Origin of the sequence: Rhizobium sp. AQ_MP, from assembly GCF_014237835.1 — a bacterium.
Taxonomy (GTDB): domain Bacteria; phylum Pseudomonadota; class Alphaproteobacteria; order Rhizobiales; family Rhizobiaceae; genus Allorhizobium.
This window is the reverse complement of sequence record NZ_JACJVI010000020.1, coordinates 1-55,889: the sequence shown is the minus strand read 5'-3', so window position 1 is coordinate 55,889 and position 55,889 is coordinate 1. Positions and strand designations below refer to the sequence as shown.

54 protein-coding genes and 3 pseudogenes (1 of these 57 running past the window's edge) are annotated in these 55,889 nt (G+C 58.6%); 31 read left to right on the top strand and 26 right to left on the bottom strand.

Features of this window, described 5'->3' with window-relative positions; genetic code table 11:
• The 4 genes in view from H6M51_RS21515 to H6M51_RS21500 are tightly spaced (at most 58 nt apart) and all read right to left on the bottom strand, a layout consistent with a single transcriptional unit that may run on beyond the window.
• Positions 1–1,114, bottom strand: partial view of a tripartite tricarboxylate transporter permease gene (locus H6M51_RS21515; RefSeq protein WP_185811854.1) — the 5' portion only. The gene continues 377 nt to the left of window position 1, outside the view; only the first 1,114 of its 1,491 coding nucleotides appear in the window; the start codon lies at positions 1,112–1,114; its stop codon lies beyond the left edge, outside the window.
• A complete protein-coding gene (locus H6M51_RS21510) occupies positions 1,114–1,581 on the bottom strand; it encodes a tripartite tricarboxylate transporter TctB family protein (protein WP_185811853.1) in 468 nt (155 codons plus the stop codon). Before H6M51_RS21510 ends, H6M51_RS21515 begins: the two co-directional genes overlap by 1 nt.
• A gap of 58 nt (positions 1,582–1,639) precedes the next feature.
• Positions 1,640–2,620 carry a tripartite tricarboxylate transporter substrate binding protein gene (locus H6M51_RS21505; RefSeq protein WP_185811852.1) on the bottom strand — a complete coding sequence of 327 codons (981 nt, stop codon included), beginning with the start codon at positions 2,618–2,620 and terminating at the stop codon, positions 1,640–1,642.
• A 57-nt stretch (positions 2,621–2,677) separates the two neighbouring features.
• Entirely contained in the window at positions 2,678–4,120 is a 1,443-nt protein-coding gene (locus tag H6M51_RS21500; RefSeq protein ID WP_185811851.1) for an FAD-binding oxidoreductase, read from the bottom strand.
• Between the two features lie 456 nt (positions 4,121–4,576).
• Here H6M51_RS21500 and H6M51_RS21495 point away from each other — a divergent pair, with 456 nt between their 5' ends.
• A complete protein-coding gene (locus tag H6M51_RS21495; RefSeq protein WP_185811850.1) occupies positions 4,577–4,888 on the top strand; it encodes a helix-turn-helix domain-containing protein in 312 nt (103 codons plus the stop codon).
• Positions 4,881–6,134 (top strand): type II toxin-antitoxin system HipA family toxin, encoded by a 1,254-nt coding sequence (locus H6M51_RS21490; RefSeq protein ID WP_185811880.1) that lies wholly within the window; start codon positions 4,881–4,883, stop codon positions 6,132–6,134. The genes H6M51_RS21495 and H6M51_RS21490 overlap by 8 nt, the downstream gene beginning before the upstream one ends.
• 605 nt (positions 6,135–6,739) lie before the next feature.
• On the opposite strand, the gene H6M51_RS21485 is transcribed toward H6M51_RS21490, so the two are convergent.
• Together H6M51_RS21485 and H6M51_RS21480 are read right to left on the bottom strand one after the other, a co-directional pair.
• Positions 6,740–7,162: a hypothetical protein gene (locus H6M51_RS21485; protein WP_185811849.1), complete on the bottom strand. Its 423-nt coding sequence runs from the start codon at positions 7,160–7,162 to the stop codon at positions 6,740–6,742.
• Positions 7,152–7,412, bottom strand: coding sequence for a type II toxin-antitoxin system prevent-host-death family antitoxin (locus H6M51_RS21480; protein WP_185811848.1), 261 nt, complete (start codon positions 7,410–7,412; stop codon positions 7,152–7,154). The genes H6M51_RS21485 and H6M51_RS21480 overlap by 11 nt, the downstream gene beginning before the upstream one ends.
• Positions 7,413–7,760: 348 nt before the next feature.
• Here H6M51_RS21480 and H6M51_RS24890 point away from each other — a divergent pair, with 348 nt between their 5' ends.
• From H6M51_RS24890 to H6M51_RS21425, 12 genes are all read left to right on the top strand, one after another.
• Positions 7,761–7,883 (top strand): hypothetical protein, encoded by a 123-nt coding sequence (locus tag H6M51_RS24890; RefSeq protein WP_281418982.1) that lies wholly within the window; start codon positions 7,761–7,763, stop codon positions 7,881–7,883.
• Between the two features lie 359 nt (positions 7,884–8,242).
• Complete coding sequence (locus tag H6M51_RS21475; RefSeq protein ID WP_185811847.1) at positions 8,243–9,319, top strand: transporter substrate-binding protein; 1,077 nt, start codon at positions 8,243–8,245, stop codon at positions 9,317–9,319.
• The gene (locus tag H6M51_RS21470) at positions 9,316–9,927 is read left to right on the top strand and encodes an ANTAR domain-containing response regulator (RefSeq protein ID WP_185811846.1); all 612 of its coding nucleotides are present in this window, start codon (positions 9,316–9,318) and stop codon (positions 9,925–9,927) included. The genes H6M51_RS21475 and H6M51_RS21470 overlap by 4 nt, the downstream gene beginning before the upstream one ends.
• Positions 9,902–10,801 carry an ABC transporter permease gene (locus H6M51_RS21465; protein ID WP_185811845.1) on the top strand — a complete coding sequence of 300 codons (900 nt, stop codon included), beginning with the start codon at positions 9,902–9,904 and terminating at the stop codon, positions 10,799–10,801. The genes H6M51_RS21470 and H6M51_RS21465 overlap by 26 nt, the downstream gene beginning before the upstream one ends.
• Positions 10,801–11,721 (top strand): ABC transporter permease, encoded by a 921-nt coding sequence (locus tag H6M51_RS21460; RefSeq protein WP_006726506.1) that lies wholly within the window; start codon positions 10,801–10,803, stop codon positions 11,719–11,721. Before H6M51_RS21465 ends, H6M51_RS21460 begins: the two co-directional genes overlap by 1 nt.
• A 27-nt stretch (positions 11,722–11,748) precedes the next feature.
• On the top strand, positions 11,749–13,365 hold the full coding sequence (locus tag H6M51_RS21455; protein WP_185811844.1) for an ABC transporter substrate-binding protein: 1,617 nt from the start codon (positions 11,749–11,751) through the stop codon (positions 13,363–13,365).
• An 8-nt stretch (positions 13,366–13,373) separates the two neighbouring features.
• On the top strand, positions 13,374–14,333 hold the full coding sequence (locus H6M51_RS21450) for an acetamidase/formamidase family protein (RefSeq protein ID WP_185811843.1): 960 nt from the start codon (positions 13,374–13,376) through the stop codon (positions 14,331–14,333).
• Positions 14,330–16,111 carry an ABC transporter ATP-binding protein gene (locus H6M51_RS21445; protein ID WP_185811842.1) on the top strand — a complete coding sequence of 594 codons (1,782 nt, stop codon included), beginning with the start codon at positions 14,330–14,332 and terminating at the stop codon, positions 16,109–16,111. Before H6M51_RS21450 ends, H6M51_RS21445 begins: the two co-directional genes overlap by 4 nt.
• Before the next feature lie 254 nt (positions 16,112–16,365).
• A complete protein-coding gene (locus H6M51_RS21440) occupies positions 16,366–17,352 on the top strand; it encodes a 3'-5' exonuclease (protein WP_407073607.1) in 987 nt (328 codons plus the stop codon).
• Between the two features lie 654 nt (positions 17,353–18,006).
• Entirely contained in the window at positions 18,007–18,732 is a 726-nt protein-coding gene (locus H6M51_RS21435; RefSeq protein ID WP_185811841.1) for a DUF6088 family protein, read from the top strand.
• Positions 18,733–19,180: 448 nt separating this feature from the next.
• The gene (locus tag H6M51_RS21430; RefSeq protein WP_185811878.1) at positions 19,181–20,209 is read left to right on the top strand and encodes a four-carbon acid sugar kinase family protein; all 1,029 of its coding nucleotides are present in this window, start codon (positions 19,181–19,183) and stop codon (positions 20,207–20,209) included.
• A gap of 2 nt (positions 20,210–20,211) precedes the next feature.
• Complete coding sequence (locus tag H6M51_RS21425; protein WP_185811840.1) at positions 20,212–20,937, top strand: FadR/GntR family transcriptional regulator; 726 nt, start codon at positions 20,212–20,214, stop codon at positions 20,935–20,937.
• 86 nt (positions 20,938–21,023) lie between these two features.
• On the opposite strand, the gene H6M51_RS21420 is transcribed toward H6M51_RS21425, so the two are convergent.
• From H6M51_RS21420 to H6M51_RS21410, 3 genes are read right to left on the bottom strand one after another with little or no spacing between them, the layout of a single operon-like run.
• Positions 21,024–22,145, bottom strand: a complete 1,122-nt coding sequence (locus tag H6M51_RS21420; RefSeq protein ID WP_185811839.1) for an iron-containing alcohol dehydrogenase — start codon at positions 22,143–22,145, stop codon at positions 21,024–21,026.
• Complete coding sequence (pdxA, locus tag H6M51_RS21415; protein WP_185811838.1) at positions 22,142–23,098, bottom strand: 4-hydroxythreonine-4-phosphate dehydrogenase PdxA; 957 nt, start codon at positions 23,096–23,098, stop codon at positions 22,142–22,144. Before pdxA ends, H6M51_RS21420 begins: the two co-directional genes overlap by 4 nt.
• 1 nt (position 23,099) lies before the next feature.
• Complete coding sequence (locus H6M51_RS21410; protein WP_185811837.1) at positions 23,100–24,290, bottom strand: exo-alpha-sialidase; 1,191 nt, start codon at positions 24,288–24,290, stop codon at positions 23,100–23,102.
• 232 nt (positions 24,291–24,522) lie between these two features.
• Here H6M51_RS21410 and H6M51_RS21405 point away from each other — a divergent pair, with 232 nt between their 5' ends.
• From H6M51_RS21405 to H6M51_RS21380, 6 genes are all read left to right on the top strand, one after another.
• A complete protein-coding gene (locus tag H6M51_RS21405) occupies positions 24,523–25,398 on the top strand; it encodes a DMT family transporter (protein ID WP_185811836.1) in 876 nt (291 codons plus the stop codon).
• A gap of 23 nt (positions 25,399–25,421) precedes the next feature.
• Positions 25,422–26,921: an ABC transporter substrate-binding protein gene (locus H6M51_RS21400; RefSeq protein ID WP_185811835.1), complete on the top strand. Its 1,500-nt coding sequence runs from the start codon at positions 25,422–25,424 to the stop codon at positions 26,919–26,921.
• 82 nt (positions 26,922–27,003) lie between these two features.
• The gene (locus H6M51_RS21395) at positions 27,004–27,918 is read left to right on the top strand and encodes an ABC transporter permease (RefSeq protein WP_185811834.1); all 915 of its coding nucleotides are present in this window, start codon (positions 27,004–27,006) and stop codon (positions 27,916–27,918) included.
• 10 nt (positions 27,919–27,928) lie between these two features.
• A complete protein-coding gene (locus H6M51_RS21390) occupies positions 27,929–28,846 on the top strand; it encodes an ABC transporter permease (protein WP_185811833.1) in 918 nt (305 codons plus the stop codon).
• A complete protein-coding gene (locus tag H6M51_RS21385; protein ID WP_185811832.1) occupies positions 28,839–30,458 on the top strand; it encodes an ABC transporter ATP-binding protein in 1,620 nt (539 codons plus the stop codon). Before H6M51_RS21390 ends, H6M51_RS21385 begins: the two co-directional genes overlap by 8 nt.
• A gap of 27 nt (positions 30,459–30,485) precedes the next feature.
• Positions 30,486–31,376 carry a dihydrodipicolinate synthase family protein gene (locus tag H6M51_RS21380; RefSeq protein WP_185811831.1) on the top strand — a complete coding sequence of 297 codons (891 nt, stop codon included), beginning with the start codon at positions 30,486–30,488 and terminating at the stop codon, positions 31,374–31,376.
• Between the two features lie 156 nt (positions 31,377–31,532).
• On the opposite strand, the pseudogene H6M51_RS21375 reads toward H6M51_RS21380, so the two are convergent.
• Positions 31,533–32,096 (bottom strand): annotated as a pseudogene (locus H6M51_RS21375) (EAL domain-containing protein); the annotation flags it as partial.
• A 64-nt stretch (positions 32,097–32,160) separates the two neighbouring features.
• Between H6M51_RS21375 and H6M51_RS21370 the strand changes: the two are divergent.
• The 5 genes and pseudogenes from H6M51_RS21370 (at position 32,161) to H6M51_RS21355 (ending at position 36,143) form a co-directional block, all read left to right on the top strand.
• Complete coding sequence (locus H6M51_RS21370) at positions 32,161–32,529, top strand: I78 family peptidase inhibitor (RefSeq protein WP_348644556.1); 369 nt, start codon at positions 32,161–32,163, stop codon at positions 32,527–32,529.
• A gap of 750 nt (positions 32,530–33,279) precedes the next feature.
• Positions 33,280–33,447, top strand: a complete 168-nt coding sequence (locus H6M51_RS24755; RefSeq protein ID WP_246780633.1) for a hypothetical protein — start codon at positions 33,280–33,282, stop codon at positions 33,445–33,447.
• A complete protein-coding gene (locus H6M51_RS21365; RefSeq protein ID WP_348644560.1) occupies positions 33,378–34,205 on the top strand; it encodes a zincin-like metallopeptidase domain-containing protein in 828 nt (275 codons plus the stop codon). Before H6M51_RS24755 ends, H6M51_RS21365 begins: the two co-directional genes overlap by 70 nt.
• 361 nt (positions 34,206–34,566) lie before the next feature.
• Complete coding sequence (locus H6M51_RS21360; protein WP_185811830.1) at positions 34,567–34,902, top strand: helix-turn-helix domain-containing protein; 336 nt, start codon at positions 34,567–34,569, stop codon at positions 34,900–34,902.
• Positions 34,895–36,143 (top strand): annotated as a pseudogene (locus H6M51_RS21355) (type II toxin-antitoxin system HipA family toxin). Before H6M51_RS21360 ends, H6M51_RS21355 begins: the two are co-directional and overlap by 8 nt.
• 394 nt (positions 36,144–36,537) lie before the next feature.
• Here H6M51_RS21355 and H6M51_RS21350 read toward each other — a convergent pair.
• Positions 36,538–36,816: an HU family DNA-binding protein gene (locus H6M51_RS21350; protein WP_185811829.1), complete on the bottom strand. Its 279-nt coding sequence runs from the start codon at positions 36,814–36,816 to the stop codon at positions 36,538–36,540.
• A 323-nt stretch (positions 36,817–37,139) separates the two neighbouring features.
• Positions 37,140–37,586: a hypothetical protein gene (locus H6M51_RS21345; protein WP_185811828.1), complete on the bottom strand. Its 447-nt coding sequence runs from the start codon at positions 37,584–37,586 to the stop codon at positions 37,140–37,142.
• A gap of 608 nt (positions 37,587–38,194) precedes the next feature.
• Between H6M51_RS21345 and H6M51_RS21340 the strand changes: the two genes are divergently transcribed.
• Complete coding sequence (locus H6M51_RS21340; RefSeq protein WP_185811827.1) at positions 38,195–39,877, top strand: DUF6538 domain-containing protein; 1,683 nt, start codon at positions 38,195–38,197, stop codon at positions 39,875–39,877.
• A gap of 340 nt (positions 39,878–40,217) precedes the next feature.
• On the opposite strand, the gene dinB is transcribed toward H6M51_RS21340, so the two are convergent.
• A complete protein-coding gene (dinB, locus tag H6M51_RS21335) occupies positions 40,218–41,312 on the bottom strand; it encodes a DNA polymerase IV (protein ID WP_185811826.1) in 1,095 nt (364 codons plus the stop codon).
• A gap of 602 nt (positions 41,313–41,914) precedes the next feature.
• On the opposite strand from dinB, the gene H6M51_RS21330 reads away from it, so the two are divergent.
• From H6M51_RS21330 to H6M51_RS21320, 3 genes are read left to right on the top strand one after another with little or no spacing between them, the layout of a single operon-like run.
• Complete coding sequence (locus H6M51_RS21330; RefSeq protein WP_185811825.1) at positions 41,915–42,094, top strand: hypothetical protein; 180 nt, start codon at positions 41,915–41,917, stop codon at positions 42,092–42,094.
• A gap of 9 nt (positions 42,095–42,103) precedes the next feature.
• The gene (gene xth, locus H6M51_RS21325; protein ID WP_185811824.1) at positions 42,104–42,886 is read left to right on the top strand and encodes an exodeoxyribonuclease III; all 783 of its coding nucleotides are present in this window, start codon (positions 42,104–42,106) and stop codon (positions 42,884–42,886) included.
• Positions 42,883–43,236, top strand: a complete 354-nt coding sequence (locus tag H6M51_RS21320) for a hypothetical protein (protein ID WP_185811823.1) — start codon at positions 42,883–42,885, stop codon at positions 43,234–43,236. The genes xth and H6M51_RS21320 overlap by 4 nt, the downstream gene beginning before the upstream one ends.
• 632 nt (positions 43,237–43,868) lie before the next feature.
• On the opposite strand, the gene H6M51_RS21315 is transcribed toward H6M51_RS21320, so the two are convergent.
• The 3 genes from H6M51_RS21315 to H6M51_RS21305 form a co-directional block, all read right to left on the bottom strand.
• Entirely contained in the window at positions 43,869–44,339 is a 471-nt protein-coding gene (locus H6M51_RS21315; RefSeq protein WP_185811822.1) for an MgtC/SapB family protein, read from the bottom strand.
• Between the two features lie 804 nt (positions 44,340–45,143).
• Complete coding sequence (locus H6M51_RS21310) at positions 45,144–45,635, bottom strand: RES family NAD+ phosphorylase (protein WP_185811821.1); 492 nt, start codon at positions 45,633–45,635, stop codon at positions 45,144–45,146.
• 14 nt (positions 45,636–45,649) lie between these two features.
• Positions 45,650–46,000, bottom strand: coding sequence for an antitoxin Xre/MbcA/ParS toxin-binding domain-containing protein (locus H6M51_RS21305; RefSeq protein WP_006728700.1), 351 nt, complete (start codon positions 45,998–46,000; stop codon positions 45,650–45,652).
• 332 nt (positions 46,001–46,332) lie between these two features.
• Between H6M51_RS21305 and H6M51_RS21300 the strand changes: the two genes are divergently transcribed.
• Positions 46,333–46,635: a hypothetical protein gene (locus H6M51_RS21300; protein WP_185811820.1), complete on the top strand. Its 303-nt coding sequence runs from the start codon at positions 46,333–46,335 to the stop codon at positions 46,633–46,635.
• Positions 46,636–46,801: 166 nt separating this feature from the next.
• On the opposite strand, the gene H6M51_RS21295 is transcribed toward H6M51_RS21300, so the two are convergent.
• The 6 genes from H6M51_RS21295 to H6M51_RS21270 all read right to left on the bottom strand — a co-directional run bounded on the left by H6M51_RS21295 (position 46,802) and on the right by H6M51_RS21270 (position 52,984).
• On the bottom strand, positions 46,802–47,887 hold the full coding sequence (locus H6M51_RS21295) for an ABC transporter ATP-binding protein (RefSeq protein ID WP_185811819.1): 1,086 nt from the start codon (positions 47,885–47,887) through the stop codon (positions 46,802–46,804).
• 15 nt (positions 47,888–47,902) lie between these two features.
• Complete coding sequence (locus H6M51_RS21290; RefSeq protein WP_185811818.1) at positions 47,903–48,736, bottom strand: carbohydrate ABC transporter permease; 834 nt, start codon at positions 48,734–48,736, stop codon at positions 47,903–47,905.
• Between the two features lie 4 nt (positions 48,737–48,740).
• Positions 48,741–49,664: a carbohydrate ABC transporter permease gene (locus H6M51_RS21285; protein WP_185811817.1), complete on the bottom strand. Its 924-nt coding sequence runs from the start codon at positions 49,662–49,664 to the stop codon at positions 48,741–48,743.
• Positions 49,665–49,769: 105 nt separating this feature from the next.
• Entirely contained in the window at positions 49,770–51,029 is a 1,260-nt protein-coding gene (locus H6M51_RS21280; RefSeq protein ID WP_185811816.1) for a sugar ABC transporter substrate-binding protein, read from the bottom strand.
• A 54-nt stretch (positions 51,030–51,083) separates the two neighbouring features.
• Positions 51,084–52,256, bottom strand: coding sequence for a PLP-dependent transferase (locus tag H6M51_RS21275; RefSeq protein WP_185811815.1), 1,173 nt, complete (start codon positions 52,254–52,256; stop codon positions 51,084–51,086).
• Positions 52,253–52,984: a FadR/GntR family transcriptional regulator gene (locus H6M51_RS21270; protein ID WP_407073605.1), complete on the bottom strand. Its 732-nt coding sequence runs from the start codon at positions 52,982–52,984 to the stop codon at positions 52,253–52,255. Before H6M51_RS21270 ends, H6M51_RS21275 begins: the two co-directional genes overlap by 4 nt.
• A gap of 531 nt (positions 52,985–53,515) precedes the next feature.
• Here H6M51_RS21270 and H6M51_RS21265 point away from each other — a divergent pair.
• Positions 53,516–53,785 (top strand): hypothetical protein, encoded by a 270-nt coding sequence (locus H6M51_RS21265; protein WP_185811813.1) that lies wholly within the window; start codon positions 53,516–53,518, stop codon positions 53,783–53,785.
• 196 nt (positions 53,786–53,981) lie between these two features.
• Here H6M51_RS21265 and H6M51_RS21260 read toward each other — a convergent pair whose 3' ends face one another.
• The 4 genes and pseudogenes from H6M51_RS21260 to H6M51_RS21245 form a co-directional block, all read right to left on the bottom strand.
• Positions 53,982–54,185, bottom strand: a complete 204-nt coding sequence (locus tag H6M51_RS21260) for a cold-shock protein (RefSeq protein ID WP_185811812.1) — start codon at positions 54,183–54,185, stop codon at positions 53,982–53,984.
• Between the two features lie 270 nt (positions 54,186–54,455).
• Positions 54,456–55,073, bottom strand: coding sequence for a hypothetical protein (locus tag H6M51_RS21255; protein ID WP_185811811.1), 618 nt, complete (start codon positions 55,071–55,073; stop codon positions 54,456–54,458).
• 6 nt (positions 55,074–55,079) lie between these two features.
• Complete coding sequence (locus tag H6M51_RS21250) at positions 55,080–55,370, bottom strand: hypothetical protein (RefSeq protein WP_185811810.1); 291 nt, start codon at positions 55,368–55,370, stop codon at positions 55,080–55,082.
• 306 nt (positions 55,371–55,676) lie between these two features.
• Positions 55,677–55,889: pseudogene (locus H6M51_RS21245) on the bottom strand (ATP-dependent helicase); the annotation flags it as partial.

Sequence of the window (55,889 nt, the reverse complement as noted above, 5' to 3'; positions counted from 1 at the left end):
GCACAATCAAGAGATTGGCAAGGAAGAAGGTGACGAAAATCGCCATCACCTCGTTGGGATTGTTGATGAAGACAAGCGGACCGGGATTGAGGCCCTTCATATAGAGCACGCCGATGACGATCGCGGTGATGGAATCGCCCGGTATGCCGAACACCGTGGCCGGCACATAGGCTCCCGACAAGGCGGAATTGTTGGCCGCGCAGGCATCCACCAGGCTCTCTTCCGAGCCATGGCCGTAGCGCTCCGGTTGCTTGGAGAAGCGTTTGGAGACGGCATAGGAGATCCAGGAGGCGATGTCGGAACCCGCGCCGGGCAGGATGCCGACTGTGGTGCCGATGACCGATCCCCTGACCAGATTGGTCTTGTAGCGCCAAAGCACGCCGCCCAGCCCCGCGAACATGCGAAAGGGATTGCCGACCGGGGCGGCCGGCGGTGTGCGCTCGCGGTTGACGAAGGTGCGTATCAGTTCCGGTATGGCAAACACGCCGATCAACGCCGGTACGAAGGCGACGCCATCCAGCAGCGTGGAAAGACCGAAGGTGAAGCGCGGATGGCCGGCCGTAGTATCCATGCCAACCGTCGCGATCATCAGGCCGAACAGCAAGGACATCAGCGATTTCAGCAGCGAACCGGAGCCCAGCATCACTGCGGCGGAGAGGCCAAGCAGCGCCAGCCAGAAATATTCGAATGACGTGAAATTGAGCGACACCTCGGCCAGCTGCGGGGCCGCAAACATCAGCACCACCGAGCCGAACAGGCCGCCGATGGCGGACGCAACCACGGAAATGCCGAGCGCGCGTCCGACCCGGCCCTGCATGGTCAGCGCGTTGAGATCGCCGATATAGGCCGCAGACGCTGCCGTTCCGGGGATACGAATGAGGGCGGCCGGAATGTCTGAGGCGAAAATCGCCATCGCCGCCGTCGTGACGATCGCCGCGATCGCGGGTACCGGGTCCATGAAGAAGGTGATCGGCACCAGCATGGCCGTGGCCATGGTGGCCGACAGTCCGGGAACGGCGCCGACGAACAGGCCGAATGCCGAGCAGCTCACCATCACGATCAGCATGTTCCAATTGAACACGAGATCGATGACCGTATCGAGATTTGCATACATCAGAGCAGCCCCTTCACGAAACCGGATGGCAAGGGCACATAGAGAAGACGCGTCATGACCAGATGAACCGTCAGCACGAAGACTGCTGATACCGCGATCCACTTGGGATGGGTCAGTCCCGCGGACAAGAACAGCGCCGCCAGCAGCAGCGTGCCGCCAACCGGAAAGCCGACCTGCTCGAAGGTGACAGCCAGAAGGAGCGTACCGAGGATGGCAACCGCAACGCAGGTGATCCGCGGGCCGATGCGCCAGCCGTCATGGAGCGAGAGAAGCGCGTGCGGCGACATCTTGCGGCCCTCCCAGATAAGCATCAGGCCGCCAAGCGAACAGAGACAGCCAAGCAGCGTCGGAAATGTCGCGGGGCCGATGATCTGGCCCGGCATGTCAGGAAAGCCCTGCGCCTGCCAAAGAACCCAGCCCCCGAAGGCGACCAGCAATAGGCCGATGATCGAGTCGTGAAACTTCATGAAGAACCCCTTCGTGAGGGTATGGCCTGCATGCTGAACGCATGCAGGCCTGCCATGATTACTTGGCGAGTCCGACGGACTTGAGCGTTTCGCCCAGCGTTGCGTCCGAGGTTGCCATGAAGGTTTCAAACTCCTGGCCCGGTGTCCATTGCGTGGCATAGCCGCGCTCCTGCATGAAGGACAGGTAGGCCGGGTCGTTGACTACCTTTGCCACCGCATCGGTGAGCTTGGTCACGACCTCGGGGGCAAGCCCCGCAGGTGCGACCACGCCGCGCCATGAGCCCATGGCAAAGCCATGTCCTGATGCCTCTTGGAAGGTCGGAACATCGGGATATTTCTCAAGCCGGGCGCTCGAGAAGATCGCAAGCGGCTTGATGCGTCCCGCCTGCATCAACGCCTCGCCTTCGGGCATCGATGCGGTTGCGATGGTCACGCCGCCGGCTGCTAGATCCTGCAGGCCGGGTGCAGCCCCTTCGGACGGCACCCAGGCGACGCGCTCGACCGGCAGGCCGGCGGCTGCCAGCATTCCAGCCAGTGCAAGATGGTTGACACCGCCTTGGGCGGAACCTGACGCCTTCAGTTCACGATCGGCGGCTTTGGACAGGGCCTCCAGCAGCGCCTTCATGTCGGCATATTCGCTGTCGGCACGCACGAAGATGGCTGCGGGGTCGGAATTGTACAGGCCGATGGGCGTGTAGGCCTTGTAGTCGAGTTCAGTTAGGCCGAGATGATGCATGGTACCGATCTCGAGTGTGGCAATGCCAATGGTGTTGCCATCAGGGGCCGCATCGGCAATGGCTGCATGCCCGACAACGCCGGAACCGCCTGTTCGGTTAACGACCGGCACCGGGACGCCAAGTTCTTTCTGCAATAGATTGGCGATCATCCGCGCGGTGGCATCGGTGCCACCGCCCGCACCCCAGGGAACGACCATCGTGACTGGGCCTTCCGGCCATTCGGCGAATGCGGGGCTGGAATAGAACGTGCCCATAACAAGGCTGGCTGCGAGCGCGAACGCGTGACGACGTTTAATGGACATGATTTCTCCTCCTTGGGTTGTTTGGCAGCCGCGTTCGTCCTCCTGAACGTGCTGTCTTTAGTCGAAGACCTTTCCAGGATTGAGCAGTCCCTTGGGGTCCATGCAGGACTTCAACCGGCGCATCAGATCGATTTCGACCGGGCTGCGGCTGTAGCCAAGATAGGGTTTCTTGAGTGTGCCGATGCCGTGTTCAGCCGAAACAGTCCCGTCAAGTTCACGGACGATCCGGTAGACCACATCGCTGACGGCGGGCAGGGGTTGTGTTGCCGCGCCTTTGACCCAGGCGACAACATGCAGGTTTCCGTCGCCCACATGGCCATAGTAAACTGAGCAGCAACCAAGTGTTTCGGAAAGAGCTAGAGATGAACGGCTAGCAAACTCGTCCATCCGGCCGACCGGCAATCCGACGTCGAAGGAGATGTGCGGTCCGGCAACATCGGGGTTTGCAAATTCTGCTGCAGCGTCACGTGTTGTCCAGAAGGCTTGCAGATCGGCAAGACTGTGTGAAACGGCGCCGTCTACTACCATGCCCTTCTCGAACATGTCTTCCAGCCAGACGGAAAACCGTCCGCCATCTATCACCTCGTCCAGCCCCTGCATTTCAATGAGAACGACGTGGCTACCACTACCCAGTGATACCGGTGGGCGAGCCCCGGGCACCCGATCGGCATAAAGCCTCCAGTAGTCGGCCCACATCACTTCGAAAGCTGACAGCAGCGGCCCCAGACTGCGTCGGGCACTTTCGAGCAAAGCAAGGACCTGCTCGTATCCCGCCACGACACACAATGCTGCCTGTACGCATCCAGGCTTGGGGTGCAGCCGCAGCACCGTCCTGGTTATGACACCGAGCGTGCCTTCGCTTCCAAGAAAGAGCTGTTTCAGATCGTATCCGGCATTGTTCTTGATCATCCGGTTCATCATCGTGACCACGGTACCGTCCATGGTAACGGCCTCCAGACCAAGAACGAGATCTCGGGCCATGCCATAACGGATCACGCGATTGCCGCCGGCATTGGTCGACAGATTGCCGCCGATGGCGCAGGAACCCCGCGCGCCGAGGTCCAGGGAGAAGAAAAGGCCAGCGTCATCGGCTGCCTTCTGAACGGTTTCTAACGGTGTGCCGGAGCGCACAGTTATGGTCATGCCGACCGGGTCGAGTGCCTCAATACCATGGAGCCGCTCTAGCGACAGGGCGATACCCCCGTCGAGCGGCCGCGCACCACCACACAGTCCCGTCAGCCCGCCTTGCGGGGTCACCGCAATGCCCGCCTCGTGACACAGCGTAAGTGTCGTTGCGACCTCCTCGGTGGATGCTGGGCGGACGACTGCCAGAGGCTCTGCGTTTGGAAGAAAACTCCAGTCCGTGCGGTTGCGCGCTGGCAGATCGTCTCCTGACAAAACGGCATTGGAACCGAGTTCAAGACGCAGTTTGGCCAGCAGCTGATCCCTGTTCACCTCTGTCAACGCATCCTCCCAGTGCTTGTTGTATGTAACATACAAGCTGAGATTCCGTTTTGGCAACCGCTCTTTTTTGCAGATTGCCTAGAGCTGCGAGCCTTGACATCTGCGTCACCTTCTCCTGCGTCTCTTCCTTGCGGGCGGACAAACTCGCCGTAACCGGTGGCGCTCTTACTGTGAGATCGCTTCGATGAATGGACCGCTTCGTCGGCCTCGAAGCTAAAAAGCGTCGGAAAGGAGAGGACGATGAGGTCATTAGCGGCCTGCTTGGCGGTCGTGGCGCAGGGCTCTGGGGCAGAGGGAGTTCGTACTGGCTCAGTGTCAGTCTTGGATCCTCACATTGGCTATGCTGAGCGGTGATTCAAAAAGGCCTGATGACGTATAAACAGATCATCACGATAAAAATGATCCATTAAAATATCATTCCATTGACCGCTTCAGGGTAAATAGATATGAAAACGTATCTCCGTGTTTGGAAATGATCTTTATAGGTTTCATATGAAATCGGAATCTCAGGCCCTTCTTGAAATCGGGCAGCTCTTGAAGACGACGCGAAAGAGCTTAGGCTTCACGCAAGAGCGGGTTGCAGATCTGGCGGGCATATCGCGTCCGCGGTACCGCGAGATTGAAGCCGGCAGTAGCTCTGCTCGCACGACCACGCTGATCAACATTGGTCGCGCGCTCGGTATGGAGCTGATGCTCATCCCTCAATCGATGATTCCAGCGGTTAATGCTCTGCTTCAGCCGGACAACGCCGACGATGATCTTCCTGCTTTCATCGTCAGTCCCGACGGTGGCACCGATGCCTGAAAGAACTGTGGATCCAAGATCTATCTCGTCACTTGAAGTGCTGCTGAACGACACAAAGGTTGGCATGCTCGTCAGAACGCCAGGCGACTTCACTGCGTTTAGCTTCGAGGAAGGCTATCGCGAGACGGGTGGCTTCCCAGTGCTCAGTCTCTCATTCCGTGCGGCAAACGGAGGTTTGCGTAAGGATCCCAAGCCGGTCGCAAGAGCATTACCCGCGTTCTTTGCGAACCTTCTTCCTGAGGACAAACTGCGCGACGCGATGGAAAAGCACCATGCAGGTAGCGTGCGACCTGGAAATGATTTCGATTTGCTCGCGGCGCTCGGCTCGGATCTGCCAGGCGCCGTCCGTGTCGTGCCGAGCGGTGGGGCCGGTACTCGCAATGTAGGGCTGTCTTCTTACCCACCCAGGGCCCGGTTTTCCCTTGCGGGTGTGCAGATGAAGCTCTCGGTCATCAAGAACACAGGCAAAGGTGGTGGCCTGACCATACCACTGGGGGATGAACAGGGTTCATACATCGCCAAGTTTCCATCGACATCGTTCCCGGGCGTTTCGGAAAACGAATACGCCAATCTCGCCTTGGCCGAAGCGATCGGAATGGAAGTGCCGGAACGTGAACTCGTCGAACAATCAGCATTCGAGGGGATCCCCGATGAATTCGAGAGCTTGGCAGACGGAAAAGTTCTACTCGTCAAACGCTTCGATCGCAGTGCTGAGGGTCAGCGGATCCATATTGAGGACTTCGCTCAGGTGTTTGGTATCTATCCCTCGCGAAAGTATGAAGGCGCCGCCTATCACGACATTGCTGCAGCCCTCGGGATCGCCGTCTCATCCTCAGTTGCGCTAGACTTCGTTCGTCGACTGGCTTTGGCAGTTGTTACCGGCAATGGCGACATGCACCTTAAAAACTGGTCACTGATCTATCGCGGGAAAGGAAATGAGCCGGCGCTGGCTCCCGTCTATGATGTGGTGTCTACTGTGCCCTATCTTCCAGCAGACGCCATGGCGCTGTCGCTTGCAGGTGAGAGGGCTTTCAAGGCCATGAACGCCCCGCGATGGAAGGTTTTTGCCAACCGTGCACGTCTGCCGGAAGCTGCTGTCATGAAGGCGGTCGTTGAGACAGTTGAGCAAGTCAACCAGTCGTGGTGGTCCCTGCCTGAACGCGCTCATATTCCCAAGAAAGTGCTGGAACGGGTCGACGCCCACATAAGGCTTATGACGCCGATCCTTGCGACTTGCGCGGACTAGGTATGGTCATGGCTTAAGTCGGTATTCCCTCCAACTTGATGCAGAGGCAATGCCGCCATAGCAACAACGCGGTGCTCATCAATATCATCATCCAACTCATAGATTACTTGCATGGGTCGACACGAAAATCCTTTCCAGCCAAGAGTAACTTTGCAGAGCGAAGGAATGTCATGGAAGGCCTTCCAGAACAATTTGTGTGCTCTGGAGTAGAGCTGGCCAGTCGAAGTGCGAAATGCGCAATACGGCCATTGGGAGGACTCAAGCGGTAACACCTACCCCCTAGACAGCCTGTTGGCCAAGCTTCCGGCTCATGAGGCAGAATTCAGGGGCTGATCGCTCTTGCGGAAGCTGTAGTCCAGAAGAAAGCTGTAGACTGGACCGAGCCGCAAACAGGCGTGCAGGTTACGCCGGCGACCGGTTCTCTAAGAAGCAGCAGCTTGTTACATGTCGGTCCTGGTGGGCGTGAAACTGGTGTAGTAGTCTTCTGGGCAATGATTCAGCCGGTAGGCACTTAATTGGCCTCCGTCGAGGCTTCTGGCTTTACCCAAAGAGTAAAGCCATGCCTTTTTATTGCGGTTCCGAAATCAGCCCCATGCCCATTAAGCTCAGTCGAGCCGATTGATCCTGCGTCCCGATTTTCTAGATGCTTCACCGAAGGAAGACGCAATCTTCATCATGAACGCCTTGCTAAAACGACCAAGAACATTCTGATCCGGTTCAATGTACCAGGATCGTTCGGCAACATCGTAGTTATATTCGTCTATCATTACCCAGCAGCGCTTCAAGTCGCTCAATCCGGCTCGACGAGCCTCTGTTTCAGGAACTTCGATCGCTGTGCGATCTGGCTGCGGAGGCTGCGTCGTGACAGCAAGCAGCGCAAGATGCGTGAGGCCGTCTGCGACCCCGCGGACCGCGATGACGACGCAAGTAGGGCGCGACTTGCGGCCTTCGGTCTCTCCCCGCTCATTTTGCCAGGCCCAGAGATACGGGTAGGCTATGATTTGGCCGGGAAGAAAATCACGGCTCATCGCCATAGCCTTCGCCGCGAGATAGTCGATCGATCTCCGCTTCAAACAACTCTAGATGTTGCGTTGGCATTTCAGACGCACGATGAACAGCCCGAGGATCAACGCCGGTCCGTAGACGCTCATAATGATCGTAGCTCATCAGGACAAAACGCGGCTTCCTGTGCTTGGTCAGGACCACCGGCTCGCGGCTGGCAGCATCGGTGACGTCGCCCACTTGTTTGTTAAGATCACCTGTCGTGAACTGCCGCATATCTGAGCCTCCGATTGATGAATTCCATATTATCCATGTTTTCGGGATTTGCAAGAAATTCGTCCAGTCGTGGCGTGGCAATGGGTGATGGCTCACCGATTTGACGAGAAGGGCATAGGCGGTCGACCCGAGCCAAGAAGCACGAGCGCTGGTTTGTCCTCAGATAACCGAGAACACCAGACTAATCGAAGGAGCCCATCCAACGACAAGATCGGGCGATGAGCATGCCGACCTGGTGCGTCTCGGTTATAGGCGTATGGGATGGCGATCGGTCGTTGGTGTGATCCATGTTCGCTGCTCGGATGAACCTGCGTCTCAATCTTCGGTTTTAGTGCGACGTCGAATAACATGTCCCTGCGCCTCTATCCCAGTCGCAACATGCAGAACGCGATGACGGGACGCATCCGTGCCATCATCGCAGGTCTCAGCGGCCGGGGTGGCAATTTCAACTGCAATGGTCCGGTGCCCTGATGCTAGCCTGTGTCGCGGGAGGGCACGATCCGGCAGGCGATTATATCGCTGGCGACAAGCGAGGCAGCCTGAGTTGGCCCGACGCGCTTGGCGCTTGATGATCCATCGTTACATCGGTTGACAGACATAGAATGCGCGCGAATTTTCGGCAATTGGCAGGGGCAAAAAACAGCAATTGCACAAATGTTGCGCGCTGCAGCATCCGTGCGAGGGATTCATGCAGTTTCAGTGGCTGATTTCGAAATTATGCTTCCAATCTCAAATTTGCGAGACTAAGCTGGACGAAATAGCGGCACCTGAGCCCCGTTTCGATCGCGTCCATGACGCGCATCGGCGGGGCTTTTTGCATTGGGGTTCTAATGAAGCGGATCGTAGACATTGGGGTGCTTTTGTCGCGCAGCGGCATGTATGCCGCCTTGTCGCGTGCGAGCCGCGACGGCGTGTTTCGTGGCGTCGAGGAGGTGAATGCCGATCCGGGGCTCGATCTGTCCTTCCGCATCACCGAGCGCGACCCTGACGGACGGCTTGACCGTTATGCGCCTCTCTGCCGCGAAATCCTGCGTGGCTCCGGCGCGCGCCACATCTTCGGCTGCATCACATCGGCAAGTCGCAAGGAGGTCATTCCCGAGCTCGAGCGGTTCGACGGTGTCTTGTGGTACCCAGTGCCTTATGAGGGCTTTGAGGCGTCCGAGCGGGTCGCCTATATGCATGCCTGCCCGAACCAGCATCTCCTGCCGCTTCTGGACTGGGCGCTGCCGACACTTGGTACACGCGCTTATCTCGTTGGCTCCAATTACATCTGGGGCTGGGAAATGGCGCAGATAGCCCGAGAGAAGATCGCAGCTGCGGGCGGACAGGTCCTGGGCGATCGCTACCTTCCGATCGGTGACACCGAACTCGACCATATCATCAGCGACATCAGAGCATTGAAGCCGAGCTTCATCTTGAACTCGCTCGTTGGCGACAGCGCTTACGCCTTTCTGGCGCGGCTCGCCCAGTTAAGGCAGGAGGCCGGCTTCGCTGATGGGTTGACCGTGCTGTCGTGCAACTTCACCGAATGCGAGATCGAAGCGGCAGGCGAGGCGGCCGAAGGGCTGGTCTCGGCAGGTCCCTGGTTCGAGCCAGACGGCGGGAGGGGCGGATCGTTTTACGAGATGGCACGCCAGTCCGTGCATGAACTGGCCCTGCTTCTGCATGGTCGTCCTGAAGCAGAGGAGCTTGCCCTGGCGGAACTGCTGCACACCGCGGTCAAGGCAGGGCGCACAACGCGGCTTGATCCCGTGCACCTGCATGCGCGCCAGCCGGCAATCATCGCGCGTCTGGAAAATGGACGGTTTGAAGAGATCAGGCGACTGCCTGTGATGCGCGCCGATCCCTACCTCACGCAGAGGTCGCAGCCTCTGCATCCGGGCGCCCACCTGAAGGTGGTGTCATGACGCGCATCAGAACAGAAAATCTTGGTGGAGCAACCGCGTGGATCCTGCACCGACCTCACCCCTCCGTAAATGGGCTTGTCCGCCAACTCGGGGTTATTGGCCTTGAGGTCCACGAGGTCTGGCCCGAGCTTCCACCCGAGACGATCGAGGCAGATTTCATCTTCTACGATGCAGACATGGGCCACGACGAGCAGTTCCCCTGGGCGCCTGGTCATTCACCCATGCCGATGATCGCACTGATTGGATCGGAAGCGCCGGGCCGCCTGCGCTGGGCTATGGAAATGGGCGCGCACGCCCAGCTCCTGAAGCCGATGAGCGACAAGGGCGTCTATGCGGCTCTCCTCGTCGCGCGAAGCAATTTCGATCGGGCCAAGGCCTCCGACGCCCTCATTTCTGATCTGCAGAACCGCCTTTCGGCACGTCAGACAATCGTGCGCGCCGTCATGCTCTTCGTGATGAATGGGAAGACGGAAGCAGAGGCCTATGACCTCCTGCGCCAGACCGCGATGGCATGGCGCGTGACGATAGAAATTGCCGCCGAGCGGCTGGTGGCCAACCACTCGTATGAAAGGGGTGCCGACGATGGCAGACGCATCGATCCCGCCTGAACCCTTGGCCGTACCGGAAAGCGGACCATCCGTGTGGCGGCAACTGGCTGAACGCAAGCTGGCACTGCTGGGCCTCCTGATCACCTTTGTCTGCGTTGGCGGTGCGATCTTTGCCCCGTGGCTTGCACCTTACGATCCTTACGAGCAATTCTTTGACGGCCTCACCATCGAAGGCGCCCCGTTGCCGCCGAACGCGATGTTCTGGTTCGGGACGGATCTTCTTGGTCGAGACCTGTTCTCGCGCATCCTCTACGGCGCGCAGACCTCACTCGTGATCGGGCTGGTTGCCAATGGGGCCGCCTTGCTGATCGGCACGCTGGTGGGTGTGACCGCGGGTTACTTTCGCGGGATCATCGGTGCCGTCCTGATGCGCTTCACCGATCTGATGATGGCCTTTCCGGCGCTGCTCCTGGCGATCTGCCTGGCTGCGATCTTTTCTCCGTCTCTCTGGATCGTTGCGATGGTGATTGCCTTTGTAAACTGGGTGCAGACCGCACGCGTGATCTTCACGCAGACCTCTTCGCTCGCCGAGCGCGATTACATTGCTGCGGAAAAAACGCTTGGCGCCGGCCATGGCCGCATCCTGTTCAAGCACATCCTGCCACATCTGATCCCGACATTGATCGTCTGGGGCACGCTCGGGATCTCGACCACGGTCCTTCTGGAGGCTACCTTGTCCTTCCTCGGCATTGGTGTTCAGCCGCCGATCCCGTCCTGGGGCAATATCATCTTCGAGAACCAGACCTACTTTCAGTCCGCACCCTGGCTGGTCTTCATCCCCGGGGCGGCGATCCTTTTGCTGGCGCTTGCCTTCAACCTCGTCGGCGATGCCTTGCGCGACATTCTCGATCCGACACAGCAGGGGCGTGACTGATGGCTGCCTATATCCTCAGACGTCTTGTTCAGTCGGCGCTTATTCTGCTCGGCGTATCCTTTATCACCTTCGTGCTGCTCTACGTGCTGCCGGCAGACCCGGTCCGCCAGATAGCCGGTCGCTCCGCAACGGCCGCGACCGTCGAAAGCATCCGCCAGCAGCTCGGCCTCGATCAACCCTTCCTCGTCCAGTACGGCAACTATCTCTTCAATCTCGTCCAGGGCGATTTCGGACGCTCCTATCTGCAGAAGACCGAAGTCGCCGAGCTTCTGTTTTCGCGTCTGCCGGCAACCTTGCTCCTGCTCGTTGCAGCGATCGGTTGCGAACTCCTGATCGGCCTGCCGCTTGGCATTGTGGCTGCGCTCAATCGCGGCAAGGCGATCGACAACGGGCTGATGCTGACCAGCTTCCTCACGGTCTCCGCCCCGCAATTCGTTGTGGCTCTGTTGTTGCTCTTCGTCTTTGCGGTCAAACTCGGCTGGTTTCCGATCGGCGGATACGGCACCTTCGCCCATCTCGTTTTGCCTGCCGTGACACTCGGTATTCTAGGCTCAGGCTGGTACTCGCGCATCATGCGATCCTCCATGGTCGACGTATTGCGGGCCGACTTCATCCGTACCGCCCGCGCCAAGGGGCTCGGCCGAAGCAAGGTCATTCTCGGACATGCCCTGCCCAATGCCATCCTGCCGATCATTGCAATGATCGGCATCGATATCGGGCTCTTCATGTCCGGCATCGTCGTCGTCGAAAGTGTCTTTGGCTGGCCCGGCATCGGTCAGCTCGCCTGGCAGGCAATCCAGCGCGTCGACATTCCGATCATCATGGGCGTCACGCTCGTCTCAGCCTGCGGCATCGTCATCGGCAATCTGATCGCTGACCTGATTTCGCCGCTCATCGATCCGCGCATCAAGCTGCGCTGAAACCGTCAACCCACAGGAGTAAGGCCTATGAAGAAGCTTATCCTTTCAACTGCGCTTGCAACCCTCATGGCCCTGCCGGCCTTTGCCCCGGCCACGGCCCAGGAACCGAAGCACGGTGGCAATATGGTGGTGACCTACAAGGACGACGTCGCGACGCTCGATCCGGCGATCGGTTACGACTGGCAGAACTGGTCGATGATCAAGTCGGTCTTCGACGGCCTCATGGACTACGAGCCCGGCACCACCAATCTGCGCCCGGGTCTTGCCGAGAGCCATGAGATCTCCGAGGACGGCCTGACCTATACCTTCAAGCTGCGTCCCGGCGTCAAGTTCCACAATGGCCGCGAACTCGTGGCTGACGACGTCGTCTACTCGATCAACCGCGTGATCAACCCGGCCACGCAGTCACCCGGCCAGGGTTTCTTTGCGATGATCGACGGCTATGACGCGGCCGCCGAGGGCAAGGCCGAGACCGTCTCGGGTGTGTCTGCGCCCGATGCCAGCACCGTCGTCTTCAAGCTCTCGCGTCCCGACGCAACTTTCCTGCACGTGATGGCGCTCAACTTTTCCTTCGTCGTGCCCAAGGAAGCGGTCGAAGAAGCCGGCGCAGACTTCGGCAAGAAGCCGGTCGGAACCGGTGCGTTCAAGCTGACCGAATGGTCGCTCGGCCAGCGCCTCGTCTTCGAGAAGAACGCCGATTATTGGATTTCCGGCGTCCCCTATCTCGACAGCTTCACGGTTGAAGTTGGCCAGGAACCGGTCGTCGCCTTGCTGCGTGTGCAGAACGGTGAAGTCGACATCCCAGGTGATGGCATTCCGCCGGCCAAGTTCGTCGAAGTGATGCAGGATGAGGCGCAGAAAAGCCTCGTGGTCGAAGGCGGCCAGTTGCATACTGGCTATATCACCATGAACGTCACCAAGGCGCCGTTTGACAAGGTCGAGGTGCGCCGTGCCGTGAACATGGCGATCAACAAGGATCGCATCGTCCAGGTCATCAACGGCCGCGCCGTTCCGGCAACCCAGCCGCTTCCGCCGTCCATGCCGGGCTACACCGAGGGTTATGAGGGCTACAAGTTCGATCAGGAGGGCGCAAAGAAGCTTCTGGCCGACGCTGGTTACGCTGACGGGTTCGAGACCGAACTCTTCGTCATGAACACCGATCCAAACCCGCGTATCGCCCAGGCGATCCAGCAGGATCTGAAGGCTGTCGGCATCAACGCATCGATCAAGTCTCTGGCACAGGCCAATGTGATCGAGGCGGGCGGCGCCGGCAATGCCCCGATGATCTGGTCGGGCGGCATGGCCTGGATCGCTGATTTCCCGGATCCGGCCAACTTCTACGGACCGATCCTCGGATGCGGCGGTGCCGGTGAGGGTGGCTGGAACTGGTCGAAGTATTGTAATGCCGACCTCGACAAGATGGCCGCAGACGCCGATTCCATCGTCGATCCTGCCAAGGTCGACGAACGCCTCGCCAAGTGGTCCGATATCTACATGAAGGTGATGGAAGACGCGCCTTGGGCGCCGGTGTTCAACGAGCAGCGCTACACGATGAAGTCAGCCCGCATGGGTGGCGACGACGCCCTTTTCGTCGATCCGGTGTCCATCCCGGTCAACTACGACTACGTCTACATCAAGGAGTGATGGAAGCCATGTGCAAGCACTGCAACCACACGATCCACGCCCATCAGCACCATTTTGGCTGGGACAATTCCTTTGCTCCGGCACTCAATGCTGCACCGGGCGAGACGATCCTGTTCCAGTGCCTCGACAGTTCTGGGGGCCAGCTTGGCCCCCAGTCCACCGTCGAGGATGTGCAGGCGCTCGATTTTGCCAAGATCAACCCGGTGTCGGGGCCAATCTATGTTGATGGTGCCAAGCCCGGCGATGTGTTGAAGGTGACGATCGAGAGCTTCACGCCGCAGCTGCGTGACGGCGCAGGCTTTGGCTGGACGGCAAACATCCCGGGCTTCGGCCTGCTGGCCGACCAGTTCACCGTGCCTGCGCTCAATATCTGGAAGTTTGATGCGGCGGGCATGGAGCCCGCGTTGTTCGGCAAGAACGGGCGCGTGCCTCTTAAACCCTTTGCAGGAACGATCGGCAATGCGCTTGCCGAAAAGGGTCATCATACGGTTGTGCCGCCTCGGCGCGTCGGCGGCAATCTTGATATCCGCGATCTTTCCGCTGGAACGACGCTTTACCTGCCGGTCGAGGTCGAAGGTGCGCTGTTTTCCGTTGGCGATACCCACGCCGCCCAGGGCGATGGCGAGGTTTGCGGCACGGCCATCGAAAGCCCCTTTGATGTCGTTTTGACGCTCGACCTAATCAAGGACCAGCCATTGAAGATGCCGCGGTTCACGACGCCGGGGCCGGTCACGCGCCATCTCGATGCCAAGGGCTATGAGGTGACGACCGGTATCGGTCCGGACCTTTGGGCCGCGGCTCGGGATGCCGTTTCCGGCATGGTCGATCTTCTCGCCGCGACGCAGAAGATGGACCCGGTCGACGCCTATATGCTCGTGTCGACCTGCGGCGACCTTCGGATTTCCGAAATCGTCGACATGCCGAATGTCGTGGTGAGCTTCTACTTCCCGAGGGCCGTCTTCGAATGACCGCATCCATGCTTTCTCCCGTGGTCGAGCCAATGGCAGACGTCGTCTTGTCGGTCCGCGACCTCAAGGTCTCTGCCCGCTCGGACCAGGGGCTTCTGCCGCTGGTCGATGGGCTGAGCTTTGATCTTCATCGAGGCGAGACGCTTGCGATCGCGGGAGAGAGCGGTTCGGGCAAGTCGATCACTTCGCTCGCCTGCATGGGTCTCCTGCCCGAACCTGCCGTGCGGGTAACAGGCGGTTCGATCCGTTTCGGCGAGACGGAACTCACCACCCTGCCGGAGAAACGCATGCAGGCGATGCGCGGCGCGCGCATCGCCATGATCTTCCAGGAGCCGATGACTGCGCTCAACCCGGTCATGAGCATAGGCCGCCAATTGGTCGAAGCGATCCGCGCGCATGAACCGCTCACGGTGTCGCAGGCGAGAGCGCGGGCCCTCGAAGCGGTCAAGGCGGTGCGTCTCTCCCAGCCCGAGAAGCGGCTCGAACAATACCCGCATGAACTCTCCGGCGGCATGCGCCAGCGCGTCATGATTGCCATGGCAATCGCGCTTAGGCCCGCCGTTCTCATTGCCGACGAGCCGACGACGGCGCTTGATGTCACGGTGCAGCGTGAGGTTCTCGATCTGCTGCGCGACCTGCAGAAGGAGCTTGGAACCGCCGTCATCCTGATTACCCATGACATGGGCGTCGTCGCCGAGATGGCAGACCGCGTCATCGTCATGCGCAAGGGAAAGATGGTCGAGGCCGCAAGCACGGTCGATCTTTTCGATGCGCCTAAGGATCCTTACACGCGAGACTTGCTTGCAGCCGTGCCGCGCATCGGCGGCGGGGCTAAGCGTCCCGCTCCTGAGACCCGCGATGTGCTCGTGCGCTATGACGATGTCTCGGTGAATTTCCCGATCCGTACGGGGCTTCTTGGGCGAGTGGCGGCGCGCGTGCATGCGGTCGAGCATGTTTCGCTGGAGATTTACCGCGGCGAAACCCTGTCGCTTGTCGGCGAGTCCGGCTGCGGGAAGTCGACAATGGCAAAAGCGCTGGTCGGACTGGTGCCCCATCAAGGCCGCATCGAGATCAATGGACAGGCGATGGGGGAACTTGGGGCTTCCGGCCGCAAGGCGATCCGGCGTGATCTGCAGATCGTCTTCCAGGACCCCATGGCAGCGCTTGATGCGCGCATGACCGTCGGCGAGCTCATTCGTGAACCGCTGGTCATCCACAAGATTGGAACGCCGGCCGAACAGAAGGCACGCGTGCGCGAACTGCTGGAGCGCGTGGAGATGTCGCCGAGCGTCTACAACCGCTACCCGCACCAGTTTTCCGGTGGTCAGCGTCAGCGCATCTGCATCGCGCGCGCCTTGGCGCTGAAACCGAAACTGATTGTTTGCGATGAAAGCGTTGCTGCTTTGGACGTGTCGATCCAGGCGAAGGTGCTTGATCTCTTACGTGACCTGCAGAAGGAAAGCGGCGTGACCTATCTCTTCATCAGTCACGATATGGCGGTGGTGGAGAATATCTCTGATCGCGTCGCTGTGATGTATCTTGGCCAGATCGTGGAAATGGGAACGCGCGCACAGCTGTTTGGCAATCCCCAACATCCCTATACGAGGCGCCTTCTGGACGCCGTCCCGGTTCCAGACCCGCGCCGTGAAAGGCCCGCAGCCCCCCGGTTGGCGAGCGAGATTCCGAGCCCGGTGTGGAAGGTCGGTGAAGCGCCAGAAAGAGTACCGCTCATTGACATCGGCGGCGGACATCTTGTCGCCGACACGCGCTTTCAATGAAATAGGACCGTCGGCTGGCATTGGCACCTTCCAACACCGCGTTGCATGAGAGGGGCAGGGGAGTGAACCCTACAAGGAAGATGCGCGATGTTGTCACTGCGTTGGCAGGCAAAATACGCTTCATGCTTTGAGGTGGTATGGCGCATGGACCGTTCTTGAAGTGCACACTGATCAGCGGTGACTAAAGATGTTGGCATGGTAAGATCACGAAAAAAGGCCAACAGGACATTTTCGTGACGCCCTCCCAGTTTGACATGTTTGAAGACGAGACCACATCTTTGCCGACGCAAGCTATGCCGGCCAGAACTCTGCCAGCGAGAACTCTGCCAGCAAAACCCGTGCCCCGGTCTTTGCCGTCCGCAATGGATGAGACAGCCATGGTCGCCCACCTTGCTGCAACCGGGCGTTATCGCATCCTGCATAGGCTCGAAGCACGGCCGATCGCAAAGACGCTTAAACCCGAATACCCGCTATTGGGTGTCATTCTTGATACTGAGACGACCGGGCTCAATCACCGCAAGGACGAAATCATCGAACTTGGAATGATCGCATTTTCCTTCGATGCGACCGGACGCATAGGCGATATCACCGACACTTATGGCGGTCTGCGCCAACCAGCTTCGCTCATTCCCGCAGAGATCACGCGATTGACTGGCATCACCGATGAAATGGTCGAAGGGCACACAATTGATATCGACGCGATCCGTTCGATCATCGAACCGGCGGACTTGATCATCGCGCATAATGCCGGTTTCGATCGTCCCTTCTGCGAAGCCTTCTCGCCTTTGTTCTCCAACAAGGCCTGGGCCTGCTCCAACGCCGAAATCAACTGGTCTTCGCGTGGCTTCGAAGGCACTAAGCTTGCCTACCTGATCGGCCAGGCGGGGTTTTTCCATGATGGACATCGTGCCATCGACGATTGCTTCGCGCTTCTGGAGGTGCTCGACCGCAGTCCAGAGGACGGTGGCTCGACGCCGTTCGCGGAGCTTTACGCTGCAAGCCAGCGTTCGCGCGTCAGGATTTTTGCGGAAAACAGTCCCTTCGATCTGAAGGACCACCTGAAGGCGCGCGGCTATCGATGGTCCGACGGAAGCGAGGGGCGCATGAAGTCCTGGTGGATCGAGGTTGAAGAGCAGAACCTTGACGATGAGCTCTCATATCTCAGGACCGAGATTTACCGTTATCCGGATGCCGATCCGCCCACGAAGTTTCTGACCGCGATTGATCGTTTCAAGGCGTGACAACCTCCAAGCACTGTTGTCTCCGAAATCCTATGCGTTGGTCGCATGGCTGTGTTGCGGCGCAGCATATGGTGCCAGCGGGAGGCGACCTGTATGGATATCGTCATCGAAGCAATGCACTCCTCCCGCAGAGCTTCGGGTTTCAGATGCTCTACTCCTCCCTCCCAAAGGGCATCTGAACGAATGGCGACACTCCTCCTCCCAGTCGCCGTTCAGTTCTTTTCTGAAAAGCCTGCCGCACCTCCTCCCGCGGCAGGCTTTTTTGTTTCTGGCCCGGGCGCGGCGCGTTCACAATCAATCTTGAAGCCCTCGTCTTGCGAATTCGATGGTTGTCTATGTTCAGCCGACTGGACGGTTAGGGGCAAAGGTCGCTTTGCTTGCGCGTCAGTCCCCGGGACACGACCTCTGGTCGGTTGACGCGGATCGGTTTGAGCAAGTCAGGGAGGGCTGTGGATGTAACGTTGGAATGGCTCCTGCGTCGCATCTCAAGTTTCGGTCACTGAATGAACGTTTAGGCTCGTCGTGTCCTTAATCGTAAGCATGGTGCCATGCCCCTCACGTCTTGGCCTTGGCGCAAAGAATCGCTAGCCTCGCCATAGACGAGTGTCGCTTGACGGATTGGACTAGCCTCGATCCGGTCTCATGAGTTCCCGGATGATCGACCTTCCAAACACCTACAAGCCCCGACAAGACGAAACGGCAGGCGTTGCGGAGCATGTCCTCACGCGAATTCAGGAGGCAGGCCCTGGTCGTGTGTGGTCGCGGACTGATTTTCTGGATTTCGGCGGCTCATATGCAGTGGAAAAAGCGCTGCAACGCTTGGTGCAGCGAGGAAGGATCCGCAGGGTTTTGCGCGGCCTTTACGACCGGCCCACAAAGGATCCGATCACCGGAAAGTGGGACATCCCTCCCATTCTTTCCTTTGTCGATGCGATTGCTAGACGCGACGGCCTTAGGGTTTTGGTCGACGGCCTGACGGCGGCGCATGCGCTCGGGCTCATCTCTGACAGACCTTTTTCGACGATCGTTTACGCAAGGACCCGTCCTCGCCTTATCACGATTGACGTCAGCATCGGCCAAACTGGCGGTCACGTGTCAACCACTTACAGGCTGGATTTCAAGAGACTCTCCACAAGCTTGCCCCTGCTTTGGGCGGGCCGACCTTCCATGCCTCTCATCCAGGCTCTGCATTTGATGCATAACCGGAATGAGGACCTCAATGCTGTGACGCAGAAGGTCATTCAAACCATGCGCATGAATGGCAGCGGACATGCGGTCGCTACGGAGCTCCGGTCAAACACAGCCGCGCTCGATATCTGGATGAAACCCTTCGTCTTGCAGATTGCAGATGCACTGCTTCAGCCGCAGGACGAAGGATGAGGCAGCCTCTCCTTATCGCCTTGGCCAGCACGTGCCGAGTGCTTTGCAACTGGACGAAGGGCCAGCGCAGATCACCTTGAGGGCACAGGAACTCGCTGTCCGGGGCAGGGTCTCCCACAAGCAAGCGCAGTCGATGCTTGCGCTCCTGGAGCGTCGGCATCCCAGTGCAGACCCCTGCGCATCTCGAAATCCCCGTGCGTCCCTTGAACGAGGCGAGTGACCGCCATGGCTCAGGTATTGGCACGCGTTTGGCGGAGTATCACGACCACCAAATTGGCCGCATCGGCTGCTGCGGGCGGGCGGCCAGTGCCCCGTCGGGCTAGGGAATTTGGCGTTGATTGACTGGCGTGAACCGCTATTTTGCACCTGAAATTTGTTACCGCAGAATTGCACTGTACTGAAAAAGAATGCATATTTTAATCGTGAACATAACAACAAGGAAAATGATGTGCTCGTCATCGTTGCCGATGATCTCACCGGCGCACTCGATGCTGCCGCCCCTTTCGCGGCGCGTGGACTGCGAACTGAAGTCGTCCTGAAAATCAGTGCGATCGCTCAAGGGATGGCCCTTGCGCCGGACGTTCTCTCCGTCAATCTGGCGAGCCGTGAGCTGGCGCCGCAACAGGCATTCTTGTTGATGCAGCAGGTTATCAAGCTCCTTCCTGTTGGGGTTCGTTTATTCAAGAAGATCGATTCTCGGTTGAAGGGCCATATCGCCTCGGAACTGGATGCCATCTCCTATCGGCGTGCTCTGGTGGCGCCTGCCATACCTTCATTCAAGCGGGTTGTGCGCCATGGATCGATCGAAGGCTTTGGCGTGACCAAGCCGATCTCCATCGCTGACGTTTTGGGCAAGCATGCCGCCCGCGCAATCATTCCCGATGCGCTGCGAGACGATGACTTGCTCAGGGCCCTGGATACAGCCGAGGCCAGCAACGTCGATCTGCTTGTCGGTGCAAGAGGTCTTGCCGAAGCACTTGCTTGCCGCATGACGGAGCGGGCCGATGCTCGACTAGTCGCTCCGCCTGTTGGAGCCGGCCTCTTCGTCATCGGCTCGCATGATCAAATCACGATGCAGCAGGTTGAGGAATTGCGACGGCTCAAGATGGTCTCTTTCAATCCCGCACCGAACGGAGTCATCGCTGTCTCTGCTCCAGGTTCGGCGCCCATGGTCCTTGTGCAGGCGACCGCGGGTGAGACGCAGATTCCCTCTGAGATAGTCTCGGAGAACCTCGCCAGAAGCGTCCATCCACGTTTCACGAGCAAGGCGCAGACCATGCTCCTGTGTGGGGGAGCGACGGCGGAGGCGGTCCTCAATCATATGGGCATCGAGCGTTTCCGGCTTGAGGGTGAATGCATGCCAGGCCTTGGTCTGGCGCATGCCGAAGGCCAGTGTATCATCGCCAAATCCGGGGGATTCGGACAGCCGGACACCCTGGCGAAGCTTGCCGAAAGACTGCATGGGGGCAGAGGCTGACAATGGGACTGCAAAGCGGGACAGCACGCAAGAGCCTGGCAGATCTTGTGTTCGAGCGCATGCATCGGGCTATCAAATCAGGTTCTTACCAGCCGGACGAGCGACTGCCGACCGAACATGATCTCGCAATCGAGTTTGAAGTGTCTCGTCCGATCATTCGCGAGGCACTGCGACGTCTGCGCGAGCAGGGTTTCATCTATTCCAGGCGTGGTGCCGGCAGCTTCGTGCGGTCTGTCGGCATGAAACAGCCGCTCGGCTTTGGGCAGTTGGAGAATGTCGCGGACCTTCTCAATTGCTATGAGTTTCGCCTGACGCTCGAGCCGGCTGCGGCAGAAGCGGCCGCCATGCGCCATACGCCGGCCACACTCGCTTCGATCCGCGAGGCACTCGAACTGATGCGCGACGCGACCAACCGCCAGGCCCACCGGGAGGATGCGGATTTCCAGTTCCATCTCGCCATCGCGCGGGCCGCCAATAATACCTATTTCTCGACGGCGATGGAGGCGCTGAAGGATCATATCGCCGTCGGCATGCGCTTCCATGGTGTCTCGGTCAAACGGGATACGGCCGGGTTATCGCGCGTGTTTGCAGAGCATGAGGCGATTGCGACGGCGATCGCGGCGGGCGAAGGTGTTCGCGCGAAAGATCTCATGCATGCCCATCTGACCGGCTCCCGCGCCCGTCTCTTCCAGACGAGCGCGTCGCTGGCGACGTTGCCGGAGGGCTGAAGTCGGCTCTGCTGCGGTGCAAGGTTTGAGAATGGTAGAAGGGGCTGGCAGGCCCCTTTTTTGATTTCATTCGGAACCGAAAGCCTTCAATAGGCTGCTCGGTAGATCGCAAGCACGTCTTCGACCGCCATGTCGGCGGGATTGTTGTCCATGAGGCGACGATTGGCATGTGCCTCTGCTGCGTAGCCCGCTAGAGCATCTTCGTTGGCGCCGTGCCGAGACAGTTGCATTTCGATGTCAAGATCCGTGCAGAAGCGGCAGGCGTTTTCGAGCAGAGCATCGCGCGAGCCGGCGCTGAAGCCAAGTGCTTCCGCGATTTCCGCCGTCTTGTCCTTGACCACGGGCTGGTTGAAAGCCAGCACATGCGGGAAAACGATTGCGTTGGCCAGTCCATGAGGCAAACCAAGACGGGTTCCCAGCGGATAGGCGATCGCGTGACCAGCCGCCGTATTGACAGGACCAAGGCAGATGCCGCCGTAGTAGGAGGCGAGCATCATACCTTCTCGGGCTTGCGTGTCGGAGCCATCCTTAACGGCACGGGCGAGATACTTGCCGACCAGGCGGAAGCCCATGCGAGCAAAGCCGTCTATCATCGGGTGAGCGCGCTTGTTGGTGAAGGCCTCGACGCAATGGGCCATGGCATCAACACCTGTGGCAGCGGTGACGGCCGGCGGGACCGTGAATGTCAGTTGCGGATCGAGGATAGCTAAATCAGCGATCATATGAGGGCTCTCAACCGCAATCTTGGCGCCCTTTACCGGATCGGTGATCAGCGAGCGAATGCCCGCTTCAGAGCCGGTACCCGCCGTCGTTGCGACTTGAACGAGCCGGGTGTTGCGTCCGCTCACCCTATTGGGGCCTGCGACATCAGCGAGTGCCTGTTGGCTATCCCAGAGAACTGCCACGAGCTTGGCGACGTCGAGCACGGAGCCACCGCCAAGCCCGACGACGACCTTCGGTTTGACCCGCCGCGCCACGGCAAGCGCTGCCTCCAGCGTTGCCACATCTGGTTCACCAGGAATGGCATCGAAAACCTCGATCTTGCCCGACAGCTTCAGGCGATCGACGAAGCCCGCCGTGATCGGCGTCGCGATGACCAAGGCGGATGTGGCGTCGGAAACGAGGCCGCCGACCTCGCCGATCGTGCCGGCACCGACAATCAAGCGGCGCGGCTGGTGAAGGGTGATAGATGCGTTCATCGAGGTCATCCTTGCTTCGCCTTGCCGGCAACCAGCTTGCGGGCATAGGCGATGGCGGAATTCATGTTGCCATGATTGGCGATACCCTTGCCGGCGATGTCAAAGGCTGTGCCGTGGTCTACCGACGTGCGGTCGATTGGTAATTCGACCGAGACATTGACCGCCGTGTCGAAGGCGACGAGCTTGATCGGGATATGGCCCTGGTCGTGATATTGCGCGACGACCAGGTCAAATGCACCGGAATAGGCGCGGTAGAAGACCGTGTCGGCCGAGATCGGGCCGGACACGTCGATCCCTTCGGCGCGTGCGGCTGCGACTGCGGGGGAGATCTGGTCGTCATCTTCGCTGCCAAACAGGCCGTTTTCACCGCAATGCGGATTGACGCCGGCAACCGCAATGCGTGGCTTGTCGTAGCCAATGCGCTTCAAGTGGTCGTTGCCGGCCTTGATTGTTGCCAGCACACGTTCGGTTGTTGCCCGGCGGATCGCTTCCTGCAGCGAGACATGGGTCGAGACGTGGATCACCTTCAGCCGTTCCGAAGCGAGCAGCATGTAAGCCGCCTTGGAGCCGGTCAGGCTGCGCAGCATGCCGGTATGGCCGTCATAGTGATGGCCGGCGAGGTTCAGGGCTTCCTTGTTGATCGGGGCCGTCACAATGCAGCCGATCCTTCCGGCTTCTGCGTCGCGAACAGCCTTTTCAATGAAGCGGAAGGCGGCATCGCCGGCGACCGGGCTCAGAGTGCCCCAGGGAAGCGGCGCGCCCTCTACCTTGATGTCGACGACGTAAGGGGCAAGGTCGATGTCGACGTTAAGCGCCTTGCGTGCCGCTTCAAGGGTTGCCAGGTTGCCATAGATCCGCGTTGCGGCGCGATCATCAGCCGACATTTCGGCCAAAGCCCGTACCGAAATCTCGGGCCCGACGCCGCAGGGATCGCCCATGGTGATGCCGATAATGCCGCTCATGTCATGCTCCGTTTTCGGGACGATCCCAGCCGGGGGCGAGCCGGACATATTTGATCGCGCGTCGATGATAGGTATAGGCGATATGCAGTGAGCCGTCCGGGCCGGCCAGAAGCCATGGATAGGACATTTCCTTGTTTCGTCCATCGATGGAATCGTTGGACAGGCAGGTTCCCGGGCCATCCTCAATCAGGACACGCTCAGGAAATGTCTGGCCGCCGTCGCGTGAAATGCAGACCGAGACAGGCGCGCGCGGCACGCCCCAGATGGGCGCGCAACCCCCGGTCGGGTCCGCCTCCGGCCTGTCGTCCGCTTCTCCAAGCTCATCATAAAGAGAGGTTCGACGGTCCGGGGAGGCTTCAGCATTGACGGGATTGCAGATGATAGCAAGGCGGCCGTCGTCAAGCGAAATTGCTGCGATGGATGAGTTGTTGTTCGGCAGGTCAGTCGGTGCCGGGGTGCTCCAGGTGAGGCCTTGATCTCTGCTCTCGACACGGTAGACGAAGTCTGCCTGACGGCGGCGAAAAAAGGCGGCCATATGGTTTCCGCCGAGAGCCGCAGGAGACATATGCACGCAGCCGATCGACTGGGGAAGTTCCTCAAGCGTCCAATTCGCACCTGCGTCCCGGCTTATGCCGACAGCTGCCGTATCATGGCTGCCATTCCATTTCTGCCCGGGACGGGGAATGCAGCGAAAAATTGGCAGAAGCCAAGCGCCGTCTGCGCGGATCACGATCGGGGCTCGAACGAAGCTGCCGCGGGGCAGATCGAGGTAGCGGCCTTGTGCAGCGGTCAGCCGCGTCGGATCGGCGCTATCCGTTGCAATATCCGTCATCCTGATCCGGCATTCGTCCTGGTTTCCCGAAGGCTGCGACGTATGAATCAAGAGGAGGCGGCCGTCGGGCGCCTCAAACAGAACCGGGTTCTGTTCTGAATGGTCAGGGTCTGAACTCAGCAGCTGAGGCGGACCCCAGGCCGATGCGCCTTCAGGCAACACGGAGGCGTAGATCGAAATGTCGGACTTGCCTTCAAGCGAGCCGCCGAACCAGGCGCAGATCAGACTTCCGTTCGCCTGCCTGTGCAGGAAGGCTGCGTGGTTCTGGACCATCGGGGACGGAAGAAAAGCCTCGATCCGGCCCGTGTCAGCCACATTGAGTGCGCCGGTCATTCGTCGGGCAATGTCATCAGGTGTCATGGAGCACTCCTCTCGATTTCCGAAATCTGCCTTTTCTGCAAAGTTGTCAAGTTTGTTTATGTAGGAAATTGAGTAAAAATCCAGAAAACGGTCTTTTAACATACTGAAATCCATAATTTTTATGAAGATGTGAGTACTGGAGAAATTTTACAGCAGAAAAACATTTGACAAAGATGAGTGGAAGTTGGATGGTCTGCGCATGCCGACGTGGAGGTCGGTCCGGGAGGATGTTATGCAGAGTGGAGAGAGGCGTGAGCGGGTTTCCGCGGCAGTGCTCTTCGCGATTGGGGCGGCCGTACTGGCAGCAACCGATGCCGTGATCGTGCGCGCCCTCAACGGTGCGGTGCATCCTTTCGTTATCGCCTTTTTCCGAGCTCTTTTCGGCATTGTCGCAGTGCTGCCTTTCCTGGTTCTGAGGCCGCAAGTGCTCAAGTCGAGTCATACGCTCAGCCAGCATGCGGTAAGGGCCCTATTCAAGCTTTTTGCAATGGTGGCGTTTTTCGCCGCTTTCAGCATTGGGCCGCTGGCAGATGTGACGGCCATCGCCTTCATGTCTCCGATCTTCGTCGTTCTCGGCGCAGCCCTTGTGCTTGGCGAAAGGCCGTGCCTTGCCATGCTTGCTGCGCCGCTTATCGGATTTTCGGGTGCAATGATCATTGTCGGCCCATCTGCTTCGGGTTTCACCCTGGCTATTGGCCTTGCGCTTGTCGGCGCGCTTCTGCAGGCCGGTATCCAGTTGATCCTCAAATCCATGTCGCGTGGCGATTCCACGGCGACCCTTGTTGTGTGGAATCTGCTGCTAACGGTGCCAATTTCACTTGTGATGGCCGTGCCTTTTTTTGCTATGCCCGGCAATCGGGAGCTGGCCTTGCTCGCCCTCCAGGGTGTCGTTGGTACGAGCTGCATGGGCCTCATGACACATGCCATGTCGCTTGCCCCGGCAAGTATCGTTGCGCCTGTCGATTTTCTGCGGCTGCCGCTCGTGGCACTTGGCGGCCTTGCCCTGTTTCAAGAAACCGTCGCGCTGACCACGGTGGTTGGTGCTGTCTTGATCTCACTCGCGGCGCTCATGGCTGCACGCTCGCGAGGCGTGAAGGCTTCAAACTGAATTCATCTGGGAGGAGAATGGAAATGAGAAAGACTGCCTTGCTGTGTGCCCTGGTCATGGGGACGGCCCTTTCCCCGGCTTATGCCGGTTCTGGTCCGATCAAGATTGTGTTGCCGGAAGAGGCCGATCTGCTCGAGCCCTGCATGGCAACGCGATCCAATATCGGTCGCATTATCATGGAAAATGTCAGCGAGACGCTGACGGAACTCGATGTGCGCGGCGGCACCGGCATTCAGCCGCGCCTCGCTGAGAAATGGGAGCAGAACGCCGATGGTAGCTGGCGCTTCCATCTGCGCCAGGGTGTCAAGTTCTCCGACGGCAGCGCCTTCGATGCGAAGGACGTGAAGCACAGCTTCGACCGGATGATGAGTGACAAGATTACCTGCGAGTCCCGTCGCTACTTTGGCGGCATGACCGTGACGCCGACGATCGTCGATGATTACACGGTCGACTTCAAGGCTGATCCGGTTCAGCCGATCCTGCCCTTGCTCCTGTCGCTTGTCACTATGGTGCCTGAAGAGACGCCCCTCGAATTCGTTCGCGAACCGGTTGGAACCGGTCCCTACAAGCTGACCAACTGGACGCCTGGCCAGCAGATCGTCCTGACAAGCCGCGACGACTACTGGGGTACAAAGCCTGAAGTGACCGAAGCCACCTATGTGTTCCGCGCCGATCCTGCTGTCCGCGCGGCCATGGTCCAGGCGGGTGAAGCCGATCTTTCGCCCTCGATTTCGCAGGTCGAAGCGACCAATCCCGCCACCGATTTCTCCTATCTCGACAGCGAAACCGTCTATCTGCGTATCGACCACAATATCGAGCCGCTGAATGACGTCCGGGTTCGTCGAGCGCTGAACCTTGCCGTCGATCGTGAAGCCTTCCTTGGTACCTTGTTGCCGGACAGCGCACTGCTGGCCACCGCCATCGTGCCGCCGCCGACCCTTGGCTGGAATCCGGATGTCAAGGTGCCGGCCTATGATCCCGAAGCCGCCAAGAAGCTGCTCGAGGAGGCCAAGGCAGATGGCGTGAAGGTCGATACCCCGATCACCGTCGTCGCCCGTTCTGCAAACTTCCCGAACGTCACCGAGATCATGGAGGCAATCCAGCAACAGTTGCAGGAAGTCGGCTTCAAGATCGATCTGAAATTCGTCGAAGTGGCCGAGCACGAGCAGTATTATTCAAAGCCCTTCGCAGAAGGTCGTGGTCCGCAGATTGTCGCTGCAATGCACGACAATTCAAAGGGCGATCCGTCCTTCTCGATGTTCTTCAAATATGCAACGGAAGGCACCCAGTCCGGCTTCTCCGATCCCAAGGTGGACGATCTGATTACGCGTGCGTCTGCTGCCGTTGGTGATGAGCGTGCCAAGCTCTGGTCGGAACTGATCGCCTATCTGCATGACGAAGTCGTCGCAGATGTGCTTCTCTTCCACATGGTCGGCTTCTCACGTGTTTCCGAGCGACTGGATTTCAAGCCGACAATGGCGACCAATTCCATGCTTCAGCTCTCCGAGATCAAGATCAAGTAATCGTCGGGCGGCACTCGCCGTCTGTTCCAAGGCAAGTCATGCGGCGGGATGATCCCGCCGCACCGTTTTCTTAGAGGACGCCATGCTGAGCTTCATCCGAAAACGCGCCGTGGCCAGTCTGATCTCGCTGATCGGGCTCGTGGTCATGGTCTTCTTCCTCTCGCGGTTGACCGGCGATCCGGCCGCCTTGTTCCTGCCGGTCGAGGCATCCGAGGAGATGAAGAACCAATTTCGTGAGCTGCATGGGCTCAATGATCCTCTCCTCGTGCAGTTTGGCCGCTATGTTGGCGACGTCGTCACGGGTGATCTCGGCGAATCCCTGCGCAAGGCTCGGCCAGCGCTTGATGTGGTGCTCGAAGCCTTTGTCTGGACGCTGTGGCTTGCAGTCATCACCATGACCCTGGTGACCGCTGCCGCCATCATTGTCGGCTCGCTTGCAGCCTTCCGGGCCGGCGGCTTCTTTGATCGCTTTTCGTCGATCGTCTCGCTTGTCGGGGCCTCCGTCCCTGACTTCTGGCTGGCGATCGTCGCTATCGTCATCTTTGCAGTCAACCTGTCCTGGCTGCCGACCTCTGGTACAGGCACGATCTGGCACTGGATCCTGCCGATATCAGTCCTGTTCGTGCGGCCCTTCGGCATCATCGTTCAGGTGGTTCGGGGCTCGATGATATCAGCGCTCTCTTCGGCCTATGTGAAGACGGCACGTGCCAAGGGTGTCAAATCGACCCCGATCATCTTTGTGCATGCGCTGCGCAACGCCATGCTACCTGTGATCACCGTGATCGGCGACCAGGCAGCCAGCCTTCTGAACGGTGCCGTCATCATCGAGACCATCTTCGGCTTTCCAGGCGTCGGCAAGCTGATGATCGATTCCATCCTGCAGCGCGACTTCAATGTGGTCTTGGCGGCGATCCTCGTGACGGCGCTCGCCATCTTCCTCATGAACCTGCTGATCGATCTTGCCTATGCGCTGCTCGATCCCCGGATCCGGAATTGAGGAGAAGGTCATGTCCACCGACGCCACAACCATCATTGACGAGCCTCCCTTCCTCAAACGAATGGTCCGCATGCTGCTCGCCGACAAGTTCGCACTTTGTGCTGCGATCTTTCTGCTCATCATTCTCCTGATGGCCATTATCGGCCCAAGCTGGCTTGGGGACCTGGCGACCAAGCAAAACCTGCGCGGCCGCAATGCAGCACCCTTTGATTTCGAAAGGGCCTGGGTCTGGTGGATGGGCGCGGATGCGCTCGGCCGGCCGCTCTTGGCTCGCATCATCGTCGCCACGCAAAACACCGTTCTGGTTGCGGCCGGCGCCGTGCTCATCTCGGCTGTCATCGGAACGGTTCTCGGCCTGATCGCCGGTTTTTCCTCGCCGCGGGTCAGTCAGGTCATCATGCGGCTTGCCGACGTGATCATGTCTTTCCCGTCGCTCTTGATCGCTGTCATCGTGCTCTACATCCTCGGCTCCTCGATCCTGAACCTGATGGTGGTGCTCGCGATTACCCGGATCCCGGTCTATCTCAGAACCACGCGTGCCGAGGTGCTCGAGATCCGCGAACGAATGTTCGTCCAGGCGGCGCGCGTCATGGGCGCATCGAGCAAACGCATTGTCTTCCGGCATATTCTTCCGGTCGTCCTGCCAACTCTCACCACACTCGCTACCCTCGACTTCGCCTATGTCATGCTCGCGGAAAGTGCTTTGTCCTTCCTCGGCATCGGCATTCAGCCGCCGGAAATTACCTGGGGGTTGATGATCAGCCAAGGACGGCAATACCTGACCAACGCCTGGTGGCTCTCGTTCTGGCCGGGGCTCGCGATCATCCTCACAACGATGTCGCTGAACCTGTTGTCCAACTGGTTGCGAATTGCGCTTGATCCCGTACAGCGCTGGCGTCTGGAAATGAAAGGGGCCAAGAATGGCTGACCATCTGCTCGAAGTCCGCAATCTCTCAGTCGAGTTCCATACGGCAGTCGGCGTCGTCAAGGCCGTGTGTGACATGTCCTATCATCTCGACCGGGGTGAGACGCTCGCCATCCTCGGAGAGAGCGGTTCAGGCAAGTCGGTCTCGTCTTCGGCGATCATGAACCTCATCGACATGCCTCCCGGTCGGATCTCCTCAGGCGAAATTCTGCTCGACGGCGTGGATCTGCTGAAGATGCCGCTGTCGCAGCGGCGCGAGATCAACGGGCGCCGCATTGCCATGATCTTTCAGGATCCGCTTAGCCATCTCAATCCCGTCTATACCGTCGGCTGGCAGATCCGTGAGGCGCTGACGACGCATGGCACGGATGCGACCAAGGCACAGGCCGAGGCGCTTCGGCTTCTCGGGCGTGTCGGCATTCCCGATCCCGAGCATGCCCTCGACAAGTACCCGCACGAGTTTTCCGGTGGCCAGCGGCAGCGGGTGATGATCGCCATGGCTCTCGCGCTTCGGCCCGATCTGTTGATAGCAGATGAGCCGACGACCGCGCTCGATGTCACCGTGCAGGCCGAAGTGCTGGAGCTTTTAAAAGAACTGCAGCGCGAGACCGGAATGGCCGTTCTCATCATCACGCATGATCTTGGTGTTGTTGCCGAGATCGCGGACCGTGTCGTGGTGATGGAAAAGGGCGTCCTGGTCGAGGCCGGCACGGTGCGCGAGGTCTACAAGAACCCGCGGCACCCCTATACGAAGAAGCTGATCGCGGCAGCGCCGGGCAAAGGCGAAATGCATCAGCCATTGAAGAGTGCCGAACCCGTCTTGAGCGTGCGCGATGTGCGCAAGACTTATGGCGCTTTCTCTGCCTTGAAGGGCGTGTCCTTCGATCTGCTGGCCGGTGAGACGCTGGCCGTGGTCGGCGAAAGCGGTTCGGGGAAATCGACACTCGCCCGCATTTTGCTCAGGCTTGATGAACCGGATTCCGGCTCAGCCCTTTGGAAGGGAAGGGACCTTTTCCAGCTCTCACCGGCTGAGCTCTACAAGCTTCGCCGCGATCTTCAGATGGTCTTCCAGGATCCCACCCAGTCGCTCAATCCTCGCATGACCGTCTACCAGCTGATCTCGGAAGCTTGGGTGATCCATCCCGATATCCTGCCGAAGGCCCAATGGCGGGAGCGTGTCGCTGAACTTCTGACCCAGGTGGGCTTGGGACCTGAGCATATGGGGCGTTATCCGCATCAGTTCTCCGGCGGACAGCGCCAGCGCATCGCGATCGCCAGGGCGCTTGCACTTGAGCCGCAATTGATCATCTGTGACGAGGCCGTTTCTGCGCTTGATGTCTCGGTCCAGGCTCAGGTCATTGCGCTTCTCGATGGGCTGCGAAAGGAAATGGGTATCGCCTTTATCTTCATCGCCCATGACCTGCCGGTCGTGCGAGACTTCGCCGACCATGTGATGGTCATGCAGAAAGGCGAGGTGGTCGAGCTCGGTACAGTGCGCGACATCTTCGAGACGCCGCAGAAACCGTACACCCAGGCGCTGCTCGCAGCCGGGCTTGATCCCGATCCCGATGTGCAAGCGCAGAACCGGGCCGCACGTCTCGGTCGCGCCTCTTAAAACCAGAACATTGCGGAGAACATCATCATGTCGAAAAAGGCCTTCGTCGCGCTCGTTACCTGCTTCAATGAGGACGAAACGATCAACTACGAAGCGACCCGCGCTCAGGTGCGCCGCCAGGTGACGGCCGGCAACAACATCATGTGCGCCGGTACCAATGGCGATTTCACCGCGCTCACCTTTGAGGAAAAGGTCAAGCTTGCAGAAGTCGTTGTCGATGAAGTCGGCGGCAAGGTTGACGTGATCGTCAATGCCGGCATGCCCGCAACCTTCGAGACGGTCAAGCTTGCCAAGGAATTCGACCGTATTGGCGTGACGGCCATTGCAGTCATTACGCCCTTCTTCATCGCCTGCACCCAGGATGGCCTTGTCAGGCATTTTTCGACGGTCGCTGATGTCGTGAAGACGCCGATCTATCTCTATGACATTCCGGCCCGCACTCAGAACCACATTGAACCGGATACGGCGCGAAAGCTGGCCACCCATGGTAATATTGCCGGCATCAAGGATTCGGGCGGTGCCAAGGAGACGCTCGAAGCCTATCTCGCTGTTTCCCGGGATGTTCCCGGCTTCGATGTCTATTCCGGTCCTGATCATCTCGTGCTCTGGGCCCTGCAGAATGGCGCAGCCGGATGTATTTCGGGCCTTGGCAATGCGCTACCCGACGTGCTGGCCGGGATCTTGAAGGGCTACAACGGTGGGAACATGCCCGAGGCCGAGCGCCAACAGGCGATCTTCACGGCTTTCCGGACGGAGCTCTATGCCCTTGGCTTTGCACCGGCCATGGTAAAGCGCGCGCTGTATCTGCAGGACGCGACAGTCGGTGCAAGCCGCCAGCCAGCGCTCCTGCCGGATGCTGAGCAGGACGGAAAAATCGCGGAGATCTTGCACCGTTACGGCATGGCTGTCAGGGGCTGATCCGCTTCTTCGCGGCACCGCAACTTCTTCTATTGCCTCGGTTTTGCCGGAACTGCCATGTGCGGCCCGAGTGGTGTCTGTTGCCAGATGGACGTTGTTTGCCCGGCAATGGGGCGTGGGTTCGATTCTGGTTAGACATCAACGGCGGTGGCCGCGTTATGCGGCCTCGCTCTGCGCCACATTCATCGGACCTGGCCGACCAAGCAGATATCCCTGCACCTCATGGCAGCCTTCAACACGCAGGATTTCCAACTGATCGGATGTTTCAACCCCTTCAGCGAGGATCGGGATATTCAGCCCGTGTCCCATGGCCAGAACCGCCCGGATCATCGCTCGTGAGCCACTCGTGCTGTCGAGGTCGGTCATGAAGCTGCGATCGAGTTTGATTTTATCGAACGGGAACGACCTCAAGGTGTCGAGCGATGAATAACCCGTACCGAAGTCGTCAATTGCAATAGAGACGCCAAGAGTCTTGAGGCTGGTCAGTGCGGCAATCGCCCGTTCCTTGTCGACGATGATCGATGACTCGGTGATCTCCAGCTCAAGACGCTTCGGATCAAGCTTCGTTGCTCGAAGCACGTCTTCGACGAGACCCTTGATGTCGGCATGGGCAAATTGGATCGGCGACAGATTGACCGCAACCTTGTGGGCACTTTGCCAGCCCGCTGCATCCTGACAGGCTCTGCGGAGCACCCATTCGCCGATGGGAAACGTTCCTCCATTAAGGCAAGAGCAGCGGCCAACTGCAGGTATGCCTGTCGAGTAGGGGGTGAATTCGTTCGCCATGACGGAGGCGACACGAAAAAGCCAATTCTGGGCGCCTTGTAGGACTTTCACAGCAAGGAGAACCTTAATGCCATTGTCCAACCACTGCGTCCCGATGACTTTCGCCTGTGTCGCATTGGCTCTATCCTCATGCAGCGCGGACGGCCGCGTCACCGCTCCGGCATCAGGGTCATGCAAGGCTGAAGCCGCTCAAGGGCTGGTGGGCAAGCCGAGGCCGACAGACGAGGCCGCAATTCAGCGCACCGGCGCCCGGACGGTTCGTCAGATTGAGCCCGGCGACATGGTGACACAAGACTTCCGCGAGGATCGGGTGACGATCGAGACAGATCCCGCATCCGGCTTGGTTATCCGAGCAAACTGCGGTTAACAGCGGCTTTGCTGGCCTCGAAAGAAAAAAAGGGCCAGCGGAAGCCGCGGCCCTTGAGGTGTGAAGGTCAAAGCCTCCAGAGGGGAACAGCTGACGCAGGACGGGGAGGATTGGTCCAGCGTCAACTGAGGTCGATATGGGCGTTCATAACTTCGTCTTCAAGGAGACTGGGTCCTCGTACCAGCCCCACTGCTGCAAATTCCTTGAACGGTACTCTCGCCAAGGCTCGGATCGCCGCTTCGGGCATTGCGCGGTCGAGAAACATGCTGGCCGCGGCTGAGAACGGCCTTCCTTGTTCCCGCTCCATGTTTTTTGGCACCCGCCTTTGAAAACGAGTTCGGAAGCGGCGCTGTCATGAAATCTGATCAGCGACAATGATCACGCCATGCGATACGGCGCTTGAGATCAAATCTTGCGATTGGCGTCCGTTTGGTGAGCGGCCTGGCCGCTTTACGCGCGGCAGCCCAACGAAAAGGACAAACTCCGTTCGCACGGGTCTGACTTCAGGATGAAATGTCCGCGGCTCCGTCGACGTGGGTCATCGGCGACATGGTCGTTTGTCTCGCTAAGAGCCAGACCATGGCTGCCTTCTTTTCAGGCGTTACTGACAGTCCCCCTCATCCCATGCAACGGTATGCACCGTCTTTTCGCTTCGCCCGCCCCTTCGGGGTGCATGGGCTGTTTTGGCCTGTCTTACCGGACGCCATCAGGCCGCGATGGTCGCGGTCTCAAAAGCGCAAGGAGACGATCATGTCCAAATCATCTTCACCCAAATTCGATGTCCATCAGGAAATCACCAACCGCATCGTCAATGCTCTCGAAACGCTGGCGAGTTCCAGCTCCCCTGGATCGCCAACAATGCAGCAAGCCTGGCTCGCCCCATCAATATCGCATCGCGCAAGCCCTATAATGGCGTGAATATCCTGAGCCTCTGGGTGTCTGCTGAGGCGTCTCACTATCCCTCGAATGTCTGGGGCACATACCGACAATGGCAAGAGGCCGGTTGCCAGGTGCGCAAGCGAGAGAAACCCTCACTCGTCGTCTTCTACAAGACTTTCGATGTCGAAGAGATCAATGACCAGACGGGCGAGACCGAACAAGCCGAACGCATGGTTGCGCGTGCCAGCTTTGTCTTCAATGCGGCCCAGGTGGAGGGCTTCCCTCTTGGTGAGACCGATATTCCGGAACAGCCCTTGTTTGATCCAATCGCTCAGGCCGAAGCATTCGTGAAAGCAACAGGTGCTGTCATCGAGGAAGGGGGCGACAAAGCCTGCTATGTCCCGTCAGCTGACATCATCCGCATACCGGAGCGCCGCCGCTTCACCGGCACCGCGACCTCGACTGCCGGCGAAGGCTTTTACAGCACGCTCTGCCATGAGCTGACCCACTGGTCAGGTGCGAAAACCCGGCTTTCTCGCGATCTGTCCACCCGATTTGGCACTGAGGCCTATGCCATGGAAGAACTCGTCGCCGAACTGGGTGCAGCCTTCCTGTGCGGCGATCTGGGCCTCACGCTTGAGCCGCGTCTCGATCATGCCCACTATATCAAGAACTGGTTGACCGTGCTGAAGTCCGACAAGAAGGCGATCTTCTCCGCAGCTTCGAAAGCCTCTGAGGCCAGCAACTGGCTGATGGCGCTGGCTTCTCATCATCGAGACAAAGAGGGTGCGGCGTGAGCCGCATCGTTCAAACGGCGACGTCAGCCAAGGGTGTGGGGTGCTTCTCGGACTGGATGGGACACGTCTCTGTTCGGCGATGAAGGGGGCCTGTCTTTTTCATCCTGGCACCGTTGGCCTTGGCGATAGACGGATGGCGATCCGTTCGCGATCTGCGTAATCGAGAATTGATTTGAGGGAAGCTATGCTTTTTCCAAAGAGCTACCCGGCTATCCGGTGCCGTGAAGACAGGCAGCTGCATGAGTATTTCGGCAAATCTTTAGTGCGGGGGCCATGAAGAGGTCCGACGGGCCGCGTCGCTCTAGAAAAATTGTAATCTTCCTGCTACATATTATTGAAATAAGTAGCAGGAAGATATCAGATGCCTACCCCGCATACCCCTCCACTGGCCGTGCGCCGCGCGCTGCGGAAGCTCGGGGCGGATATTCACGACGCCCGTCGTCGCCGCAAACTGCCTATGGCAGTCGTGGCGGAACGAGCCTTTACCTCTCGGTCGACTTTGCAAAGGGTGGAAGCCGGCGACACAAGTGTAAGCATCGGTATCTATGCCGGCGTGCTGCATGCCCTTGGCCTGCTCGACGGCCTGGGCCAGATCGCGGATATCAGCCACGATCCCGTTGGACAGGCGTTGGCCAGTGCTAATCTGCCCAAGCACATCCATCTTAAACGCTCGTCCGGACAGTCACGCGATGGCTGACGTTGAGGTCCATATCGACTTGGACGGCCGCACCCGTCCGATCGGACTGGCGAGAAGCAATCGCGTCCGTGGCACGGAGACAATCCTCTTCGAATATGAGGATGCCTGGCTTAAGGATCCAGCCCGCTTCTCTCTCGAGCCGGCACTTGCTCTGACCCGTGGTACCTTCGCGCCTCCATCCGGATTAGCAACCTTCGGATCTATTGGCGATTCTGCGCCCGATACATGGGGGCGCCGCCTGATGCAGCGTGCCGAACGCCGTCTGGCGGAGCGCGAAACTCGTGCTGTTCGCACCTTGACGGAAAGCGATTATCTGCTTGGTGTCGCCGACGAAACCAGACTTGGCGCGCTCCGCTTTCGCTGGGTCGGCGAGAAGACTTTTCAGGCGCCCATTCCCCATGGCGTTCCCGCCTTAATCGAGCTTGGCGCATTACTTGGGATCACCGAGCGGATACTCCGGGATGAAGAAACTGACGAAGATTTGCAGCTTATCTTTGCCCCCGGCTCGTCTCTCGGCGGCGCGCGTCCGAAGGCATCGGTCATTGACCAATATGGTCGCCTGTCGATTGCGAAGTTTCCGAAGGAGACGGATGAATATAGCATTGAAACTTGGGAGGAGATTGCACTGCGACTTGCCAGGCAGGCTGGTATCGCCACTCCCGACCATGAGCTGATCAATGTCGCCGGCAAAGCGGTGATGCTCTCGCGGCGTTTTGACCGCGATGGCTCAACCCGTATCCCTTTCCTCTCAGCGATGGCGATGATGGGAGCCAAGGATGGCGAGCGCGGAAGCTACCCGGAGATGGTCGACGCCCTGTCACAGCACGGTGCTAGAGGAAAGATCGACGCCCATGCTCTCTATCGGCGTGTAGTCTTCAATGTCCTGATATCCAACGTCGATGACCATCTGCGTAATCACGGCTTCCTGTGGTTGGGACGGGCAGGATGGTCGCTATCGCCGGCTTACGACCTTAATCCTGTTCCAACCGATTTGAAGTCGCGGGTGCTCACGACGAACATCGATCTCGACGAGGGCACCTGCTCGGTCGATCTTCTTGAAGCGGCGTCGGCCTACTTCGCGCTTACTTTGCCGCAAGCGCGCGCCATTATAAAGGAAATCGCGACGGTTACCGTGACATGGCGGAGCACTGCTGAGATGGTCGGCGCTCGAGCGGCGGAGATCCAACCGCATGTCCAGTGCTTTCGAGCATGACGACCTGAAGCGGGCGCTGGCGCTATAACAAGGACCTTGCTTACATTGCACCAATCCACAAGATCCGTGACCTAAAGCCGAGTGCGGGTTTCGCGACCGTCCATGTCACGCATCACAGTGCGAGCGTCTAAAGAAGCAACGAGTCCTGCGACTTCAAAGGCCGCTCTCCAAGCCAAAGCCGAAGAGCCCCACCACCCGCACCTGGTTCGCCCTCTGCAACCCCGGCCAGCGCCGGGCGATCCAGGTGCTGATCGCCAAGATGGGGGCCAAACACCGGACGCCGATAAGGGGTCAAATTTCCGCGCCGATTAACACTCAAGACTGGCTGCGGGCAAGCAAGGCCCTAGCCCGTCGCGCTGACGGGGATGTCGTCAGCCTCCAAGGATGGACGCCTGTGGGCGCCACATGCAGCCTCGTGTGTCTCAGGCGTTCAGCGCATCTTTCAACGCTTTGCCGGGCATGAATGCCAGCTTCTTCGCTGCAGCAATCTTGATTGTGGCGCCGGTCGCCGGGTTGCGGCCCTCGCGTTCGGGTGTTTCCTTGACCTTGAATTTCCCAAAAGACGGGATCGAAGTCTCTGCGCCGGCTTTTGCGGCCTCGGCAATCTGGCTGAAGACGCTTTCAACGATGGTCTTTGCCTGCGCTTTTGTCAGGTTGTGCTCGGATGCAATCTTGTCGGCAATTTCGTTTGTCGTGGTCATGGGCAGTTTCCTCGATTGGTGCCTATTCACCAGCTCTGTCCCAGAAAATCAGGCAAGAATAGGGGATAAGGGCTCGCAAGCGTGGATGACTGCGCATAAACCACAGGAAATGGAGAGTTTGCGGGCTTCAGCCATTGATCTTAGAGGTCTGAAACTCTGAAGACAGTTCGTCCAAGCCGTCTCCTGAACGATCGGGCCCTTGGTCTTCCGATCGGAATCATCACAGCTGGCATTGTGGCTCGCCGATAAGCTCGTCCTTCGCGCCGGTAAAGGTGACCATATCGGTTGTCTTGCCACAGCGATGAACGCCGAGTGCGGATGGATCAGGCGACTTCGTCCTCCTCCTCGTCATCGAGTGAATAGGCCGGACGATTGGCTTGCGGTTGCTGATTTGTCTGCCCGAAATTGACAATCTGGTTGCGCAGAGCCTTCACGCTGTTGGTCGCGTCGGCGATGCCCCTCCATCCCTCGCTCACATTGGCGCGTTCGATTGCTTTGCGCGCAGAGCGCAGTAACCCCAAGAAACGCGCATCGATCTGCAGTCGCTGGAGGGAGGCTCCTGCTTTGCGCAGCGCATCAAATTCCGGGAATGCCGGCGCATCGACTTGAAGGGCTCGGATTGCATTTTGGAGTTTTTGCAGTTCCTTACCGATCGCAGGTGGCTTGCGCGCTGCCCTATTGGTTGTCTGGCGTATGATGGATTTGACGGCAGGCAGTGCCTTGCGTGGTACCAGGGCGATCTCAAGATCAAGGGCAGTGGTGATCGCCACGAGGCTCGAAAGGCGCAGATCGACACCGTTGGATTCGATCCGTGAAACCCGTGCAAACAGGTAGCAAATGCCACAACTTTCCCGACGCCGAAATTGTTACCTCCGACTCTGTCGATGGAGTTGGGTTGTATGGTGTCGGTTGTTGAGGAATTGCCGCCCATCCACTCAACCGGTCAGGATCGTAGTGGCTATGACGCCGGGCGTTTTTTATAATTCGACACAGAAATAAACTCTGAGTTTACAATGGTGCCAAAAGCTGGATTCCAATTCACGAGTTGCCGCGCCGTCGCAAGATCTCAGGCCCCCGGTCGAGGTGGCAGGCTGAGATTGCGATCTGCAGACCGCAGTTGAAGACACTGAACGGCATCGCGCATTTGGGAAGAAAGCCTTGAGGTGAACTCCGCGCTTATTGGTTGCTGTTATCAATCCTGCGCATTTCCAATCTATGCGCCTTGCCATTCAAGGCCGATACTGGCGTCGGCTCTGCTGTCGACCAGCCCAGCATTCGATGGGCCGAGCATTCGGCAAGCCGGGACCCCAACCAATCTTGCCCCACATGGATGATGCAGCATCGCATATATAATCAACCCACAGAGCGATGGAGCCAGATGTCAGCAAACCGTCCCGGCCGCTATCTTACGCAAACATCCTCATCCTACATGTTTCAGATCAGGCTTCCGTCGACGCTTGACCCGCAGCGGCCGCTCATCCGGATTAGTCTTCGAACACAAAGGCTTGCAGAGGCGCGCTGGCTGACTGACACCTTGGCCGTCAGAGCGCGACTGCTGTTTAGTGCCGCGATCTCACAAGCTTGGCGCACTGGTACGAACCCGCTGGCGAGGCCTGAAGCAGAGCCAATTGAAGTGGGCATTGAAGCCGGTGCGCCTATTGCGGCCGAGATCAAAAATCGCCTGAAGGATGATCTTGCTCTCATCGCAGCCGGCCAACCGCTTCCTGCTTGCGACACAGGTGAAAAGCCTCTTTCGTTGCTGCAGCCTGATCTTGAGGAAAGGATCAAACTTGCAGCCCAGCTGGCGGTTGACGCGTTCTTGATGGAGGCGGCCGAGCGCGTCAAGCAGAAGGCCAATGGCAAATTGGCAGAGGTTTGCCCGCCAGATCTGCGGGAGAAGCTCTACCAATCTGGTGCTGCAAGCGCAGTCCCTCCAGACAAGTCTGCCGAGCGACGACCGGGGAAGAAAAGGGGGGCTGCATTCAGCCAAGGCGGGCATATGCCGCCGCCGGATCCTGACGGGCTGCTTGGCGATACAGTTCCGGCCTATCTGCAGGATCGCAGCGCCGTCTTGCGCAAGAGGTCGAAGCTCCCAAGGTTCAGCATGATCGCTGCCGACTATCTGAGACTTCGGGCCATGGTGACGCCTGGCAATATGAAGGACGTCCAAAGTGCAAGTTCGAGAATTTCGGTCTTTCTGGACCTGATCGGCGACCATCCGGTCGACCGTTACGAGCCTGCAGATCTGCAGGCCTTTATCCTCCTAATGGCCGACTGGCCAGCCAGAGCGAGCCTTAGAAAGGCAGGCTCCGCCAGTCAGGTGCTTGAAGAGGCAAGGCGGCTTGGTTATCGGCCTTTGGCTGAAAAATCAGTCAAGGACGGCTATGTGGCCGCCGTCCGTGCAGCAATGCGATCGGGCATGACGTCCCATTCGTATCGGGATCCCTTCCAGGATGTGTCCTTACGCTATCCATCAAGTCTTGCTCCATCGCGACAGACCGGATCACTCAGTGCAAAACAGCTGACGACCCTGTTCCGCATCGGCACTGGGACGGGCCACATGGATGCTGCCATGCTGCCGCTACTCGCGCATCTGACAGGGCGGCGGCTTTCGGCGCTGATTTATCTCAGAGGGATCGATATCGTTGAAAAATTCGACAATGTCTGGGTCGCGCAACCGACGAGCATCGTTGAAATCGAGGGGCGGGCGCGTCGGGTTCCCCTGAAGACCAAAGCGAGCTTGAGCTTTTTCGTACTGCATGAGTTCTTCCATCGCATTGGTTTCATCGACTGGGCCTTGAGCCGCGGCGATCAGTTTCTGTTCCCTGATCTGACGCGCCTCGCCGATCCGTCGAAGAGCGCCTCGCAGTATATGCAGCGCTTGTTCAGAAAAGCAGGGATCGAAGCCGGTTGCGGCGAGGTCTTTCATTCACTGCGTGCCGGCTGCATAGACACGCTTCGTGACCACGATATCAGTATGCGCGATTGCAAGCTCCAAGTGGGTCATTCGATAGGGACCGATGAGCATGGACGCTATGGGGCAAAGGCGCAAAGGCGCTGAGAGGAGTCTCAGCGTTGACGCTTGCAAGTCTGCCCATGAGGCCCGATGTCGATTACTCAGTGTTCGAGACGCTCGATTTCTTTCAGCTTGCCGATAACCACAGAAGGAAAGGGGTTCGTAACGTCATGCCGCGCGAAGTGTGCTGATTGCTAAGATCAGTTGCGGACTTCGAACCGTCAGTCGAGGTCCTGCCTTTCCGGCCTTTCCTGCCTTCCACATAGGGCATCCGCTCCTGGTCGAGATGCTTACCTGGCAAAGATTGCTCGGCTGTTGTCTCAGGCCTTGTGTCGGCCGAGGAACGCACCCGTCTCGATCTTGAATCTACGAGGCCTGCCGACCGTCATAACCCGAGACCGAGCTGCGGTTTGTCGATTTGATCGGTCTCCTTGTCGACCACCAGTGACGACAGCGTCAGTCCTAAAAGACGGACCGGACGTTTGAACGGATGAAGGCCGGCAAGCAGGACATGGGCCAGGTCCACCATGTCTTTTACACCTGCAAATGGGACGGACACCGTGCGGCTGCGGGTAACCTGGGTGAAATCGGCATATTTGACCTTCACCGTGAGTGTCTTGCCGGTGAGGCCCTTTGACCTGCAGGCGGTCCAGACTTTTTGCGCCAGTGGTCGGAGCTCGTCTGATGCTGCCTGAAGTGCGCTGATATCGGCGGGGAAGGTGTCTTCGGCACCAATCGATTTGCGCTCCCGATCCGGCCTGACCGGGCGCTCGTCAATGCCTCTGGCAATCCCATAAAAGAAGGGGCCGGCCTTGCCGAAGTGTTCGCTCAGAAACGCCAGAGATTTTGCTCTCAGATCGGCGCCGGTTTCAATTCCCAATCGGCGCATCTTCTCGGCAGTGGCGGGTCCGACACCATGAAATTTCTTGACCGCGAGATGCTCGACGAAGGTCGGGCCGTGTCTCGGCGTAATGACGGCCTGGCCGTTCGGCTTGTTGAGATCGGAGGCCATCTTGGCCAGGAACTTGTTGTAGGAGATGCCGGCGGACGCATTCAGCCCGGTCACCGCCTTGATCCTGGCGCGGATCTGAAGCGCAATCTCGGTGGCAATCGGCATGTCCTTCAGGTTTTCGGTCACATCAAGATAGGCCTCATCGAGCGATAGAGGTTCGATTATCGGTGTGTACTCGGCAAAAATCTGGCGGATCTCTTCAGAGACCTCGCGATAGACGTCAAAACGCGGCTTCACGAATATCAGCTCGGGACATTTGCGAGCGGCCGTGACCGATGGCATGGCAGAATGAACCCCAAACAACCGGGCCTCATAGCTGGCCGCAGCGACCACGCCGCGTTCAGCGGCTCCACCAACTGCCAAGGGTTTGCCACGAAGTGCCGGATTGTCGCGTTGCTCGACCGAAGCATAGAAGGCGTCCATGTCCACATGGATGATTTTACGGATGATCGCAGTTCTGGATTCCATGGGGAGCCGCATTCAGCGTGAAGGAAACGAAACAAGAACATATCAGGGTTTTGCCGCCGGTCCATCTTTCGAATGGTCATCACCGACGTTAAATGGACGAGAACAGGCTCATGGGGCTGATGGTCATCGAGAAGGATGCCCGTTGTTACTTCTTCGAGCTTAAACGGGGGGATCGGGCCGAAGAAGGATGATGACAGGACTTGCGAAGAGGGTTCTGACCCACCATCTAGGTCTCAGCACCCGTGATTGACGATCCTAAACGCGCAGCTCCTCCGCCGCGCGACATCGTCCGGGTCGACGAGGGCGCTCCCCAAAAGGGTTGAGCGCCCTCGTTCATTTCAAATGCGCATCCTTGTCTTTCGGGCCAAGGCGCGACCCGTTTCCGAGCAGATTTTGAGATTATTGCAATGGTCTCGACCCGTTCACCGGGCGCTCCACTCTATCACTGGCAAGGGGGAAAAGACTGGCAAGCGTTGCTTCGATCGGCGGCGCTCGAGATGCTCGCTCGTCTGACAGGTGGAGCCGGCTAAGGCGGTGATCACATGCATCTTTTCTGCGATCCATGCGTTGTTTATCCACCACAGTCGAGAAGGAGAACTCCCATGAGCAAGCGCGAATTGATCGATACGGGCACGGACAAGCGCTATGTCCGTCGCGACGAGGACGGCAAGTTTAAGGAGAGCGTCGATGTTGGCCGCTCCTTGTCTGCCGACAAGCGCCACGAGGCGAAAAGCGACGCAAAGCCTGGCGAAGGCGATCGCGGTGATCATCGCACCAAGTGATGATCTGCGGTGAAAATCGCGACCTACAATATCAACGGCATCAATGGGCGGCTGGACATCCTGCTGCACTGGCTGGATGAAGCCGCCCCAGACGTCGTCTGTCTGCAGGAGCTCAAGGCCCCTTCCGAAAAATTTCCGGTGAAGGCACTCGAAAGGGCAGGCTATGGTGCCATATGGCGCGGTCAAAAGAGCTGGAATGGCGTGGCAATTCTGGCGCGCGACACCGATCCAATCGAGACGAAGAGGATCCTACCAGGCGAGCCAGATGACGAGCTAGATGGCGGGCAAAGCCGTTATATTGAAGCAGCCGTAAATGGGGTCATCATCGGCAGTCTTTATCTTCCCAACGGCAATCCGGCGCCGGGTCAAAAATTCGACTACAAGCTACGTTGGTTCGAAAGGTTGCGCATCTATGCGCAAGAATTGCTCGAGCTCGAAATCCCGGTGGCGCTGGTTGGCGATTTCAACGTCATGCCTGCTGATCTCGATGTCTATAAGCCGGAGCGATGGCTGGATGACGCGCTGTTTCGCCCTGAGGTGAGAGATGCCTATACAGCTCTTCTGGATCAGGGCTGGACGGATGCGGTGAGGCGCATGTTCCCGGATGAGGGAATCTACACCTTCTGGAAATACTGGAGAAATGCGTTCGAACGGGACGCTGGCCTGCGGATCGACCATTTATTGCTGAGCCCTCAGCTCGCGCCGGATCTGAAGGCGGCAGGCGTCGATCGTTGGGTCCGGGCATTGCCAAAGACCAGTGACCACGCGCCTGTCTGGATCGAACTGGAATGACCGGCAAAGAGAGGTCCTCCGCTTTCTTGAGGGAAAAGGCAGATGTCTATCCGGAGACGCCGGACGGGCGATATTTCGTGGTCAAAGGCCGGCTCTGGCGAAAGAGCGATCCCTCACTTGCGCCTGCCCACCGTGAAGCACTGATCAAGGAACTGATGGCAGCGCGTCGTGCGCTGTCAAAGCCTGTGCGCGACGAGCGGTCTGTCGGTGAGATCCGTCAACGCGTTAATGCCGCCAAGATTGCACTCGGCGAGCGCGGGCCGGTCTGGTGGGACGACGGGGCACCGGATTTCAACCGGTATCTCGTGAAAAACACGCCCTATGCTGACTGGTATTCCGGCCTCGTCTGATGCTGATCGCGGCCCTTCTGGCAGGCTGTCTTGTTAACCCAATCTCACCGCTTTGATCCCTGGCGCAGGATGCGCGACCGGACGGTCCCGGCGTTTTGTTTTGGAGGCTGGATGCTGGCTTTGCCTCTGAAGCCCGAAAAGGTATCAGATCGCGGAATATGAGATTGCGCTCCTCCATTCACAGCTAGCATCAGCAAAGCTTCACAATGCTGCAGCACGGCTCGTCGGTTGCTGTCTTTCTGCCCCGAGTTCGAGGACGTGCTTGAGTTTGCGGGGGTAACGAACGCGCTTGCCGTGCGCTGGAGATACCGGTGACCGCTGGAGATGGAGACGCCGAGCCCGGCCTGGAGTTTTGGCGCTTCTAGAGCCGTTCTCAAAGCTGAAGCGGAAGTGCCTGCAACCCGCACCTGGTTCGCCCTCTGCAACCCCGGCCAGCGCCGGACGAGCCAGGTGCTGATCGCCAACAATGGAGGTCGACAATGGACGCCGATAGGGGGCAACTTTCCGCGTCGAGTGACTTAAAATTGGTGGCAAACGACGGATAGCAAAGTGTGAGGGTCAAGCTGTGTCCGCCTTGGGAACGGCATTTTGTCCCGCGCTTGAGGTCGTGTCGGCCCGTTTACTCGGCGTCCTCAGTGTTCGCCTTCTACCTTTTCATGACGAAGCGCCTCTTCGACCTTGAAGTTGGTCATGATCCGCAGCGTTGCAAATGTCACGATCGAAAGAACGATCGCCGTGTCATAGGCTCCAAGCCCGACAGAAGTGCCGATCGCGCCGGTGGCCCAGAGGCTTGCAGCCGTTGCCGTCCCTTTGGTCCCGGCTTTGCCCACCAGGATTGCTCCGCCGCCGATGAAGCCGACCCCGTTGATCAAGCCCTCGACGATGCGCGCTGTCGCTTCCGCGTTGCCGAGCGTGATCCCCTCGGTTGCCTGGATGAAGCCACAGGCCGCGATCGCAACCAGGGGGAATGTCCTCAGTCCTGCGCTGCGTTCGTGCCGTTCCCGGTCCCAGGCGATCGGCAAGGCCAGCGCGTAGGCAAAAGCCAAGGCCGCAAGATGGCTGAAAATGTCGAAGGTGCCGGCCAGCGATGTCAGCCATTCCATGTCAGATCTCCGTTTTTCAGGAGACGAGACGCTGGTTAGCGTCCTAATGTTCCATTGAAAGGAAGTGTGGTCGTGACGGACGAGATGGCAAAGGCGTCAGGCCTTTCACTCGGGCTGTCGATACTGTTGTGCGTCCAGGAAGTGAGGCGCTTTGAGAGGGCGGCCGGCAGCTTGCTGACTAGGACTCTCTCTTTGCCCCTTGCTTGCTTGAACCAAGGCTAAAGAGCTCATGCTGTCGCTTCCTGACGACTGGTGATTGCAATCCCGGGAATCGAACAGCAGCGACTGAAGTTTTGGGGTGTCACCGGTTCTTGGCATTGTGGTTCGATTGTCCGCAATAACCATCTGATTTTTCTCAGTTTCGGAAACGTTTGCATAAAGGGTTGCCAGAGTACGATCGACCCTTTCGCAGCCTTGATGGCGCGCCCACCACCCTCCTGATGACACTTCACCCGCAGTTCTATTGATACTTTCCCCGCCCTTCTATTGACACTTTCCCCCGCCTGGGATGGTCTCGAGACGAGAGCCCAAGCGCGGTCCGTTCCGTCGTCGTCTTCGTCATCTATGTGGGAGAGCGCGTCCTCCCTTTTGACGAAAACATGTTTGCGTTGCCTCTATCGACGTTCTGATTATTCAAAGACAGTCAGCCTCGTTGACCGGCGCGATGTGAGCTTAAGTGTTCATGTGCGGGCTGAGACAGCGCGACCTCGTTTGTTCGCCTAATTGACTATCGCGCGGTCGCAAACTCTTGGAAGGCGTACGGCCAGAGCATGGAAACCCAGTGCTCGCCAATCAAAAGTTTTCTCAAGCAAGACGGTTCTCGTCATCGACTACAATCAGGCGGGATGACGCCTCGTCTCCCCAATGCCAAAGTACGAGATTGAGATCGGTTGCCGATGAACCATGCGCATAACTTTGGACGAGCAGTGCGTGATAGCCATCCTCGACCAGCTGCCGAGCAAAGGCCTGGGTTTTTGCCATTCCGCTCGATCGCATCTGGTCGCGCCAGGAGATGTCTGCGAGTGCTGCAGCATCCATGCCGTAGGCCGCCAGTGCAACCTCGTTGCGACTGTCGAAAACCTGCTCGATTTCTGCCCTGTAAGATACAATTGTCGTCGGTTGCAAGCTTCCGACCTGATTGCTTTCGCGGATGGCGGTCATGATCGAAAGGGAAGTGTAAAGCGCAGGAACGCCCTTCTTGTTGAAACGCCCGCCATGCCGTTGCGCGCCTTTGCCGGACAGCGGTTCACGGGCGTAGATCGGGTTGAGTGCCCTGTACAACGTGCCCTTAAACATCGTGCGATATTTGACTAGGCATGGATGCCGGCATCAACGGCGTCGATGTAGTCAAGCACATCGTCGGCGCGTCCATCCCGAACAAGCTGCATAGCTGTCAGGCCTGAGAAACCGGGGAGGGGTTGTGAGCGGTACCAAGCATAGGCCATGAGCGCCGAGCCAAAACGAGGTTCGATTTTGTTGATGATCTCTGCCACTTCGCGCAAACGACGCTGCGTCTTGTCTGAACGGATCCTGTCCTTCCGTTGAACCGCATCCTTCCCAAGTCCCGCCGTCCGAGCAATGTCCTCGCTGGTCGTCAGCAAAGTTTCCGCAAACTTGCGTGGGGAGAACAGTCCGTCATCAGCATATTGGGTAAGGCTCATAGTGTGACGTCCTTAGTGGAGTGCCGATCATTTTGACGAAATATAGCGTCAATATTGCTGAGTTTCAACCGCAATCGGCGCGGGGCGGCCGCGTATGGCACTGCGTATGATTTCAATGTCGGCGTGGAGGCGCAGCCCCCCTGACAGCTATGCTGACTTCGTCAAACAAAATACGTCCAGGGCCTGTAACCGGCTGCTATTTGGTCAGGGCCCTCGATGGGCGGTGATTACTGTCGAGCCCGGCAGGAAAGCGTTCGCAAGAAACGCCCCCTGAAATCTAGTAGTGTGACAAGACGTGATCCTTGCCCATATTGCTCTCCGAAGGAGTTGCGATGCGCAGTGATCAAATCCCATTCTTTGTCAAAGAGGTCCTGAGCACGGGCGCCACGCTTTATGCTGCGGGTAAAGACCACTATTTCTTTGGCGATCTGGATGTCCCGGATGACAAAGCCGAGGAGATTTTAGCGCGGGTTAACGGCATCTGTGAGCGTTATGGTCCGCGCGACCACCTGCAGACCGAAATTGCCCGCCACCTTTTAAGCCTTGGGCTCGATATTGTTGGCCATGGCGAATGCCGGGTGCTGCGCTGGCTTGATCGGTCGGCTCGCTCCACCTCCTGCCCGGTGATCGCGTAACCGGTCACGGTCTGGCCGACGTGCCGGTCTTGAGACGGCCAGCCACCCGCAACCGGAAGCGAGGCGGACGAAAGCGGCACGCAGTTCTATCGCCGTCTTTCTCCGTGCTACCGCTCTGTTGCGCAGTAGAGGTGCCGGACATGCACCCTGCGCAGCGGTTTTCGGATCAATCGGTTGAGGACCGCTCCTTGATGCGTTTGCCCTCATGGTCGAAGACATGCAGGTGGTCGATGGGAAAATCGACACGAACCTTGGCTGTCGCGCTAAGGACGCTGCGGTCGAGCGTGAAGAGCTTGAATGGCAGCCCATGAACCGACAGATGCATGATGATGCCGAAACCGGTCGGCTCGACAAGCTCCACGCCGGCTTCGATCGCCCCATCAGGCGAGATCACCACATGTTCTGGCCGAATGCCGAGTGTCACTGTCTCATCTTGCGCAAACGACGCCCGCTCTTTGACGGCAATTTCCGTTCCATCCTTGAACCGGACAGCGGCTTTATCACCCCTGCTGACATATTGCCCTTCCAGGAAGTTCATGCCCGGTGACCCGATGAACCCGGCAACGAAGAGATTGGCCGGGCGATCGTAAAGCTCGAGTGGTGCACCGACCTGCTGCACCACGCCGCCATGCATGGCAACGATACGGTCGGCAAGCGTCATGGCCTCGATCTGGTCATGGGTGACATAGATCGATGTGGCTCCAAGCTCCTTGTGCAGCTTCTTGATTTCGGCACGCATCTGTTCGCGCAGACGCGCATCAAGATTGGAAAGCGGCTCGTCGAAGAGAAATGCTTTGGGCTGGCGAACGATTGCACGGCCCATCGCCACACGCTGGCGCTGGCCACCCGACAAGGCTTTTGGTCGGCGTTCAAGCAGGGTGTTGAGGCCAAGCTTTGAAGAGGCGCTGGCAACGGTCTCGGTGATCCGCTCCCTGGCGGTCTTTCTCAGCCTCAGGCTGTAGCTCATATTGTCGGCCACCGACATGTGCGGGTACAGCGCATAGGACTGGAAGACCATTGCAATGTCGCGATCCTTGGGCGGCAGATCATTGACCCGTCGACCCTCGATCGCGACCTCGCCGGAGGTGATCTGTTCTAAACCTGCAATCATCCGCAAGAGCGTGGACTTGCCGCAGCCTGAGGGGCCGACAAGCACAATGAACTCGCCGTCTTGAATGGTGAGGTCTACCCCGTGCAGAACAGGGAAATGGCCGTAGCTCTTGGTCACTGCGCGGACATCGATGGAAGCCATGGTTTTACAGTCCTTTCAGCCTTTGACCGCGCCAGCCGTCAGGCCTTGCACGAGATAGCGCTGGATGAGGAGGAAGAAGAGGCAGGCCGGAATGAGGGCAAGCACGCCGGCTGCCATCATCTGCCCGAAATTGACGGAAAACTTCGACACGAAGGACAAAAGACCGACGGGGAAGGTCGCTGCGTCATTGCCCGAGATCAGCATCAGCGCAAAGAGAAGCTCCGACCATGCGGCGGTAAAGACGAAGCCGAGCGTTGCTGCGATCCCCGGCAGTGTCAGTGGCAGAATGATCTGGCGAAAGGCGACAAACTGGGTTGCACCATCGATCATCGCCGCCTCTTCCAGGTCTTTCGGAATGCCGTCGAAGAAGGACTGCATCAGGAAGGTCGCAAAGGGCACGTTGAAGGCCGAATAGACAATGACAAGGCCCGTCAGACTGTTGGTCAGCCCAAGCGGAGACAGTATCTTGAAGATCGGGGCGACCAGCATGACCAGCGGAAACATCTGGGTCAGGAGCATCAGGCCGACGATCCAGTATTTTGCCTTGAAGCTGAAGCGTGACAGCGCGTAACCCGACAATGAGGCAATGATCGTGACGACGAGGGCGGTCGAGCCGGCAACGATCAGGCTGTTCTTGAAGAAGGTCGGAAAGGCACTGTGGGCAATCACGAAGCGGAAATGCTCAAACGTCGTGGCTGAGGGCCACATCCGCACACCCTCGCTGTAGAGAAGGTTGTTCGGCGTGACCGCGACCTTCAAGAGCCAGTAGAGCGGGAAGAGGGCAACGACGATATAAGCGAGGATGGCCAGCCGATGGGCGATGGTCAGAGCGATGCGGGACGACCTCATGGGCTCAGTCCTTGTTCAAAAGCGTCTGCCGGAGCAGCACGATCAGCATGGAATAGGCCATCAACAGCACCAGGAGCACGAGAGCGATTGCCGAGGCATAGCCGAAGTCGAGACGCCTGAAGGCCTGGGTGAAGATGTAAGAAGCAACGATCTGCGTCCTGTCGGCCGGGCCGCCATTGGTCATGACGATGATCAGATCGGCAAAGTTCGAGATCCAGACGGTGCGCAGCAGGATCGTGATGGCCATGGTCGGGGCGAGAAAGGGCAGGGTGATCGACCAGAAGCGCTGGAACGGCCCGGCGCCATCGATCGCGGCTGCCTCGTATAGATCGCGCGGAATGGCCTGAAGGGCTGCAAGCAGTGTGATGGCAAAGAAGGGAATGCCCCACCAGACATTGGCGATGATCGGCCCCCACATGGCAAGCGAGGGATCCGAGAGGATGTTGTTGGGTTCGCTCAAGACGCCCATGGAAAAGAGCCAGTGGGGAAGTGGGCCGATGACCGGGTTGAAGAGCCAGGCCCAGTTGAGGCCGGCAAGAAAGCTTGGCACCGCCCAGGGAAGGAAGACCAGCGCCTGGGCAAGGCCGCGGCCATAGAAAGGCTTGTCCAGCAAGAGTGCGAGGATCAGCCCGAAGGTAAACTGCAAGACAACAGAGGCACCTGTCCACCAGAGCGTGTTCTTCAGCGCCCGGTAGAAGTCGGCGTCCTGGCTCAGCACCTTGAAATGATCAAGACCGATGAATCCGCCAGAAAACGGGTTGAGAAGCTGGATATCGCGAAACGCATAGGAAATGCCGAGCGTCAAAGGCACGAGCATCACCGCAACGATCAGGATCAATGCCGGCGCGCTGTAGAGATAAGGTTCCGACGCATCGGCCATGCGCTTGAGTAGCGTGCGCCGATCGCCCCGCTCAAGGGTCGCCGTCATTGTTCAGGCCTTCATCTGCTTGGACGTGTCAGTGGAAGTGACTGTCTCAGTGTCTGTTTCAGGAACCGGGCAAAGCAGGTCTCGCTCTGCCCGGTCTTTGACGCCTTACTGTTTCGCCAGGTGCTTCTGCTGCGCCTTGGTCAGGTAATCTGCCCACTGGTCGGCGAGCTCCTGAGGCGTGATGTCGCCAAGCAGTGCCTGCTGCGAGGTCTTGATGACCAGCGAATCCTTGAAGAAGGCAAATTCTTCCAGATGCGTCGGCATCACGGTCGGCACCGCATCCTTGTCAGCCAGTTCTTCGAACCAGCCCTTGAATTGCGGGCTTGCATAGAAAGGATCGCTTTCGGCCGATTTGAGTGCCGGCAGCGCGCCGGTCCGCTTGTTCCACTCGATATTGCCATCCTTGCCCTGAAGGGTGGCAATCAGCTTCCAGGACAGATCCTTGTTCTCGCTTGCCGACATCATCGACCAGCCGGCATAGCCAATGGTCGGGAAGGTCTTGCCATCCGGGCCCTTCGGCATGGTCATGACGCCGTAATCGTCCTCGCCCATATGCTCGGCAATCGCAATCAGGGCGTCGGGATCCTGGTCGAGGAAGGCGCAGGTGCCACTGTAGAAACCTGCCACGATCTCGTTGAAGCCCCAGTTGACGGAATCCTTCGGGGCGTAGCCCTCTTTGTAGAGATCGATCAGCCAGGTGAGGCCCTTGACCCAGCCTTCGGAATTGAAGGTCGAGGTGCCATCTTCGGTGAAGAACTCATTCGAGCCTGCCATGGAGGCGCCGAACATCACCCAGCCATTCAGGCCACCGGGGCCACCACGCAGGCAGTAGCCATACTTGCCGGGAAGCGCCGAGACCTTCTTTGAGGCTTCGGCAAATTCGTCCATCGTCTTTGGCAGTTCTGTGACGCCGGCCTCTTCCAGGAGCTTCTTGTTGTAGAACATGGCTCTCAGATAGAAGCCGTAGGGCAGCATATAGGCCGTGTCCTTGACGTCGCGGCCAAGTTCGAGCGCCCGATCGGACAGATCTGCCGTCTGGTCCCAATCCTTCAGATAGGGCTCGAGGCTCTCGACAATGCCGTTATTGGCATAAAGCGACAGCCAGGTATCGGGCATTTCCATGACATCTGGGATCTCGCCGGCCGAGACCATGGTCGCGAATTTCTGGAAGGCTTCGCCCCAGGGAAGCGAAATGATCTCGACCTTGGTGCCGGGGTTTTCCGCCTCGAATGTCGAGACGATCGATTTCAGTGTTTCGGTGCGCTCAGGGCTGGTGATCACTTCGACCAGCTTCAAGGTGGTATCGGCAAGGGCCGTTCCCGCCATCAAGGTGCTGATCAGGGCTGCTGTCAAAAGGGCTTTCATTATCAGGTTCCTCCTCTGCTATTTTAAGCTTGGTTCGACAGGGCTTGGTTTTGCTTATGTCTCCTGGGCGGCAGCGATCCCTGCCTCCAGGTCTCTCCACAAAGCCTCGGTTCCCTCGAGGCCGACATGGAGACGCACGGACCGCGGGTTCATGCCAAAGGCATGCGCGGAATTCGGTTGGGCCTTTTGCTGCAACACGACCTCGCCGGGTACCACCAGGCTCTCGTGGCCACCCCAGCTCACGCCAAGCTTGAAAAGCTGCAGGCGATCGCAGAACCGTCTGATGTCGACGCCTTGGCGAAGCACGAAGGAGAAGAGACCCGAGGTTCCGGTGAGGCCAGGCGGCAATTGATTGGCGAGGCCGGGATGATTGACCTCTTCGACGATATCGAGGGATTTGAGCCGCCGCGCGATCTCAAGCGCCGATGCTTCATGGGCCTTCATTCGGATCGGCAGGGTCCTCAAGCCCCGGATCAGCAGCCAGGCATCGAAGGGGGACATCTTGCCGCCGAGATAGGGCAGGGTTTCGGTGCGGATGCGGTCGATGAGTGTCTTTGACCCGGTAACCACGCCTGCCACCACGTCGCTATGGCCGCCCAGATATTTCGAGGCGGAATGCAGGACGATGTCGACACCGAGCTCCAGCGGGCGCTGGAAGATCGGGCTTGCCCAGCTGTTGTCGATGACGCTGAGCGCCCCGTGTTTCCGGCCAAGTGCTGCAAGCGCTGCCACGTCATGGGTTTCCATGATCCAGCTTGTCGGGCTTTCCAGATAAAGCAGTCGCGCACCGCTCAAGGCGTGGTCGACGGCCTCGAGATCCTTTCCGTCGACATAGGTGACCTCCACCTTCATCCGCTTCATCAGCGTGCCGAACAGGCGATAGGCATCGGGGTAAAGATTGCGGACAGCCACGATCCGGTCGCCCGGTTCGACGAAGGTGAGAACCGTCGTTGAGATCGCCGCCATTCCGCTGCCGAAACCCAGCGCGTCTTCGCCGCCCTCAAGCTTTGCCAGCATCTCCTCGAAATGACGCACCGTCGGATTGAGGCCGCGCGAATAGACCGGCCGGTTGCGCTCGCCACGGTATGTGGCAACCATCTCGTCATAGGTCTCGAAGGTGAAGAGCGAGGTCTGGACGATTGGCGGTACGACAGCCTCGAAGGCATTTGTCTCGTCATGGGCGACGGAAAGGGATGCGTGTTCAAACCAATCGGAGCCGATGGTCATTTGGACATTTCCTTGATGTCTTCCTCGACGATGTCGAGGATCTTGATGGTCTCGCGCCTTGCAGCCTCCGTGTCCTGAGCGAGGATCGCGTTGAACAGGGTGCGGTGATAGGGAAAGGAGCGGCGCGCAAAGTCCGGGCGGTCAAACGGCGTGTCCCAGAAACTCTCGAAGGCTTCGCGCATCTGTTCGAGCAACTGCCTGAATAGCGGATTATGGGTCGCATCGTAGATGGCGAGGTGAAAGGCCAGATCTTCCTTGCCGGCGGTGCCTTTTTGCAGATGCACACGCTCCATCTCCTCGAGCGCTGCACTGATGTGCAAGATATCGTCCTGGGTGCGCCGGCGGGCGGCTGCCATGCAGGCTTCGCATTCGATGCCGCGGCGCACCTCAAGTGTCTGCAAGAGGACGTCTCGCAGACTGCCCATATTGACCGAGAGCGGCATATGGATCGTGGCCGAGGTGATCGGCTTTACGAGATAGGTGCCACTGCCCTTGCGGGTTTCCATCACGCCGAGCGCCTGAAACTGCCGGATGACCTCGCGGATCGTCGAGCGACCGACACCGAGTGCCGCCATCAGTTCACGCTCGGCCGGCAAGCGGTCACCGGCCGCAAGTTCAGCCTGCTGGATATAGGCAGCCAGTGACTCTGACACCTGGCGGCCACGGTCTGCAGGCGGAAGAGGAGTGAGCGTGGATTTCACAGGCAGCCTCAAAAATTGGTCTGACATCATATCAATCAGCTTGAAATAGAGATGTCAATTGTCGATCGGCCGCTCATCTCCCGAGCCGAGCCGAGCCGAGCCGAGCCGAGCCGAGCCGAGCCGAGCCGAGCCGAGCCGAGCGGAGGGCAATGGGCGACGCGGGGCTTGATAAAAATGCGGGGAGGGACGGCACATGGTGGCCGGTTGCGCTCAAACCCCTGTCGGCCAGCGACCGAAAGCTGAGCAGGTGACTGCTGTGTGCGAAGGCAGTGGCGAGGCGGGCCATGCTCATGGTGACAAGACCAGGATTGGGCGCTGACTGGAGGCGCTTATCTGGCCCTCCGAAATCTCATGTCGCTCAATCCTCGATTCGACGACATGTCCTGAGGACATGTCGATAGTGTCGACATGTCATAGAATGAGGCTCCGGGATGTCGGTATCTCAGAATCCAAGAGACCCATGTCTAAGTAGGCTTGAATCGCATCAGCCTGCTGCTTGACGGGTTCAGCGCCACGGGCATACTCGTTATCTCGATACGGAAGCGGACTTAGAACGTCATGATGGATGCAGAACCAAATCTGGTGACCTCTGGCAAAAGCACGAGGGTCGTTATCGACGGCTACCCGTTTTCCATCGACATCTTCCGAATGGAGAATGACGCGACTTGGACGCTGGAAGTGATCGATCAGCAAAACACCAGCCACGTCTGGGACGAGCAGTTTCAATCCGACGCTGAGGCGCGCGATGTCGCGGTCAAGACCATTGAAGCTGAGGGTGCGATTGCGTTCATGCGCGGCAGCAATGTCATCCCGTTCCGACGATCATAGCTGGAAGGGGCATGCCAAGGGCATCAATCTGGAAAGCGGCGACGCTGCAAATGAGGTGAACGGCGTCCTGATGGCCGGAACGTCACAAGATCTCGAGCGAGGTCGCACGAGATAAACTGGTTCGGTTTATGCGAATGCGATGCGCCGTTTGTGGTTTTGGATCCAACCGCGCATCGCCATTTTTCGACGTATTGACTTAGCGGACGACGGTTACGTTTTCCGCTTTGGACTTGCCGGTCTTGCGATCCTGGCCGACGTCGAAGCTGACCTTCTGGCCATCAGAAAGAGAGCCGCCACCCACGGCCGAGATGTGAACGAATACGTCCGGTCCACCATTGTCGGGGGTGATGAAGCCGAAGCCCTTGTCCTGGGCGAAGAATTTGACGGTGCCAGTGGCCATGATGCAATCCTCAATGCGTTGTGCAGCTATGGCATAGCGGTTGAGGTCAAAAACGGCAAGGCAGCCGCTGGCTGATCGCCGGATGAATTCTGGCTGCTCTGATCGATTTGAGGTTTTGGGCGGAGCCAGAAAAGGGCGCCACAGCTGCGAGGCGCTCTGAGCCATTTGGAAGATCAAGGCTGAATGCATATCACGTTCCACATGACCCAGGTTCTTCCCTGAAATCTTGTGAGAGTTCAATCGAAGGAGCGAACGGTCAGCGGCTTGCTCCTACGCAGCAAGAGCCGCAGCCATCCTGCGCAGTTCGGCCATCATCTTCGGCTCTTCAGGTTCTACGATTTCCGAGCCAATATCCATGACGATGGACTTGACCAAAGTCGTCTTATTCAATGCACTCTTCTTGACGAGTTCGTTAAACTCTTCGCCAAGGCGCGGGGTCACTTTCATCGAAAGACGCTTCGATGGGGTATCGTGCCAGCTCTTCCACTTTTCGCGATGGACCTCTGCATTTCTGCGAAGCCTCTCCACCAGGGACTCGTCGTTTACGGACCTGTGAACGAAATACGCGATCAGTGACTTTCGGAGGATCACGCCAGCAGAAGGATCGATCCGATAGGACGCTAGGTCCAACGTGTCCATAAACGGCGCAGCCATAACCACCTCCAGGGGTCTAGAGGCGATCTCGCGAGCAACACGGATGGCTGGCGTCGACTGCGGAGGGATAGCCACAACGGTACCACACTCGTCGCAAGTAGCCGCCATGATCTGCTTCGCTACGCCGATCCCGCTTTCGAAAGGCACATCGTGATAGTCGAAAGTTGTCGTAACAACCTTCCGGCACGTTTCGCAGAGCGACTTGCTCCTATCTCCAGCATACCAGATTTTCATGTTCGCCTACCTTGAAGGATGTACACTGATAAAAACTGTGTCCGGCTCAATAAAATAGAATTTTATGTACCAGCCATCTCGCTTGAGGATGTGCACTTCAACACCCTTGAACATATGGTGTTCAGAACCCTCGTGATGCGTGCCGTTGCACCTGTCGATGATCTTTATCAGGTCCTCGGGGGATATATCGCCAGTCATCAAGGCATTCTTGTCCTCGATGCTCCCGCGAGCCGCATGCTGATAAGTACCGTCTTTGAGTGCCCTGATGACGCGATACCGGACATCCTTGAAAGCCATCTCGACCTCAATATACGAAGATCTTCGTAAAGGCAACATGATCAGACGCCGAGAACACAAAATTCGGCTACCGGGCGCAATCTCGCCGCGCAACTCTTATCAAGCTTACAATGGAAGCGCGAGCCGGGCACTGTGAATTCGCTTTGTGAAATGACACTAGTATCTAAGTGCGCAGGCCATTACCGGCGGTTCTTACTGCCTCATGCCGCATCCCTCGCAGCGTATTCTTTGTCAGGCACGAACCCGCGATCTACACCCTCCGATACATAGAGAATGGGCCGCCCGCCATTCATGGAAGCGTCTCTGTTACCCCCACATCCCGCGCATTCTGGCGGCCACGTCGATCCTGATCTGGCTGGCGCTTCGTCCTGTGGTCGTTGCTTCCACCTTCGGCCAGCTTGTCTGCTCGAAAAACTGCAAGAGCATGGCCGGGATGAAGCGTGTCCGCGAGGCATAGACATGTCTGTCGCCCCTGGAATTCTGCCCATGGGTGTAAAAGCGTTGCGGCGTGATCAGGCT

What these genes read in the sequence shown, in the direction of transcription:
- H6M51_RS21510 (WP_185811853.1), bottom strand. Translation starts at nt 1,581, where the DNA reads ATGAAGTTTCACGACTCGATCATCGGCCTATTGCTGGTCGCCTTCGGG.
- H6M51_RS21505 (WP_185811852.1), bottom strand. Translation starts at nt 2,620, where the DNA reads ATGTCCATTAAACGTCGTCACGCGTTCGCGCTCGCAGCCAGCCTTGTT.
- H6M51_RS21495 (WP_185811850.1), top strand. Translation starts at nt 4,577, where the DNA reads ATGAAATCGGAATCTCAGGCCCTTCTTGAAATCGGGCAGCTCTTGAAG.
- H6M51_RS21490 (WP_185811880.1), top strand. Translation starts at nt 4,881, where the DNA reads ATGCCTGAAAGAACTGTGGATCCAAGATCTATCTCGTCACTTGAAGTG.
- H6M51_RS21485 (WP_185811849.1), bottom strand. Translation starts at nt 7,162, where the DNA reads ATGAGCCGTGATTTTCTTCCCGGCCAAATCATAGCCTACCCGTATCTC.
- H6M51_RS21480 (WP_185811848.1), bottom strand. Translation starts at nt 7,412, where the DNA reads ATGCGGCAGTTCACGACAGGTGATCTTAACAAACAAGTGGGCGACGTC.
- H6M51_RS24890 (WP_281418982.1), top strand. Translation starts at nt 7,761, where the DNA reads ATGTCCCTGCGCCTCTATCCCAGTCGCAACATGCAGAACGCGATGACG.
- H6M51_RS21475 (WP_185811847.1), top strand. Translation starts at nt 8,243, where the DNA reads ATGAAGCGGATCGTAGACATTGGGGTGCTTTTGTCGCGCAGCGGCATG.
- H6M51_RS21470 (WP_185811846.1), top strand. Translation starts at nt 9,316, where the DNA reads ATGACGCGCATCAGAACAGAAAATCTTGGTGGAGCAACCGCGTGGATC.
- H6M51_RS21465 (WP_185811845.1), top strand. Translation starts at nt 9,902, where the DNA reads ATGGCAGACGCATCGATCCCGCCTGAACCCTTGGCCGTACCGGAAAGC.
- H6M51_RS21460 (WP_006726506.1), top strand. Translation starts at nt 10,801, where the DNA reads ATGGCTGCCTATATCCTCAGACGTCTTGTTCAGTCGGCGCTTATTCTG.
- H6M51_RS21455 (WP_185811844.1), top strand. Translation starts at nt 11,749, where the DNA reads ATGAAGAAGCTTATCCTTTCAACTGCGCTTGCAACCCTCATGGCCCTG.
- H6M51_RS21450 (WP_185811843.1), top strand. Translation starts at nt 13,374, where the DNA reads ATGTGCAAGCACTGCAACCACACGATCCACGCCCATCAGCACCATTTT.
- H6M51_RS21445 (WP_185811842.1), top strand. Translation starts at nt 14,330, where the DNA reads ATGACCGCATCCATGCTTTCTCCCGTGGTCGAGCCAATGGCAGACGTC.
- H6M51_RS21440 (WP_407073607.1), top strand. Translation starts at nt 16,366, where the DNA reads ATGTTTGAAGACGAGACCACATCTTTGCCGACGCAAGCTATGCCGGCC.
- H6M51_RS21435 (WP_185811841.1), top strand. Translation starts at nt 18,007, where the DNA reads ATGATCGACCTTCCAAACACCTACAAGCCCCGACAAGACGAAACGGCA.
- H6M51_RS21425 (WP_185811840.1), top strand. Translation starts at nt 20,212, where the DNA reads ATGGGACTGCAAAGCGGGACAGCACGCAAGAGCCTGGCAGATCTTGTG.
- H6M51_RS21420 (WP_185811839.1), bottom strand. Translation starts at nt 22,145, where the DNA reads ATGACCTCGATGAACGCATCTATCACCCTTCACCAGCCGCGCCGCTTG.
- pdxA (WP_185811838.1), bottom strand. Translation starts at nt 23,098, where the DNA reads ATGAGCGGCATTATCGGCATCACCATGGGCGATCCCTGCGGCGTCGGG.
- H6M51_RS21410 (WP_185811837.1), bottom strand. Translation starts at nt 24,290, where the DNA reads ATGACACCTGATGACATTGCCCGACGAATGACCGGCGCACTCAATGTG.
- H6M51_RS21405 (WP_185811836.1), top strand. Translation starts at nt 24,523, where the DNA reads ATGCAGAGTGGAGAGAGGCGTGAGCGGGTTTCCGCGGCAGTGCTCTTC.
- H6M51_RS21400 (WP_185811835.1), top strand. Translation starts at nt 25,422, where the DNA reads ATGAGAAAGACTGCCTTGCTGTGTGCCCTGGTCATGGGGACGGCCCTT.
- H6M51_RS21395 (WP_185811834.1), top strand. Translation starts at nt 27,004, where the DNA reads ATGCTGAGCTTCATCCGAAAACGCGCCGTGGCCAGTCTGATCTCGCTG.
- H6M51_RS21390 (WP_185811833.1), top strand. Translation starts at nt 27,929, where the DNA reads ATGTCCACCGACGCCACAACCATCATTGACGAGCCTCCCTTCCTCAAA.
- H6M51_RS21385 (WP_185811832.1), top strand. Translation starts at nt 28,839, where the DNA reads ATGGCTGACCATCTGCTCGAAGTCCGCAATCTCTCAGTCGAGTTCCAT.
- H6M51_RS21380 (WP_185811831.1), top strand. Translation starts at nt 30,486, where the DNA reads ATGTCGAAAAAGGCCTTCGTCGCGCTCGTTACCTGCTTCAATGAGGAC.
- H6M51_RS21370 (WP_348644556.1), top strand. Translation starts at nt 32,161, where the DNA reads ATGACGGAGGCGACACGAAAAAGCCAATTCTGGGCGCCTTGTAGGACT.
- H6M51_RS24755 (WP_246780633.1), top strand. Translation starts at nt 33,280, where the DNA reads ATGTCCAAATCATCTTCACCCAAATTCGATGTCCATCAGGAAATCACC.
- H6M51_RS21360 (WP_185811830.1), top strand. Translation starts at nt 34,567, where the DNA reads ATGCCTACCCCGCATACCCCTCCACTGGCCGTGCGCCGCGCGCTGCGG.
- H6M51_RS21350 (WP_185811829.1), bottom strand. Translation starts at nt 36,816, where the DNA reads ATGACCACGACAAACGAAATTGCCGACAAGATTGCATCCGAGCACAAC.
- H6M51_RS21340 (WP_185811827.1), top strand. Translation starts at nt 38,195, where the DNA reads ATGTCAGCAAACCGTCCCGGCCGCTATCTTACGCAAACATCCTCATCC.
- dinB (WP_185811826.1), bottom strand. Translation starts at nt 41,312, where the DNA reads ATGGAATCCAGAACTGCGATCATCCGTAAAATCATCCATGTGGACATG.
- H6M51_RS21330 (WP_185811825.1), top strand. Translation starts at nt 41,915, where the DNA reads ATGAGCAAGCGCGAATTGATCGATACGGGCACGGACAAGCGCTATGTC.
- H6M51_RS21320 (WP_185811823.1), top strand. Translation starts at nt 42,883, where the DNA reads ATGACCGGCAAAGAGAGGTCCTCCGCTTTCTTGAGGGAAAAGGCAGAT.
- H6M51_RS21315 (WP_185811822.1), bottom strand. Translation starts at nt 44,339, where the DNA reads ATGGAATGGCTGACATCGCTGGCCGGCACCTTCGACATTTTCAGCCAT.
- H6M51_RS21310 (WP_185811821.1), bottom strand. Translation starts at nt 45,635, where the DNA reads ATGTTTAAGGGCACGTTGTACAGGGCACTCAACCCGATCTACGCCCGT.
- H6M51_RS21305 (WP_006728700.1), bottom strand. Translation starts at nt 46,000, where the DNA reads ATGAGCCTTACCCAATATGCTGATGACGGACTGTTCTCCCCACGCAAG.
- H6M51_RS21300 (WP_185811820.1), top strand. Translation starts at nt 46,333, where the DNA reads ATGCGCAGTGATCAAATCCCATTCTTTGTCAAAGAGGTCCTGAGCACG.
- H6M51_RS21295 (WP_185811819.1), bottom strand. Translation starts at nt 47,887, where the DNA reads ATGGCTTCCATCGATGTCCGCGCAGTGACCAAGAGCTACGGCCATTTC.
- H6M51_RS21290 (WP_185811818.1), bottom strand. Translation starts at nt 48,736, where the DNA reads ATGAGGTCGTCCCGCATCGCTCTGACCATCGCCCATCGGCTGGCCATC.
- H6M51_RS21285 (WP_185811817.1), bottom strand. Translation starts at nt 49,664, where the DNA reads ATGACGGCGACCCTTGAGCGGGGCGATCGGCGCACGCTACTCAAGCGC.
- H6M51_RS21280 (WP_185811816.1), bottom strand. Translation starts at nt 51,029, where the DNA reads ATGAAAGCCCTTTTGACAGCAGCCCTGATCAGCACCTTGATGGCGGGA.
- H6M51_RS21275 (WP_185811815.1), bottom strand. Translation starts at nt 52,256, where the DNA reads ATGACCATCGGCTCCGATTGGTTTGAACACGCATCCCTTTCCGTCGCC.
- H6M51_RS21270 (WP_407073605.1), bottom strand. Translation starts at nt 52,984, where the DNA reads ATGTCAGACCAATTTTTGAGGCTGCCTGTGAAATCCACGCTCACTCCT.
- H6M51_RS21265 (WP_185811813.1), top strand. Translation starts at nt 53,516, where the DNA reads ATGATGGATGCAGAACCAAATCTGGTGACCTCTGGCAAAAGCACGAGG.
- H6M51_RS21260 (WP_185811812.1), bottom strand. Translation starts at nt 54,185, where the DNA reads ATGGCCACTGGCACCGTCAAATTCTTCGCCCAGGACAAGGGCTTCGGC.
- H6M51_RS21255 (WP_185811811.1), bottom strand. Translation starts at nt 55,073, where the DNA reads ATGAAAATCTGGTATGCTGGAGATAGGAGCAAGTCGCTCTGCGAAACG.
- H6M51_RS21250 (WP_185811810.1), bottom strand. Translation starts at nt 55,370, where the DNA reads ATGGCTTTCAAGGATGTCCGGTATCGCGTCATCAGGGCACTCAAAGAC.